Origin of the sequence: Streptomyces sp. NPDC093071, assembly GCF_044754545.1 — a bacterium.
Classification (GTDB): domain Bacteria; phylum Actinomycetota; class Actinomycetes; order Streptomycetales; family Streptomycetaceae; genus Streptomyces.
In genome coordinates this window covers 453,321-508,718 of the sequence record NZ_JBIVPH010000002.1, presented here as the reverse complement: position 1 = coordinate 508,718, position 55,398 = coordinate 453,321, and the positions used below count along the sequence as shown (strand labels likewise).

The 55,398-nt window shown below is 73.8% G+C and carries 51 protein-coding genes (2 of these 51 running past the window's edge); 24 read left to right on the top strand and 27 right to left on the bottom strand.

All coding sequences use genetic code 11. The features are described 5' to 3' along the window. The 3 genes from ACIQD7_RS08125 to ACIQD7_RS08115 form a co-directional block, all read right to left on the bottom strand. Window positions 1-636, bottom strand: the 5' portion of a protein-coding gene (locus ACIQD7_RS08125) for a germacradienol/geosmin synthase (protein WP_402440583.1). 1,560 nt of this gene lie to the left of the window's left edge; 636 of the gene's 2,196 nt are visible here — the first part of the coding sequence; its start codon is at window positions 634-636; the stop codon falls past the left edge of the window. A 161-nt stretch (window positions 637-797) separates the two neighbouring features. Then, window positions 798-2,717: an N-acetylmuramoyl-L-alanine amidase gene (locus ACIQD7_RS08120; RefSeq protein WP_402440581.1), complete on the bottom strand. Its 1,920-nt coding sequence runs from the start codon at window positions 2,715-2,717 to the stop codon at window positions 798-800. 346 nt (window positions 2,718-3,063) lie between these two features. Beyond that, the gene (locus ACIQD7_RS08115) at window positions 3,064-4,191 is read right to left on the bottom strand and encodes an aminoglycoside phosphotransferase family protein (protein WP_161374408.1); all 1,128 of its coding nucleotides are present in this window, start codon (window positions 4,189-4,191) and stop codon (window positions 3,064-3,066) included. Between the two features lie 233 nt (window positions 4,192-4,424). Between ACIQD7_RS08115 and ACIQD7_RS08110 the strand changes: the two genes are divergently transcribed. Continuing rightward, window positions 4,425-5,918: a hypothetical protein gene (locus ACIQD7_RS08110; protein ID WP_383408987.1), complete on the top strand. Its 1,494-nt coding sequence runs from the start codon at window positions 4,425-4,427 to the stop codon at window positions 5,916-5,918. Window positions 5,919-5,970: 52 nt separating this feature from the next. Here ACIQD7_RS08110 and ACIQD7_RS08105 read toward each other — a convergent pair whose 3' ends face one another. Next, the gene (locus ACIQD7_RS08105; RefSeq protein WP_402440578.1) at window positions 5,971-7,440 is read right to left on the bottom strand and encodes a PP2C family protein-serine/threonine phosphatase; all 1,470 of its coding nucleotides are present in this window, start codon (window positions 7,438-7,440) and stop codon (window positions 5,971-5,973) included. A 362-nt stretch (window positions 7,441-7,802) separates the two neighbouring features. On the opposite strand from ACIQD7_RS08105, the gene ACIQD7_RS08100 reads away from it, so the two are divergent. The 3 genes from ACIQD7_RS08100 to ACIQD7_RS08090 all read left to right on the top strand — a co-directional run bounded on the left by ACIQD7_RS08100 (window position 7,803) and on the right by ACIQD7_RS08090 (window position 11,139). Beyond that, complete coding sequence (locus tag ACIQD7_RS08100) at window positions 7,803-9,581, top strand: NlpC/P60 family protein (protein WP_402440576.1); 1,779 nt, start codon at window positions 7,803-7,805, stop codon at window positions 9,579-9,581. A 62-nt stretch (window positions 9,582-9,643) separates the two neighbouring features. Continuing rightward, a complete protein-coding gene (locus ACIQD7_RS08095; protein ID WP_121829644.1) occupies window positions 9,644-10,162 on the top strand; it encodes a GNAT family N-acetyltransferase in 519 nt (172 codons plus the stop codon). A 53-nt stretch (window positions 10,163-10,215) separates the two neighbouring features. Next, window positions 10,216-11,139, top strand: coding sequence for a carbohydrate kinase (locus tag ACIQD7_RS08090; RefSeq protein ID WP_402440573.1), 924 nt, complete (start codon window positions 10,216-10,218; stop codon window positions 11,137-11,139). A 69-nt stretch (window positions 11,140-11,208) separates the two neighbouring features. Here the strand turns inward: ACIQD7_RS08090 and ACIQD7_RS08085 are convergent, their stop codons facing one another. Both ACIQD7_RS08085 and ACIQD7_RS08080 read right to left on the bottom strand, forming a co-directional pair. After that, window positions 11,209-11,562 carry a DUF805 domain-containing protein gene (locus tag ACIQD7_RS08085; protein WP_121829642.1) on the bottom strand — a complete coding sequence of 118 codons (354 nt, stop codon included), beginning with the start codon at window positions 11,560-11,562 and terminating at the stop codon, window positions 11,209-11,211. A gap of 213 nt (window positions 11,563-11,775) precedes the next feature. Beyond that, complete coding sequence (locus ACIQD7_RS08080) at window positions 11,776-12,135, bottom strand: SPW repeat protein (protein WP_306768214.1); 360 nt, start codon at window positions 12,133-12,135, stop codon at window positions 11,776-11,778. Between the two features lie 314 nt (window positions 12,136-12,449). On the opposite strand from ACIQD7_RS08080, the gene ACIQD7_RS08075 reads away from it, so the two are divergent. Further along, window positions 12,450-12,815 carry a cupin domain-containing protein gene (locus tag ACIQD7_RS08075; RefSeq protein WP_391054270.1) on the top strand — a complete coding sequence of 122 codons (366 nt, stop codon included), beginning with the start codon at window positions 12,450-12,452 and terminating at the stop codon, window positions 12,813-12,815. An 88-nt stretch (window positions 12,816-12,903) separates the two neighbouring features. On the opposite strand, the gene ACIQD7_RS08070 is transcribed toward ACIQD7_RS08075, so the two are convergent. Continuing rightward, window positions 12,904-14,316, bottom strand: a complete 1,413-nt coding sequence (locus ACIQD7_RS08070) for a sulfatase-like hydrolase/transferase (RefSeq protein ID WP_402440570.1) — start codon at window positions 14,314-14,316, stop codon at window positions 12,904-12,906. Beyond that, window positions 14,313-15,347: a TauD/TfdA dioxygenase family protein gene (locus tag ACIQD7_RS08065; protein WP_402440568.1), complete on the bottom strand. Its 1,035-nt coding sequence runs from the start codon at window positions 15,345-15,347 to the stop codon at window positions 14,313-14,315. Before ACIQD7_RS08065 ends, ACIQD7_RS08070 begins: the two co-directional genes overlap by 4 nt. A 634-nt stretch (window positions 15,348-15,981) precedes the next feature. Here ACIQD7_RS08065 and ACIQD7_RS08060 point away from each other — a divergent pair. The 9 genes from ACIQD7_RS08060 (at window position 15,982) to ACIQD7_RS08020 (ending at window position 26,962) form a co-directional block, all read left to right on the top strand. Further along, complete coding sequence (locus tag ACIQD7_RS08060; RefSeq protein WP_402440566.1) at window positions 15,982-17,214, top strand: ROK family protein; 1,233 nt, start codon at window positions 15,982-15,984, stop codon at window positions 17,212-17,214. Then, window positions 17,102-17,362 carry a putative leader peptide gene (locus tag ACIQD7_RS08055; RefSeq protein WP_402440564.1) on the top strand — a complete coding sequence of 87 codons (261 nt, stop codon included), beginning with the start codon at window positions 17,102-17,104 and terminating at the stop codon, window positions 17,360-17,362. Before ACIQD7_RS08060 ends, ACIQD7_RS08055 begins: the two co-directional genes overlap by 113 nt. Window positions 17,363-17,727: 365 nt before the next feature. Then, window positions 17,728-19,326, top strand: coding sequence for an ABC transporter substrate-binding protein (locus ACIQD7_RS08050; RefSeq protein WP_402440562.1), 1,599 nt, complete (start codon window positions 17,728-17,730; stop codon window positions 19,324-19,326). A gap of 1 nt (window position 19,327) precedes the next feature. Then, complete coding sequence (locus ACIQD7_RS08045) at window positions 19,328-20,272, top strand: ABC transporter permease (RefSeq protein ID WP_402440560.1); 945 nt, start codon at window positions 19,328-19,330, stop codon at window positions 20,270-20,272. 5 nt (window positions 20,273-20,277) lie between these two features. Then, window positions 20,278-21,135 (top strand): ABC transporter permease, encoded by an 858-nt coding sequence (locus ACIQD7_RS08040; protein ID WP_402440558.1) that lies wholly within the window; start codon window positions 20,278-20,280, stop codon window positions 21,133-21,135. Beyond that, entirely contained in the window at window positions 21,132-23,144 is a 2,013-nt protein-coding gene (locus ACIQD7_RS08035) for a dipeptide ABC transporter ATP-binding protein (protein ID WP_402440556.1), read from the top strand. The genes ACIQD7_RS08040 and ACIQD7_RS08035 overlap by 4 nt, the downstream gene beginning before the upstream one ends. Continuing rightward, the gene (locus tag ACIQD7_RS08030; RefSeq protein ID WP_402440554.1) at window positions 23,141-24,124 is read left to right on the top strand and encodes a formylglycine-generating enzyme family protein; all 984 of its coding nucleotides are present in this window, start codon (window positions 23,141-23,143) and stop codon (window positions 24,122-24,124) included. The genes ACIQD7_RS08035 and ACIQD7_RS08030 overlap by 4 nt, the downstream gene beginning before the upstream one ends. Next, on the top strand, window positions 24,121-26,463 hold the full coding sequence (locus ACIQD7_RS08025) for an arylsulfatase (protein ID WP_402440552.1): 2,343 nt from the start codon (window positions 24,121-24,123) through the stop codon (window positions 26,461-26,463). The genes ACIQD7_RS08030 and ACIQD7_RS08025 overlap by 4 nt, the downstream gene beginning before the upstream one ends. Window positions 26,464-26,536: 73 nt before the next feature. Further along, a complete protein-coding gene (locus tag ACIQD7_RS08020) occupies window positions 26,537-26,962 on the top strand; it encodes a DUF4440 domain-containing protein (protein ID WP_402440550.1) in 426 nt (141 codons plus the stop codon). Here the strand turns inward: ACIQD7_RS08020 and ACIQD7_RS08015 are convergent. Beyond that, window positions 26,953-27,318, bottom strand: a complete 366-nt coding sequence (locus ACIQD7_RS08015; RefSeq protein ID WP_402440548.1) for a hypothetical protein — start codon at window positions 27,316-27,318, stop codon at window positions 26,953-26,955. The genes ACIQD7_RS08020 and ACIQD7_RS08015 overlap by 10 nt on opposite strands. Before the next feature lie 236 nt (window positions 27,319-27,554). Between ACIQD7_RS08015 and ACIQD7_RS08010 the strand changes: the two genes are divergently transcribed. Then, complete coding sequence (locus ACIQD7_RS08010) at window positions 27,555-29,807, top strand: sulfatase-like hydrolase/transferase (RefSeq protein ID WP_402440546.1); 2,253 nt, start codon at window positions 27,555-27,557, stop codon at window positions 29,805-29,807. Window positions 29,808-29,822: 15 nt separating this feature from the next. On the opposite strand, the gene ACIQD7_RS08005 is transcribed toward ACIQD7_RS08010, so the two are convergent. Both ACIQD7_RS08005 and ACIQD7_RS08000 read right to left on the bottom strand, forming a co-directional pair. Continuing rightward, window positions 29,823-30,239 (bottom strand): universal stress protein, encoded by a 417-nt coding sequence (locus ACIQD7_RS08005; protein ID WP_389667665.1) that lies wholly within the window; start codon window positions 30,237-30,239, stop codon window positions 29,823-29,825. 1 nt (window position 30,240) lies between these two features. Next, complete coding sequence (locus ACIQD7_RS08000) at window positions 30,241-31,746, bottom strand: APC family permease (protein ID WP_402440543.1); 1,506 nt, start codon at window positions 31,744-31,746, stop codon at window positions 30,241-30,243. 174 nt (window positions 31,747-31,920) lie between these two features. Between ACIQD7_RS08000 and ACIQD7_RS07995 the strand changes: the two genes are divergently transcribed. Continuing rightward, on the top strand, window positions 31,921-32,622 hold the full coding sequence (locus ACIQD7_RS07995; protein WP_402440541.1) for an RraA family protein: 702 nt from the start codon (window positions 31,921-31,923) through the stop codon (window positions 32,620-32,622). A gap of 21 nt (window positions 32,623-32,643) precedes the next feature. Here the strand turns inward: ACIQD7_RS07995 and ACIQD7_RS07990 are convergent, their stop codons facing one another. Next, a complete protein-coding gene (locus ACIQD7_RS07990) occupies window positions 32,644-33,081 on the bottom strand; it encodes an OsmC family protein (RefSeq protein WP_351973942.1) in 438 nt (145 codons plus the stop codon). A gap of 459 nt (window positions 33,082-33,540) precedes the next feature. Then, the gene (locus ACIQD7_RS07985) at window positions 33,541-34,194 is read right to left on the bottom strand and encodes a class I SAM-dependent DNA methyltransferase (RefSeq protein ID WP_402440539.1); all 654 of its coding nucleotides are present in this window, start codon (window positions 34,192-34,194) and stop codon (window positions 33,541-33,543) included. Window positions 34,195-34,313: 119 nt separating this feature from the next. Here ACIQD7_RS07985 and ACIQD7_RS07980 point away from each other — a divergent pair, with 119 nt between their 5' ends. Together ACIQD7_RS07980 and ACIQD7_RS07975 are read left to right on the top strand one after the other, a co-directional pair. After that, window positions 34,314-36,758, top strand: coding sequence for a molybdopterin cofactor-binding domain-containing protein (locus ACIQD7_RS07980; protein ID WP_402440537.1), 2,445 nt, complete (start codon window positions 34,314-34,316; stop codon window positions 36,756-36,758). A gap of 14 nt (window positions 36,759-36,772) precedes the next feature. After that, entirely contained in the window at window positions 36,773-37,252 is a 480-nt protein-coding gene (locus ACIQD7_RS07975; RefSeq protein ID WP_402440535.1) for a (2Fe-2S)-binding protein, read from the top strand. Between the two features lie 154 nt (window positions 37,253-37,406). On the opposite strand, the gene ACIQD7_RS07970 is transcribed toward ACIQD7_RS07975, so the two are convergent. The 5 genes from ACIQD7_RS07970 to ACIQD7_RS07950 form a co-directional block, all read right to left on the bottom strand. Next, on the bottom strand, window positions 37,407-38,303 hold the full coding sequence (locus ACIQD7_RS07970) for a DUF2382 domain-containing protein (protein WP_402440533.1): 897 nt from the start codon (window positions 38,301-38,303) through the stop codon (window positions 37,407-37,409). 182 nt (window positions 38,304-38,485) lie between these two features. Continuing rightward, window positions 38,486-39,319, bottom strand: coding sequence for a hypothetical protein (locus ACIQD7_RS07965; protein WP_402440531.1), 834 nt, complete (start codon window positions 39,317-39,319; stop codon window positions 38,486-38,488). Next, a complete protein-coding gene (locus ACIQD7_RS07960; protein WP_402440529.1) occupies window positions 39,319-40,596 on the bottom strand; it encodes a VWA domain-containing protein in 1,278 nt (425 codons plus the stop codon). The genes ACIQD7_RS07965 and ACIQD7_RS07960 overlap by 1 nt, the downstream gene beginning before the upstream one ends. 72 nt (window positions 40,597-40,668) lie before the next feature. Further along, window positions 40,669-40,932, bottom strand: a complete 264-nt coding sequence (locus ACIQD7_RS07955; protein ID WP_402440527.1) for a DUF6296 family protein — start codon at window positions 40,930-40,932, stop codon at window positions 40,669-40,671. Between the two features lie 58 nt (window positions 40,933-40,990). Next, the gene (locus ACIQD7_RS07950) at window positions 40,991-41,824 is read right to left on the bottom strand and encodes an N-formylglutamate amidohydrolase (RefSeq protein ID WP_402440525.1); all 834 of its coding nucleotides are present in this window, start codon (window positions 41,822-41,824) and stop codon (window positions 40,991-40,993) included. 186 nt (window positions 41,825-42,010) lie between these two features. On the opposite strand from ACIQD7_RS07950, the gene ACIQD7_RS07945 reads away from it, so the two are divergent. The 3 genes from ACIQD7_RS07945 to ACIQD7_RS07935 all read left to right on the top strand — a co-directional run bounded on the left by ACIQD7_RS07945 (window position 42,011) and on the right by ACIQD7_RS07935 (window position 44,914). Continuing rightward, window positions 42,011-42,691, top strand: coding sequence for an HPP family protein (locus tag ACIQD7_RS07945; protein ID WP_402440523.1), 681 nt, complete (start codon window positions 42,011-42,013; stop codon window positions 42,689-42,691). A 375-nt stretch (window positions 42,692-43,066) separates the two neighbouring features. Next, window positions 43,067-44,596, top strand: a complete 1,530-nt coding sequence (locus tag ACIQD7_RS07940) for a SulP family inorganic anion transporter (RefSeq protein ID WP_402440521.1) — start codon at window positions 43,067-43,069, stop codon at window positions 44,594-44,596. A 93-nt stretch (window positions 44,597-44,689) separates the two neighbouring features. Next, window positions 44,690-44,914, top strand: coding sequence for a DUF6458 family protein (locus ACIQD7_RS07935; RefSeq protein WP_030208016.1), 225 nt, complete (start codon window positions 44,690-44,692; stop codon window positions 44,912-44,914). 132 nt (window positions 44,915-45,046) lie between these two features. On the opposite strand, the gene ACIQD7_RS07930 is transcribed toward ACIQD7_RS07935, so the two are convergent. After that, window positions 45,047-45,478 carry an ATP-binding protein gene (locus ACIQD7_RS07930; protein ID WP_402440518.1) on the bottom strand — a complete coding sequence of 144 codons (432 nt, stop codon included), beginning with the start codon at window positions 45,476-45,478 and terminating at the stop codon, window positions 45,047-45,049. Between the two features lie 204 nt (window positions 45,479-45,682). Between ACIQD7_RS07930 and ACIQD7_RS07925 the strand changes: the two genes are divergently transcribed. After that, a complete protein-coding gene (locus tag ACIQD7_RS07925) occupies window positions 45,683-46,531 on the top strand; it encodes an RNA polymerase sigma factor SigF (protein WP_383415847.1) in 849 nt (282 codons plus the stop codon). A gap of 80 nt (window positions 46,532-46,611) precedes the next feature. Here ACIQD7_RS07925 and thpD read toward each other — a convergent pair whose 3' ends face one another. The 6 genes from thpD to ACIQD7_RS07895 form a co-directional block, all read right to left on the bottom strand. Then, window positions 46,612-47,496: an ectoine hydroxylase gene (gene thpD, locus ACIQD7_RS07920; RefSeq protein ID WP_402440516.1), complete on the bottom strand. Its 885-nt coding sequence runs from the start codon at window positions 47,494-47,496 to the stop codon at window positions 46,612-46,614. Window positions 47,497-47,579: 83 nt separating this feature from the next. Beyond that, on the bottom strand, window positions 47,580-48,020 hold the full coding sequence (locus ACIQD7_RS07915) for an ectoine synthase (protein WP_121831992.1): 441 nt from the start codon (window positions 48,018-48,020) through the stop codon (window positions 47,580-47,582). Between the two features lie 37 nt (window positions 48,021-48,057). Then, a complete protein-coding gene (ectB, locus tag ACIQD7_RS07910) occupies window positions 48,058-49,323 on the bottom strand; it encodes a diaminobutyrate--2-oxoglutarate transaminase (RefSeq protein ID WP_402441374.1) in 1,266 nt (421 codons plus the stop codon). Window positions 49,324-49,449: 126 nt separating this feature from the next. Next, complete coding sequence (gene ectA, locus ACIQD7_RS07905; protein WP_402440514.1) at window positions 49,450-49,992, bottom strand: diaminobutyrate acetyltransferase; 543 nt, start codon at window positions 49,990-49,992, stop codon at window positions 49,450-49,452. Window positions 49,993-50,306: 314 nt separating this feature from the next. Next, entirely contained in the window at window positions 50,307-51,110 is an 804-nt protein-coding gene (locus tag ACIQD7_RS07900; protein WP_402440512.1) for an endonuclease I family protein, read from the bottom strand. Window positions 51,111-51,311: 201 nt separating this feature from the next. Next, window positions 51,312-51,776, bottom strand: coding sequence for an Lrp/AsnC family transcriptional regulator (locus ACIQD7_RS07895; RefSeq protein WP_053640331.1), 465 nt, complete (start codon window positions 51,774-51,776; stop codon window positions 51,312-51,314). 167 nt (window positions 51,777-51,943) lie between these two features. Here ACIQD7_RS07895 and ACIQD7_RS07890 point away from each other — a divergent pair, with 167 nt between their 5' ends. Beyond that, the gene (locus ACIQD7_RS07890) at window positions 51,944-53,050 is read left to right on the top strand and encodes an asparaginase (RefSeq protein ID WP_402440509.1); all 1,107 of its coding nucleotides are present in this window, start codon (window positions 51,944-51,946) and stop codon (window positions 53,048-53,050) included. Between the two features lie 82 nt (window positions 53,051-53,132). Here ACIQD7_RS07890 and ACIQD7_RS07885 read toward each other — a convergent pair whose 3' ends face one another. Further along, window positions 53,133-53,573, bottom strand: a complete 441-nt coding sequence (locus ACIQD7_RS07885; RefSeq protein ID WP_402440507.1) for a GNAT family N-acetyltransferase — start codon at window positions 53,571-53,573, stop codon at window positions 53,133-53,135. 169 nt (window positions 53,574-53,742) lie between these two features. On the opposite strand from ACIQD7_RS07885, the gene ACIQD7_RS07880 reads away from it, so the two are divergent. Beyond that, window positions 53,743-54,534: a hypothetical protein gene (locus ACIQD7_RS07880; protein ID WP_402440505.1), complete on the top strand. Its 792-nt coding sequence runs from the start codon at window positions 53,743-53,745 to the stop codon at window positions 54,532-54,534. 75 nt (window positions 54,535-54,609) lie between these two features. Here the strand turns inward: ACIQD7_RS07880 and ACIQD7_RS07875 are convergent, their stop codons facing one another. Then, on the bottom strand, window positions 54,610-55,398 hold the 3' portion of the coding sequence (locus ACIQD7_RS07875) for an NAD(P)/FAD-dependent oxidoreductase (RefSeq protein WP_402440503.1). Its footprint extends 591 nt past the window's final position; only the last 789 of its 1,380 coding nucleotides appear in the window; the start codon falls outside the window, past its right edge; the stop codon is at window positions 54,610-54,612.

Below are 55,398 nucleotides of genomic sequence, written 5' to 3'. Positions count from 1 at the left end.
CGGCCGGGAGCGCGCCACCCGGTCCGGGACCTCCGCCCCCGCCGCGTACTCGACGAGCCCCGCCGACCAGGGCGCCCCGCCCACCTTGCGGCGCATCTCGATGTACTCGACGGGGTTGGCGACGCGCCCCTCGTTGATGTTGTCGAGCTCCCAGAGCGACTCGTACAACAGGTGCTCCGTGGCCTCCGAGAACCGCTTCCGCCAGCCCTCGGACATCGCGGGGACGGTCCGCCGCCAGAGGTCCGCGAGGCCCGCCTCGACCGGGTTGGTCGGCTCGGGCACGTCCGCCGGGTCCGCCGGCATGAACAGCGGCAGCCGGTCCAGATAGGCCTTGCTCCCGGCCCGGTCCTGGGTGCGCTTGAAGACCTCCAGGAAGTGGTCGTCGAAGAAGAAGACCCAGGTGTACCAGTCGGTGACGAGGTTCAGGGCCTCCTCGCCGCAGTCGGGGTGCGTATAGGCGCAGAGCAGCGCGTAGTCGTGGGAGTCGAGGTCGTGCTGCTCCCAGACCCCCGAGCCCTCCAGCATCCCCCGCTCCCGCGCCCAGTCACGCGTGTGCGTGCGGGCGGCCTCCACGTGGGGGTTGAGACGCGCCGGATACGGGACGTAGAAATCCGGCATGACGAAGGGCTGTGGCATGTGCTGGTGGGCCTTCCGGTGTACGAGGGGCGTCCGACCGGCCCAGCCTTACCCCTCGCCCGTACGGCGCACACGATCTCCCGAATAGTCGTATGAACGCCGACGAGGTGGTGCCGGACCGTACGTCCGGCACCACCCCGCACCTTTCGGCCGCCCTCCCGCTAGATCCGGGAAACCCGCACGTCGGAGGCCTTCACGAAGGCCACCCGATGGCCGAACTGGATCTCGTAGTACTCCTCCTGACCCCGGACGACCGTGTGCCTGGACGTGTCGAACGTCGGTGCGAAGAAGTACTCGCCCGGGGTGCGGTCGCCCACCACGTACCGCTGCCCGGCGAGCAACCTGTACGGCAGCGGCGACACCGCCTGCACCGGCACGCCCGCCGGATAGGCCGAGGCCTCCGGATAGGCCCGCCCGTACACCGGCACCTCCGCCAGACCCTCGCGCGGCGTCAGGACGAGCCCCCGCCCGTTCACCGCCGTCGGCTGCCTGCGCGGGTTGTGGAACCAGGCCTTCTGCCCGAGGTACCAGACCGCCGTCCAGTCGCCCCGGCGCTCCGCCACCGCGAAGCTCTGCCCCGTCGAGGCCCGCGCGCCCGTGTCGTTGACGCCGGTGGTGGAGTCCTCCCCGCCCGGCCGCAGCCCGACGTCCTTCACCAGGGGCGCGTCACCGCTCGGCGCGGTGTGCAGGCGCACCGCCCCGCTGCCGTGCGGCGCGCACGCCGTCCCGGCCGTCTCGCACCCCGTGTAGACCGGCTTGTGGGCGTCGTAGTCCGGCCGGATCGTCACCACGCCCGCGTGCGGACCGGCGCTCGCGACGATCGGGCGGCCGAGCAGCCGGAAGTAGTGCGCCCAGTCCCAGTACGGACCCGGGTCCGTGTGCATCCCCCGGATCGAGGACGTCACCGTGCCCGGCACGGTGTCGTGCCCCAGGACGTGCTGCCGGTCCAGCGGGATGTCGTACCGGGCGGCGAGGTACCGCACCAGGCGCGCCGACGACCGGTACATCGCCTCCGTGTACCAGGAGTCCGGCGCGGTCAGGAAGCCCTCGTGCTCCAGGCCCACCGACTTGGCGTTCACGAACCAGTTGCCCGCGTGCCAGCCGACGTCCTTCAGCGGCAGGTGCTGCGCGACGTGCCCGTCGGAGGAGCGCAGCGAGTACTGCCACGACACGTACTCCGGGTCCCGCACCAGGTCCAGGGTGACGTCCCACGTGGCCTCGGTGTCGTGGATCACGATGTAGTCGATCGACTGGGAGGCGGGCCTGTTCGCCTTGTCGTGGTTTCCGTAGTCGCCGTCCCCGAACTCCTCGTACGGCGCGGGGATCCACTCGCAGGCCACCGTCCGGGGACACTCCACGGGACCGGCGGCCGGCGCCCGCAGACCGAGCGCCGCCACCTGCCCCGTGACGGGCGCGACCGACGGGTCGGCCCGGAGCGTCACCACCTGCCCGCTGTCCGTCGTCCGCGTCTCCCCGGCCCGGATCACGTCGAACACGTCGTTCGCGTACGCGGCCGCCGTCGCCGAGTCGTCCGCGCCGGAGTACCGCGCCACCGCCCCGTACCAGGCGGCCGGGTCCGCGCTCGCGGGCAGCCCGGCCTCCCGCTGCGCGGCGGCGAGCAGGGCCGCGCCGCCCTCGATGTTGGCGCCCGTCCGGGTCCGCAGCTCCTCGGCCGGGATCCCGGACAGCGCGGACGCCCGCTCCAGGGTCCGCAGCCGCTCCGGCAGCCGCCCGGCGGACGGCACCGCTGCCGGCGCCTCCGTGCGCGCCGGGCGCGAGGAGTCGCCGCGCGGGTCCTCCTCGCCGTCCGAGTGGTGCGGGGCGGCCCGCGTCAGGGCCGTCACCGCGTCCGTCAGGTGCATCGGCCCGTATCCGCCGGTCACGCTCGGCGCACCGCGATGGCCGTCCCACCGCGACTGGAGGTACGAGACGGCGAGCAGCACGCTCTCCGGCACGCCGTGGCGCGCGGCCGCCCGGGCGAACTGCCCCTGGAGGGACCCAGCCTCGGGCGCGTCGGCACCGGCCGGCGGCGCGGCGGACAGCAGGGGGAACAGCAGGGCGGCGGACGCCAGGGCGCCCACCGCCCTCGGCGTACGTCTGCGGGACCCGGAACGGAGCAAGGCGGCCTCCAAGGCGTGGGGGTGACACGGGGGGCGTGCGGGGCCGAACCCGTACAGGGGTATCGGCTCCCGAACGATCCGTCAATCACACCTACACCGGGGGAAGTTCCCACGTCAGAGCGGGAATGGAGGCCGGATGGCGGAGTTTCGCGACGACGGGCCCCGGGCCTGGGACGCGTCACTGGAGTGGACCACTGGAGGGGCGCCCGCGGGGGAGGACGCGCCCGGAAAAGCCGGTGCGCCGCGTCCCGGTGTGTCGGCACCGGGCGCACGGCGCACCACCCCCGTGGTCGGCAGGACCCGCCTCTCAGCGCGTCCCGACCGCCGCGCGCACGGCCCGCCGTGCCATGGCGCAGTCGTCGTGCAGCCGCCTGAGCAGCAGCCGCTGTTCCTCACCGGGCGCGAGCGCCCCCGAGGGCACCGGCACGGAACCGGCCGGCGGGGCCTCCTTCATGGTGCGCTGCACCGCCGTCTCGTAGGTGCGGATCTCCCGCGTCAGCACGATCATCAGGTTCACCAGGAAGGCGTCCCGGGAGGCCGGGCCCGCCTGCTGGGCGAGCTGACTGATCTGGCGCCGCGCCAGCGGCGCGTCGCCCAGCACCGCCCACAGGGTCGCCAGGTCGTAGCCGGGCAGGTACCAGCCCGCGTGCTCCCAGTCCACGAGGACCGGTCCCGCCGGGGAGAGCAGGATGTTGGAGAGCAGCGCGTCACCGTGGCAGAACTGGCCCATCCCCTGGCGGCCGCCCGCGTGCGCCAGACCGTGCATCAGCTTCTGCAGGTCGTCCCGGTCCCGGTCGGTGAAGAGCCCGAGCTCGTGGTAGCGGGCGATCCGGGAGCCGTAGTCCAGCGGTGCGTCGAAGGTCCCGGCCGGCGGCCGCCAGGCGTTGAGCCGGGCGATCGCGCCGAGCGCGGCCCGCACGTCGGCGCGCGGCGGGGCCTCGACGGGGTGGCGCGAGAGCGCCGCCGCCCGTCCCGGCATCCGCTCGATCACCAGCGTGCAGTTCTCCGGGTCCGCCGCGATCAGCCGGGGCGCCCGCACCGGCGGACGGTGCCGGACGAAGGCGCGGTACGAAGCTATTTCGTGCCGGAACCGCTCGACCCAGGCCGGGGAGTGGTCCAGTAAACACTTCGCGACCGCCGTGGCCCGCCCGGTCGTCCCGACGATCAGTACGGAACGACCGCTGCGCCGCAGGACCTGCACCGGCTTGAACTCCGGGCAGATGCGGTGGACCGAGGCGATCGCCATCTTCAGCTGCGCGCCCTGGGGGCCGGACAGATCGATTCTTCCGCTGACCGGCTGGGTGCCCGTGCCGCCCGCCCAGCGCCTCGGCCGGACGGCCTGGGGAGCGGGGGCGAGGTACGGGCCGGTGCCGGCGGGGACGATGCGGTGCTGCGGCCGGGGCGGGGCGGACACGGAGGACGATGCTGTGTACATGGAGGTGACAGATCCCTTCGTGCGCCGACGAGTTGCGTGCGTCGCCCCGCCCGCCCCCGGTCCGCACCCTGGGGAATGAGGGCCGGTCGACGGGGCGGGGTGGCGCGTTCCTACCTGACACCCGTGCGCGGGTGGCGGAACATCGGGCGCACCCTGGCGAACCCTGGCGAATAGTCGCCAGCCCCATGACAGGGGGTTACTGTCAACTCAGCCGAGAACCTGGGGGCTTAGACGTGACCGGAGAAACCAACACCCGTCTCGCGGACCTGTTCGGCCTGGCCGGCTGGTCCAAGGGCGAACTCGCGAGGCTCGTCAACCGGCAGGCGGCGGCCATGGGCCACCCCCAGCTGGCGACCGACACCTCGCGGGTGCGGCGGTGGATCGACCGGGGCGAGACCCCGCGCGACCCCGTCCCCCGGGTGCTGGCAGCACTGTTCACCGAGCGACTCGGCCGTGTCGTGACCATCGAGGACCTCGGGTTCGTACGACACGGGCGTGTGGGGAAACGGCAGGACGTCGGCACGACGGAGAACCCTGACCAACTGCCCTGGGCACCCGATCGTACGGCGGCGGTCCTCACCGAATTCACGGGAATGGACCTCATGCTCAACCGACGCGGCCTGGTGGGCGCGGGTGCCGCGCTTGCCGCCGGCTCCGTACTCAGCAACGCCATGCACGACTGGCTGCAGACCGACCCCGCCCGCCCGGGCGCCGCTCCGCGTGCCACCGATCCCCTCCACGCCGACCCCGCCGGGTTCGACCGCTACGAGGCCGCCCCCATCGGGTCGGAGGAGATCGACGCCCTGGAGCGTTCCGTGGAGGTGTTCCGCGCCTGGGACGCCTCCCGGGGCGGCGGTCTCCAGCGCAAGGCCGTGGTGGGCCAGCTCAACGAGGTGGGCGGGATGCTCGCCTACCGCCACCCCGACCACCTCCAGCGGCGCCTGTGGGGCGTCGCCGCCAACCTGGCCGTCCTCGCGGGCTGGATGTCCCACGACGTCGGCCTCGAACCCACGGCGCAGAGGTACTTCGTCATCGCCGCCCACGCGGCCCGCGAGAGCGGCGACCGGCCCCGGGCCGGCGAGGCGCTCTCCCGCGCCGCCCGCCAGATGGTGCACCTGGGCCGTCCGGACGACGCCCTCGACCTGATGAAGCTCGCCAAGACGGGCTCGGGCGAGCGGCTGCTGCCCCGCACCCGTGCCATGTTCCACACCATCGAGGCCTGGGCGCAGGCGTCGATGGGCCGGGGACAGGCGATGCGCCGCACCCTCGGCGAGGCCGAGGAGCTGTTCGTGTCGGACCGGGGCGAAGAGAAGACGCCGAGCTGGATGCAGAACTTCGACGAGGCCGACATGCACGGCATGGAGGCCCTCGCCTACCGCACCCTCGCCGACCACGACCCGACCGCCGCGATCCCCGCGCAGCGGCACGCCAAGCTCGCCCTCGACCTGCGGAGCAAGGGGCACGAGCGGTCGAAGCTCTTCGACCACATCTCCCTCGCCTCGGCCTGCTTCATCGCCGACGACCCGGAGCAGGCCGACCGGTACGCCCGGCTCGCCCTCATCTCCATGGGGGACACCTCGTCCCACCGGACCTGGGACCGGCTGCGGGAGATGTACCGGCTCACCGGCCAGTACGCCGACCACGCCAGGACCGACGTCCTGCGCGAGGAGATCCAGCTGGCCCTGACCCGGTCGCCCGTGAACCGTCCGAGGCCGGGACAGGCCTGATCCCCGGCCCCTGGAGGGGCCGGGGACCGGGACCGCCGTTCACGGGTCGGGCTCAGTGGCCGACCCGGACCACCATCACGCAGGCGTCGTCCTCGCGCGACTCCTCGCCGAACTCCTCGACCACCACCCGCACGCCCTCCCGCGCGTCCCGCGCCCCGGCGAGCCGGGGGCCGAGGGCGAGCAGCCGCCGTGTGCCCGTGTCGTCGTCCGTGCCGCCGTCGCGGGTCAGCCCGTCGGTGTGCAGGACGAGCAGGTCGCCCGGGAGCAGCCGGGTCTCGGCCTCGTCGTACGCGGCGCCGGTCGTCGCCCCGAGGAGGACGCCCTCGGGCCGGCGGAGGGCGCGTCCCGTCCCGTCGCGGAAGAGCAGCGGGGCGGGGTGGCCGGCCTGCGCCCAGGTCAGGGTCTGGGCGACGGGGTCGTACCGGCAGCACATCGCACTGCCGAGCGCGGGCTGGACGGAGGTCTCCAGGAGCTGGTTGAGATGGCCCATCAGGGCGGCGGGGCGGATCCCGGCGACGGCCATGCCGCGCAGCGCGCCGAGGAGCATCGCCATGGAGGAGGTCGCGGCGACCCCGTGTCCTGTCAGGTCGCCGACGGTCAGCAGGGCGTCCCCGTCCGGCAGCGCGAGCGCGTCGTACCAGTCGCCGCCGATCAGCCCGGTGCTGACGGCCGGGAGGTAGTGCGCGGCCACGTCGAGCGGGGCCGGTCCGTCGTGGGCGAAGTGCAGCGAGCCGCGCCACGGCGGCAGGACCGCCTCCTGGAGCTCGACGGCGACCCGGCGCTCGGTGCGCTCGATGTCCCGGCTGCGCTCCAGTCCGGCCCGGCTCTCCCTGACCGCCCGCTCGCTGCGCCGCAGTTCGCTGACGTCGCGCAGGACGGCCCACATGGAGGCGGTGCAGCCGTCGGAGTCGAGGACGGGCTCGCCCGTCATGTGGACGGTGCGCACCCGGCCGTCGGTCCGTACGATCCGGAACTCGCCGTCGATGGGCTTCCCGTCGATCAGGCAGTCCGTCACCATCCCCTGGAGGAGGGGCTGGTCCTCGGCGAAGACCAGCGTGGGCATCTCGTCGAGCGACAGCGGGCCGCTCTCCCGGGTGCGGCCGAAGATCTGGTACAGCTCCTCGGACCAGCTGACCTCGTCGGTGAGCAGGTTCCACTCGGCGCTGCCGACCCGGGAGAGCAGCGCGCCGGTGCGGGCCGGGGCGGCCGTGCCGTACGCGGTGCCGGGCTCGGGGTCGGCCGCGAACCCCGGACCGTGGCCGGTCTCCTCCCCGGGCGGGACCTCCACCGGGACACCGGCCCGCAGCTGGCCCAACTGAGCGCCCAAGTCGTCGAGTTGGTGCACGGCGAGGTCGCACAGGGCGCGCTGCCAGCGCTGCTGGGGGTCGTCTTCGTCCGCCACGGCGTCCCGACGGACGGCGTCGACCTCGCCGCGCAGGCGGCGGGTCTGCGAGATCAGCGCGTCCACCGCGCCCGGCTCCGGCGGCTGGGCGGGGCGGTCCGCGAACAGAGGGGACGGCATGGCGTACTCCGATACAGGCGCGGCGCGGCCGAGTGTGAAGAGGCGGCCCGCATACGACTGTTGCACAGCCCGGGACGGCTCGTAAGAGGTTTGGCAACACTCGATCCGGTGGTGCTCCTGGCATATGTCAAAGGCTCGGCGGCTATCGGCCACGAAGGGGCGCTCCGTGGCGGAAGACGGCGGGTGGGCGTGGAAACGCGCTGGTGGGGCGAGGGCGGGGGAGGAGTGGGGTGGAAGGGTGCAAAGGTTCGAGGAGGACGGAAGCGTGTGCGAGGACGGTCGGGGAGGGAGCAGTCGGCTCCACCCCGGCCTTTCGGTACCCGGTCGTCCGGCGCCTTCCGGCCGTCCGGATGATGGCTCCCATGACGCACACCACCCACAGCGGCGGCACCTCCCGGCGCACCCTGCTGACCGCGCTGACCGCCACCGCGGCTTCCGTTCCCCTCGCCTCGCTGGCCACGACCCCGGCCCGCGCCGCGCAGAACGCCCCCCTTGCCGCCGCCCCGGCGGGCGCCGCCCTCCCGACCGGCCTCGGCGGCCCCCGCTCCTCCGTGACGGTCGCCCCCCTCGGCGCCGACTGGTTCGCCGCCACGGCCCTCGGCGCGCTCGACACCGCCGTACTGCCCGGCACCCCGGCCCGCACCGAGGTCACCTCCGGCGGCAGACGCGTCGCGCTCCTGACACACGGAGCCCGCACGGTGCTCCTCCCCGGCCCCGAGCGCACCTTCACCGAGGACAAGAGACCCTTCGCCGACGACTTCCGGCGCACCCTGCCGGACCCGGCGCTCCCCGAGGCCGACCGCGTGTACTGGGGCACCGCGCCCGGCGGTGGCGGCTGGACCACCCTCGGCGGCCCGGCAGGCGACTACGCGGTCACCCCCGGCGCCGGAGTCATCAGTCTCACCACGGACTACGCGAGCCGCCACGCCAGCGTCCGCGACGGCGAGATCACCGACGTCGACGTGCGCGCGACGGCCTCGTTCGACAAGGTGCCCACCGGCCAGGCCTGTTCGTACGCCCTGTCCTTCGGCTACCAGGACACCCACAACAACTACCGGGCCAGGCTGTCGTTCACGACCTCGGGCGCGGTCGAGCTCCGCGTCGAGAAGGAGGTCGCCGACACCGTCACGCAGCTGGCACCGGTCGTCCCCCTGGCCACCGGAGTCGCCGCCGGAACCGCGTGGACCGTACGGGTCCGCCGCGAGGGCACCGGGATCAGGGCCAAGGCCTGGCGCACGTCCACCGCCGAGCCCGCCGCCTGGACCGTCGAGGCCGCCGACGCCACCTTCGGCAAGGGGCGGGTGGGACTGCGCGCCCTCGCCAACGACGGCTGCACCAACCTGCCGGTCAAGCTGACCGTGAGCCGCTTCGAGGTGACCGCCGCGACCTGGGAGGCCCCGCCGACCGTCACCCACGGCGACTGGGTGCGCGTCCTGGACCGGCCGTTCGACGGCACGTGGACCCCGGAGCTGGAGGAGCGGATCCGGTCCTGGGCCGGCTCGACCGCGCCCGACGTGCTCGCCTGCGCGGCGATGTTCCTGCCGGGCGGCCCGGCCGTGACCGCGGGGACCGGTCCCGCGGCGGGCCGCCAGGTCCTCGGCCGGGCCGGCTACGGCCACCTCGACCCGCGGGGCAACCGCTACGAGGGCGCCGACTTCCACGAGTACATGAACCTCGGCTGGACCTTCCCGGACGGCACGTACACCGGTCCGTCGAGCGCGCAGGTCGGCAACCTGGACTGCTCCGGCTACACCCGGATGGTCTTCGGCCACCACCACGGCGTCCCCCTGGCGGCCGGGGCGGACACCTCCGGGACCCGGCTGCCCCGCAAGTCCCGCGACATGGCGGAGTACGCGCCGGGCGTCCGCGTCGACCGGACGGCCGGTGGCGCCCCGCCGGCCGCGGCCCAGCTCCAGCCGGGCGACCTGGTCCTCTTCAACGCCGACTCGGGCGACGACGGCCAGACCGCCACGGTCGACCACGTCGGCATCTACCTGGGCAGGGACACGAACGGGAAGCGCCGCTTCCTCTCCAGCCGCAAGACCTGCAACGGACCGACCATGGCCGACCTGGGGGGATCCTCCACCCTGGACGGCACGGGCACGTACGCCGTCAAGCTCCACACCGTGCACCGCCTCTGACGCGGCGGACCGGCGCCCGGGGCCCGCTCCGCGACGGGCGGAAGGGCTGAGAGGATGGACCGGTGTCCTCCTCAGAGAGCCCGGCCCGGGCCCCGGTCCCGGCGGCGCGGCCGCTCCGCACCGAGCGGCTGCTGCTGCGGCCCGTCCGGGGCGGCGACCTGCCGGCCGTGACGCGGCTGTGGACCGATCCCGACGTACGGCGCCACCTCGGCGGTCCCGTCACCGGGCCCGTCATCCGCATCCGGCAGCGGCGGATCGTCGGGGCGCCCGGCTTCCACGCCGTGATCCGGGCCGAGGACGGCGTCCTCCTCGGGCTCGTCACGGTGGAGGACGGCGGGCGGGGCGGGGAGACGGAGGTCTCGTACCAGTTCCTGCCCGAGCACTGGGGGCACGGGTACGCGCGCGAGGCGGTCGGCGCGGCCGTCGCGCGGGCCCTGGAGAGCGGGCCGAGCGTGGTCGCGGTCACCCAGGAGGCCAACCACCGCTCCCGCCGGCTCCTGGAGGCCGTCGGCCTGGAGCACGCCGAGTCCTTCGTGGAGTGGGACGCCCACCAGGTGCTGTACCGGCGGCGCCGCGGGTGACACGATACGGTCGGCGGCCGGGACGTCCGCTCCCGCTCCGAGGAGTTCCGACCATGTCCTTCCTGGTGATCGGCGAGTGCGTCGCCGACATCGTCCGCGCGCCGGAGGGTTCCGGTGCCGCCGACCGGGTCCACCCCGGCGGCAGCCCCGCCAACGTCGCGTACGGACTCGCCCGTCTGGGCCGGGACGTCACCCTGCTCACACAGCTCGCCGACGACCCCGCCGGGCGTCTGATCGGCGCCCATCTGAGGGACGCGGGCGTACGGGTGGAGATCGGCGGCCGTCCCGAGCGCACCCCGTCGGCGGTCGTGGGCCTCGACGCGGAGGGCCGGGCCGCGTACGCCTTCGACATCGCCTGGACGCTGGAGGCCGGGGCGCTGCCCGCCGGGGCGCCCGCCCATGTGCACATCGGCTCGATCGCGGCCGTCACCGCCCCCGGCGCCGCCGCCGTCCTGGCCGGAACCGAGCGGCTGCGCGACCGGGCCACCGTCAGCTACGACCCCAACGTACGGCGCGAACTGATGGGGGAACACGGCCCGGCCGTCGCCCGGGTCGAACGCTGCGTCGCCCTCGCCGACCTGGTCAAGGCGAGCGACGAGGACCTGGCCTGGCTGTATCCGGGGGAGGAGCCGGAGGCCGTCGCCGCCCGCTGGCTGGACCTCGGCCCGGCCGTCGTCCTGGTGACCCGGGGCGCGGCCGGCTCCTTCGCCGTCACCCGGCACCACACGGTCGCCGCCGGGGCGCCCCCGGTCGACGTCGTCGACACCGTCGGCGCGGGCGACTCGTTCATGTCGGCCGTCCTGGACGCGCTGGCCGGACGGGACCGGGCGGCCCTCGGCGCGCTCTCCGCCCGGGAATCGGCCGAACTCCTCGCACGGGCGGGGGCGGCGGCGGCCGTGACCGTCTCCCGGGCCGGGGCCCGGCCGCCCGACCGGGCCGAACTGGACGCGGCCCGCCGGGGGCACGCCGGGACGTGACACGGCCGTGGCCCCCGGAGGAATCCTCCGGGGGCCACGGACAGGTGTGGTGCTTCGGCGCGGGGACCGTCAGTAGGCCGGGGCCAGCTTCGGGTTCGGGCCGTACGCGTTCTGCTGCTGCTCGCCCTCGAGGCAGTTGAAGACGAGGAGGATGATGCCGCCGACGAGCGGGACCAGGGCGATGAGGATCCACCAGCCGGAACGGCCGGTGTCGTGGAGACGCCGGACGGACACGCCGAGGGACGGCAGGAAGACCGCGAGCGTGTAGACGAGGCTGAGGATCTGTATGCCGAGGATCGAGTCCAGGATGCTCAGGATGATCACAGCGATGATGTTGAAGAGCTGGAACATCCAGAATTCCTTGCGGCGCGCTCGGCCGCTGAACACCGCGTACTTCTTGAGAACGTCGAGGTACCAGTTCACTTTGTCCCCCCAAGGACTGGGTATGCGAGCGGGAGAGCCTGTCCCTGTGGAGCAAGCTTTACGCAGAACTTAGGTGGCCGAAACGGTGTGGGTCAATTCGTTACCGTGTGGATGCGGTTCGTCCCTGGGGAACGGTGAACGGCGGCACCTCCCGGTAGTTGGGGTGCCGCCGTTCCGACGGGGGTCAGTGGGGGGACGGGGAGGTCCCGGACGTCACGTCCTCCTCTTGCTCATGAGCAGTCCGCCGGCCGTGAGCGCGAACAGGCAGACGCACGCGCCGGTGATGACGTTGTTGAGGATCATGCCCGTGTCGGGGCCCCGCGTGACCACCCACGGCGAGACGATCAGCCACGCGCCGAGGAGCAGGACCACGAAGTTCAGGTCCTGCGACCGCTCCGGCACCATCGACATGCACAGCCCGAGCACCGCGATGCCGATGCCGACGACCAGGTTGCTGAGGGCCAGTTCCGGCCGGGCCGCGGCGAAGTGGACCGTCCAGGCCGAGATCGCCGCGTAGACGCCGGCGAGGATCACGAGTTCCTCGACCGCCGCCACACCTCGGGTCTGGAGCATACGGGCGTATCGGTCCCGCATTTCCGGTGCGTCGGGGTGTCCCGAGATATCACCGGGGCGATGAGAGACGTCGGCCATGTGACTCGCCTCCTTCTGCGTCCTGCAAGTCGGGCCGCGCTTGCGGCGCAATGCGCCGCTGTTTCATTGTGCTCTTATCTGGCCTTTATGTGTAGTTCTGTCCCTTGAGGGATGTGTACAGAATTCGGGCCCCGGATGTGCTGGGTTCCGCCAAAGGGCGCCGACCGTTCGGCAAAGGACCGGCGTAGCCTGGAAGGGAACTCGGGGAATCGGCCTTCCAGCGCCGGGAGCGGATGATGACCGGCATCGTACGGAGAAGCTTCGACTCGGCGGACGAGACCCGCCCCTTCGAGGACGGCAAGGGCAGGCTGGACCTGCTGACCGACACGGGCGGCCCGGTCGGCCGCGCCGTGTTCGAGCCGGGCTGGCAGTGGACCAAGCACGTCAAACCGATCGCGGGCACCGACAGCTGCCGGGCCGCGCACGTCGGATACGTCGTCGGCGGCCGGTTGAAGGTCGTCATGGACGGCGGCGAGACCGAGGAGTTCGGACCGGGCGACTTCATGCGGGTCGAACCCGGTCACGACGCGTGGGTCCTCGGCGACGAGCCGTGTGTGGTCCTCGACTGGGCCGGCTTCGGCGACTACGCCAAACCTGCCTGACCTGCCTGACCTGCCTGACCTGCCTGACCTGCCTGACCTGCCTGACTCGCCCGATCCGCCTGACCCGCCCGATCCGTGGTCGTGTGCCTCAGCGGTGTCCGAACCTCACCCCCTCCCACGGCACCCGGCCGTGCGGGAAGGAGTCCGGATGCCGCTGGGGGAGCGTGCGCGGCTCGGCCGGTTCGAGCACCGGCTCCGCCCCCTCCACCCGCAGCAGCCACTCGGCCAGCGCCTCCCGCAGCCCGTCGGCCACCTCCCGGTGCGAGGCGAGCCCCACCAGGTTCTCCAGCTCGTACGGGTCGGAGGCCAGGTCGTACAGCTCCGTCTCCCGGTAGCGGTCGGCCGCCGGCTCGCGCCAGGCGTCGGTCCCGGGCGGCGCCGACACCACGTACTTCCACCGCTCGGTCCGCACCGCGCGGCCCACCTGGTCCTCGCTGATCTGGACGAGCACCGACTCCGGCCGGTCCGGGTCCGTCCCGCCGCCGACCAGCGGCAGCAGCGACCTGCCCTGCACCCCCTCGGGCACGGCGAGCCCCACCGCCTCGACCAGCGTCGGCATCAGGTCGGCCGTGGACACCGGCCGCCGGACCAGGCCGCCGCCCCGGAAGCCGGGGCCGGTCAGCGCCCACGGCACCCGCACCGAGGAGTCGTGCGCCGACCGCTTGTACTCGGAGTTCCGCGTGCGGAAGTGGGAGCCGTGGTCGGCGGTCCAGGCGAGGACCGTGTCGTCCTCGATGCCCAGGGAGCGCAGTGCGTCCCGGAGCCGCCCCACCCCCTCGTCCACCCGCTTGATCTGTCCCAGGTAGCCGCCGAGGTGCCGGTGCGCGCCGCCGTGCGGGGCGCCGGGGCTCAGCGCGGCGAGGTCCGGCGGCAGCCAGCGGCCCTCGTACCGCTCCCGGTATCCGGCGGGGGCCGGGTAGTCGTCCGTCGGATTCTGGTGGTGCGGTTCGAGCAGCGAGAGGAAGAGCAGGAACGGCCGGTCGTGGTGGTCGGCGACGAACCGGATCGCCGCGTCGACCAGGGCGTCCGAGCGGTAGCCCGGCAGCCGGACCGGCTCGCCCTCCTCGTCGTGCACCACCGTGCGGTACGCGTCCGAGGTGAACTCCAGCCGGTCCGAGGCCAGCCAGTGCGCGTAGCCGCCCCGGCGCGCGGGCGGCACGGGGCCGTCCGGGTTCTCCTCGCCGGCCAGGTGCCACTTGCCGATGTACCCGGTCGCGTACCCCGCCGCGCCGAGCACCGAGGCGAGGGTGGGCGTGTCCTCCGGCAGCGGGAGCCCGTTGCGGAAGACCCCGGTGGAGGTCGGCCAGCGGCCGGTCTGCAGCGCCGAGCGGGCCGGCGCGCAGACCGGGTTGGGGGTGATCGCCCGCTCGACCAGCGTGCCCTCGCGGGCCAGCCGGTCGAACTCGGGGGTCACCCCCGCCGGATTGCCGTGGACGCCCGTGGTGTCCCACCGCTGCTGGTCGGTGAGGACCACGATCACCCGGGGCGGGACTCCCGTCATGCGGCGGGGGCCTCCGCCGCGCCGGCCGCCGCGTCCGCCGTCCCGTCCGTCGCCGTGTCCGCCGTCGAGGCGCCGGAGGCGATGCCGAACGCCGGGTCCGGCACGGACTCGGGCGCGAGCAGCACCGAGGAGCGTCCGTCCACGCCGACCGGCACGTCGCCGTCGATGGTCACCCGGCGCAGCTTGCGGTCGTGCTCGTCGGAGTCGTCCACGCCGTAGTGCTGGGTGGCGCGGTTGTCCCAGATGGCGACGTCGCCGACCTGCCACTGCCAGCGGACGGTGTTCTCCGGGCGCTCGACGTGCCGCTGGAAGAGGGAGAACAGGTCCCGGGAGTCGGCGCCCGTCAGACCGCTGATCCGCTGCACGAAGTTGCCGAGCAGCAGGGTCCGCTCGCCGGTCTCCGGGTGGACCCGCACGACCGGGTGCTCGGTCAGGAACTTCGTCGAGGCGAAGATCTCGCGGAAGCGCACGAGCTGCTCGGGCAGCACGCCGGGGCGCAGGGCCGCGTAGTCGTAGTCGTTGGAGTGCACCGCGCGCAGGCCGTCGGCCAGCGCCCGCAGCGACTCGGGGAGGCTCTCGTACGCGGTCGCCGTGTTCGCCCACAGGGTGTTGCCGCCGTACGGCGGGATGACGACCGCGCGGAGGATCGAGAAGGCGGGGTAGGCCGGGACGAAGGTCACGTCGGTGTGCCACTGGTTGGCCCGGCCGCCGTAGTCCGAGTCGATGGGGAAGGAGTAACGGCCGTCGGCGGAGGGGACGGTGGGGTGGGCGACGGGCGTGCCGAGGAGCCGCCCGAAGGCCTCCTGGGCCTCTTCGTCCAGGTGGTCCTGGCCCCGGAAGAAGACGACCTTGTGGGCCAGGAGCGCGGCGCGGATCTCGGCGACGGTCTCGGCGGACAGGTCGCCGCCGAGGCGGACGCCGGAGATGACGGCGCCGAGGCGGCCGCCTACCTTCTGGACGGTGATCCCCTGGGCGGCGGCCTCCTGAGCGGTGTCCCTCTGGACGTCGGGAGAGGTGGTGGCGGTCGACATGACGGGTCCTTTCGGAGGTCCGGGAAACGGGCCCGGAGGAATTAATCTCGGAGCGGAAGTAATCGACCGGCGCGTGGGTCCGTACGAACGGGGGCGCCGGTGCCGGGAACGGGGTGAGGATCCCGGAGCGGTACGAGGGCGGGTCCGGCGGCGGCCGGGTCACGGGAGCGGGGCCGGCGGACCGGTCACGCGAAGGGTCGCGAGGGTCAGACGCCGGAGACGGCGGGACAGGAGGAGGTCGCGAACATGTCCCGGAGCCTCGCAGCGGCCGCCGCCGCGCGTCAAGCGCCGGTCCGCTCCCCGAACCGCCGCCCCCGGTGGTTGAATCGGCGCCTGCCCGGTGCCGCCGCCCCGGCCCTCCGCGCCCTGCCGAACCCGCCTTGACCAGCGGTGATTCCCTCCGCTCGGTCGAACGCGGCCGGTTCCGCACGGCGGAGGACGGCCGTACCGGCGGCCGTACGGGATTTCACACCCCCGCAACAGTGACCGGACCGCCGTAACAGTGACCGCACCACCGCGACACCGACCGCCGCACCAGTGACCGCACCCCCGCACCAGTGACCGCACCGCCGTGACACCGACCGCCGCGACACCGACCCGCCCGCCGCGCCGGCGACCAAGAGAGGCCCCGCCCATGACCACGACCACCCCGCACGGCCCCCGGATGGCGGGCGACGGCAGGCGCGAGGCGAACGCCGCCACCGTCCTGCGGACCGTCCTCGACCACGGGCCCGTCGCCCGCAGCGCCGTCGCCCGGCTCTCCGGCCTCAGCCCCGCCGCCGTCTCGCGCCAGGCCACCGACCTCACCCGACTCGGCCTCCTGCGCGAGCTGCCCGAACTCGCCGGGGGCGGGGGAGTGGGGCGGCCCCAGATCCCCGTCGACCTGCACATCGGCGCCACTGGAGGGCCCGTCGTCGGCGGCGTCCACCTCGGCGTCCCCGGCTCGACCTTCGCCCTGGTCGACCTGCGGGGCCGGGTCCTGGCCCGGCACACCCACGCGCACGAGGGCATCGCGCCGGACACCCTGCCCGGGGAGCTCGCCCGCGAGCTGCGCGGCTTCCTCGACGCGCACACCCGGGGCCGCCCCCTCCTCGGGGTCGGCGCCGCGATCGGCGGCTGGGTGGACCCCGCCGAAGGGGTGGTGGTCCGTCACGACGCCCTCGGCTGGCGCCGCCGGCCGCTCGCCGCCGAACTCGCCCGGGGCCTCGGCGGACGCACCGTGCGCCTGGACAACCACGCCCGTTCCATCGCCCAGTCGGAGATCCTCTTCGGTCGGCCCGCCGCCCGCCGCAGCCTCGTGCACCTCTTCGTCGGCAACGTCGTCGACGCGGCCGTCGGACTCGCCGGGGTCGTGCACCAGGGGCCCGGGGCCGCGGCCGGCGACGTGGCGCATCTGCCCGTCCCCAACTCCACGGCCCCCTGCCCCTGCGGGCGTTCGGGCTGCCTGGAGGCGACCGCGTCGAACACCGCCCTCGGGCGCACCGCCGTGCGCCGCGGCATCGTGCCCGAGCCCGACACCTCCCTCGTGGTGGACGCGGCGGCGGCCGGGGACCGGCGCGCCGACCGGCTGCTGCGCGAACGGGCCCGCGCGGTCGGCCGCGCGGTGGCGCTCCTGCTCGACGTCCTCAACCCCGACCTGGTCGTCGTGACCGAGCAGGCCAGCGTCATCGAACCGGACTACCTGGAGGAGATCCGGGGCGCCGCGATCGACCTCTCGCACGTCTGCGGGGACCCCGAACGCATCGTCAGTCCACATGCCGGACCGGCCACGCTGCCCGTCGCGGCGGGCACGGTTCTCCTCAATCCCCTGTTCAGAAGGCCTCTTGAGACCCTCGAAGGGCTCCTTCCCGCAGAGGGGAAAGGCTGAGGTCGTCTCAGAATGCGGTCAACGCCGGTTGACCGCTCCGCGAAGCCGCTGTCATATTGCTCCCGTGAATCCGGACATGCGCCTCATCTCCCGCAGGCACGTCGACCTCTGTCGACAGGCCAGCGCGGTCTGTGCCGTCCGCGCCTGACCCCGGCGCCGGTCGTCGCACCGGCCGTCCCACTCCCGTACCGGCCCCGCAGGACCCGGTCCGCCCGCCGCACCCCCGTCACCGACGGCAGGCGAGCGCCCCGTCGTTCCGGCCGCCGGCCGGCCTCGTCCGTACGGCTCCGTGACGCGAAGGACCCGAAGCTCCCGTCGGGTCCGCGGCTCCCGGGCTCCCCGCCGCCGCACCTCCCCGTAGTCCCCGTAGCCCCCTGAGTCCCCGACCGGCTCCGCGTACTCCCGTACCCGGCTCCGGGCACCCTCCCCGCCCTTTTCGTGGCTCCTTCCTTCCGCAGCGGAAAGAACTCCGCGCGCCCTGCGGACCTCCACCCCTTTCACAGGCAGGCATCGATGACCGAGCTGTTCTCCACCACGCCCACCGCCCTCTCCCGGCGCACCACCCTGCGCGCCGCGGGCGGCGGCACCCTGCTGCTCGGACTCGGCCTGGCGGGCTGCCGCTCGGCGGTCGCCGAGGGCGAGTCCGAGCAGCCCGGCGCCAAGGCGTCCGCGGAGCCCCGGCGCGGCGGCACCCTCACCGTCGCCGTCAACTCGGACTTCACGCCCAGCCTGCTCTTCGCCCAGAGCGGCCAGTCGCTCCAGCAGCGCCTGATCTACAACACCCTCGTCCGCTACGACGACCAGCTGAAGCCGCAGCCGGAACTCGCCACCTCCTGGGACTACGCCCAGGACGGCCGCTCCATCACCCTCAAGCTGCGCACCGGCGTCACCTACCACGACGGCCGGCCCTTCACCGCCGACGACGTGATCTTCGCCGTGAAGAACCTCCAGAACCCGCTGCGCGCCGCCCAGCTGAGGGCCACCGCCGCCGCGATCACCGGTTTCGAGAAGCGCGGCGACCACGAACTCGTCCTCAAGCTCGCCCACCCGGTCAACAACCTGTTCGACCTCTTCGAGTTCATGATCATCACCGACCGGAACAGCGTCGAGGACGCCGTCGCCGGCAAGAAGCTCAACGGCACCGGCCCCTTCAAGCTCACCAAGTGGAGCCCCGGCACCGGCCTGAGCTTCACCCGCAACGAGAAGTACTGGCAGCCCGACCGCCCCTACCTGGACGCCGTCGAGTTCCGCGTCATCGCCCAGGCCGACGCCCTCCTCTCCTCCCTGCGCACCGGCCAGACCCAGCTCTCCTACGGCGTCCCCGGCCGGAACCTCGCCGTCCTCGCCGCCGACCCCGAGCTCGTCATCAGCGAGTACGCCACCGGCGGCGGCGCCCACTACCTCGGCGTCAACACCACCGTCGCCCCGCTGAACGACAAGACCGTCCGGCAGGCCCTCGCCTGGGGCGTCGACCGTGAGCGGATCCTCAAGCAGGTCCTCGGCGGCTACGGACTCGCCTCCGCCACCCCCTGGCCCAAGTCCTCGCCCGCCTTCAGCGAGGCCGGTCGCACCCACTACACCTACGACCCGGGCAAGGCCCGCGAACTCCTCAAGTCCGCCGGCCACACCACGCTCGACCTGCCGCTCCTCCACATCAACCTGCCCGGCGACACCGCGGTGGCCGAGGCCGTCCAGTACGACCTCAAGCAGATCGGCGTCCGGGTCACCCTCGAACCCACCGACCCGGCCACCGCCCAGAAGAACCTCATCTCCCAGTCCATGCCCGGCCTCTGGACCATGAGCCACGGCTTCGCCCAGGTCCAGCCGTCCACCCTCGCCGTCAGCGCCTATCCCTTCAACGAGGCCAAGAACACCTCCAAGTTCCGCTCCGCCCACTACACCAAGGTCGTCCGCGAGGCCTGGACCACCCCCGAGACCGGCGCCCGCACCAACGCCCTGCGGCAGCAGATCACCGACACCCTCCTCGACGAGGCGTTCATCATCGACCTCGTCATCCGGGGCTCCGTCCAGGTCGCCGCCAAGAAGCTGCACGGCGTCACCCTCAACAAGTTCACCTACCTCAACCTCGACGACGCCTACCTGGCGGGCTGAGATGCGCGGCTATCTGCTGCGGAGGCTCCCCTCCGCGCTCCTCGTCCTCCTCGTCGCCTCCTTCGTCGTCTTCGCCGTCCTCCGGCTCGTCCCCGGAGACCCGGCGGCCGTCCTCGCCGGACCCGACGCGAGCGCCGAGACCGAGGCCGCCATCCGGGCGCGCCTCGGCCTCGACGAACCCCTGCCCGCCCAGTACCTCCACTGGCTCGGCGACCTCCTCACCGGCGACCTCGGACCGTCCTACGCGATCGGCGGGCAGACCGCCGACCTCATCGCCGACGGACTCGGCGCCACCGTCGAACTCACCCTCGCCGCCCTGCTGTTCGTCGTCGTCCTCGGCGCCGCCTTCGGCATCCTCGGCGCCACCTCCCGCAGCCCCTGGGTGCGGACGGCCGTACGGGTCGTCACCACCGGAGCCCTCGCCGTACCGCCCTTCGTCACCGGCGTCCTCCTCGTCCTGCTCTTCTCCGTCCTCCTCGGCGTGCTGCCCCCCGGCGGCCGCGTCCCCCTCCTCACCGCGCCCGACCTGGGCGTCCAGTACCTGCTGCTGCCCGCCCTCTGCCTCGCCCTGCCCAGCGCCGCCGTCCTCGGCCGCTACCTCAAGGACGGCATCGAACGCGCCCTCGACGAGGACTACGTCCGCACCGCCACCGCCGCGGGCATCGCCCCCCGCCGCCTGCTCTGGCGCCACGCCCTGCCGAACGCGCTCCCGCCCGTCGTCACCCTCCTCGGGATGCAGACCGGCAACCTCCTCGGCGGCGCCGTCCTCGTCGAGGCGATCTTCGCCTGGCCCGGCCTCGGCCAGCTCGCCGAACAGGCCCTGGTCCGCCGGGACTACCCCGTCGTCCAGGACCTGCTGCTCCTCCTCGTCACCGTCTTCGTCCTCGTCCAGCTGTTCACCGACCTCGTCCACGCCTGGCTCGACCCCCGGATCAGGTGGGAGTGACCGCCATGACCACCCTCACGAAGGCCGCACCGCCCCTCGCGCGCCGGCCCCGCCACCCCTACCGGGCCGCCCTCGCCACCGCCCGCGGCCGCACCGGACTCGTCCTCGTCGGCCTGGTCGTCCTCGCCGGACTCCTCGCCCCGCTGCTCTCCGGCCACGGCCCCACCGACCAGAGCGCCCTGACGCTCGCCGGACCCGGCACCCCCGGACACCCGCTCGGCACCGACGACCTCGGCCGCGACCTGCTGTCCCGGCTGCTCCACGGCATCCGCGCGGACCTCGGCATCATCGCGGTCGCCGTGCCGCTCGGCGCGGCCCTCGGCTGCCTCTTCGCCCTGGCCGCCGCCGCCCACCCGGTCGCCGACACCGTCGTCCAGCGTGCCTTCGACCTGATCCTGGCCTTCCCCGGACTGATCCTGGCGCTCGCCATCACGGCGATCCTCGGCCCCGGCCGGCTGCCCGTGATCCTGGTGATCGCCCTGGCCGAGATCCCCGTCTTCGGACGGCTGCTGCGCACGGGCATCCTGGTCCAGCGCGGCCGGGAGTACGTGACGGCCGCCCGCGTCGGCGGCACCTCCGGCGGCCGGATCCTCACCCGGCACATCCTGCCCAACGCCGCCGACCCGCTCGTCGTCCAGATCGCCGTCTCCCTCACCGTCGCCGTCTTCATCGAAGGCGCCATGAGCTTCCTCGGCGTCGGCGTCCGGCCGCCCGAACCCACCCTCGGCGCCGTCCTCAGCCAGTCCATGCCCTATCTGGCCCAGGCCCCGCACTTCGCCGCCGGACCGCTCGTGACCGTGACCGCGCTCGTCCTCGGCCTCTCCCTGGTCGCCGAGGCACTGAACCGGGAGATACGCCGATGACCACCCCTCCGCTCCTCGATGTCCGGGGCCTGGACGTGGGGTTCACCACCCCCGACAGCCGGCCCCTGCACGCCGTCCGGGACGTCTCCTTCACGCTCCGCAGGGGCGAGACCCTCGCCGTCGTCGGCGAGTCCGGCTCGGGGAAGTCCACCACCGCCCTGGCCCTGCTCCGGATGCTCCCCGGCACCGGCCGGATCACCGGCGGCTCCGTCCTCCTCGACGGGGAGGACCTCGCCGCCGCCACCGAGGACCGGCTGCGGGAGGTGCGCGGCGCGCGGATCGGCATGATCTTCCAGGACCCGATGACGGCCCTGAACCCCGTCCTCAGCATCGGCCGCCACCTCGACGAGGTGCTCAGGGCGCACGGCGACCGGGACCGCGCGGTCCCGGTCGCCACAGGCACGGGCACGGACGCAGACACCGGAATCAGTACGGGGACCGAGACCGGCACCAGTACCAACACCAGTGCCAGTACCGGCACCACCACCGGCCCCGGCAAGCCGTCCCGCCGCCCCAAGAACGCCCGGCGCGACAAGGCCGCCCGCCGCGCCCGCGCCGTCGAACTCCTGCGCCTCGTCGGCATCCCCGACCCCGAGCGCCGCCTCGACGACCACCCGCACCAGTTCTCCGGCGGCCAGCGCCAGCGCATCCTCATCGCCATGGCCCTCGCCGGCGAACCCGACATCCTCCTCGCCGACGAGCCCACCACCGCCCTCGACGCCACCGTCCAGGACCAGATCCTCACCCTCCTCGGCGAGCTCACCCGCACCACCGGCACCGCCCTCGTCCTCATCACCCACAACATGGGCGTGGTCGCCCGCGCCTGCGAGCGGGTCCTCGTCCTGTACGGCGGCACCGTCGTCGAGGACGGCCCCACCGCCGAGGTCCTCACCCGCCCCCGGCACCCCTACACCGCCGGCCTCCTCGCCGCCGTGCCCCGGCTCTCCGCGCCCTCCGGCACCCGCCTCACCGGCATCCCCGGCACCCCGCCCGACCTCTCCCTGCCCCTCGCCGGCTGCGCGTTCGCCGCCCGCTGCGCCCTCGCCGAAGACCACTGCCACACGACCGCGCCCCCGCTCGTCGCCCTCACCGACACCGTCCGCGCGGCCTGCCTGCCCGCCGCCGAACGGGCCGAGCCGCTGCCGCCGCCCCCGCCGCCCGTCCGGATCGAACGGCCCGCGCCTGGCGCCGTCGTCCTGGCCGCCGAGGGGCTCCGCAAGACGTACCGGAGCCGGGGCCGCCGCACCTTCACCGCCCTCGACGACGTCTCCCTGACCCTCGCGGCAGGGGAGACCCTCGGGATCGTCGGCGAGTCCGGCTCCGGCAAGTCCACCCTCGCCCGGGTCCTCGCCCACGCCCACCCCTCCGACGGCGGCCGGATCCTCCTCGAAGGAAAGGACGTCACCCGCCCCGGCCGCGCCGAACTGCACGCCGTGCGCCGCCGCGTCCAGATGGTCTTCCAGGACCCGTACGCCTCCCTCAACCCGCGCATGACCGTGGGGGAGATCGTCGCCGAGCCGCTGCGGGCTTTCGGGCTCGGCACCCCGGCCGAACGGCCCGGCCGCGTCGCGGAGCTCCTCCGCCTCGTCGGCCTCGACCCGGCCGCCGCCGACCGGCACCCGCGCTCCTTCTCCGGCGGCCAGCGCCAGCGCGTCGGCATCGCCCGCGCGCTCGCCCCCGAGCCGTCCGTCCTCATCTGCGACGAACCCGTCTCGGCGCTCGACGTCTCCGTCCAGGCGCAGATCGTCGGCCTCCTCACCGAACTCCAGCGCGACCTGGGCCTCGCCCTCGTCTTCATCGCCCACGACCTGGCCGTGGTCCGCCAGGTCAGCCACCGCATCGCCGTGATGCACGAGGGAAGGATCGTGGAGACCGGCGCCGCCGACGAACTGTGCGAGCGGCCCCGCGACCCCTACACCCGCGCGCTGCTCGCCGCCGCGCCCGAACCCGTACCGGTCACGGCCGCGCCCGTACCCGTGCCCGTCACGGCGGAGGCGGTGTCCGCGTGAGCGCCTGCTGCACCCCCGGCCGCACCTGCGGGGGCGGGAGCGGCCACCCGGCCTCCGTCGAGCTGCTTCCGCTGCCGACCCTACGGACCGCCGTGCCGGACCGGTCCCTGCTCGAACTGGCCGGCGGCACCTTCCGCATGGGCGACTCCTTCGGCGAGGGCTACCCCGCCGACCACGAGGGGCCCGTGCGGGAGGTGACCGTCGCGCCCTTCGCGATCGGCGCCACCGCCGTCACCAACGCGCGGTACGCGCGGTTCGTCGAGGCCACCGGACACCGCACCGACGCCGAACGCTTCGGCTCCTCCTTCGTCTTCCACCTGCTGCTCCACCCCGCCGCCGGCCGCCACGTCCTCGGCCGGGTCCCGCAGGCCCCCTGGTGGCTCGGTGTCGAAGGGGCCTCCTGGCACGCCCCGGAAGGACCCGGCTCCGACCTCGAAGGCCGCGCCGACCATCCGGTCACGCACGTCTCGTACGCCGACGCCCTCGCCTACTGCGCCTGGGCGGACGTCCGGCTGCCCACCGAGGCCGAGTGGGAGTACGCGGCGCGCGGCGGCCTCGACGGCGCCCGCTACCCGTGGGGCGACGACCTCGCCCCGGACGGCCGGGAGCGGTGCAACACCTGGCTCGGGGACTTCCCGCACCGCTCCGACCGGCCCGGCGGCCGGATCGGCACCGTCCCGGTCACCGCCTACGAGCCCAACGGCCACGGCCTGTACAACACCTCCGGCAACGTCTGGGAGTGGTGCGCCGACGCCTTCGCCCCCGCCGACACCTTCGCCCCCGCCGACGCCTCCGACCCGACCGGTCCCGCGGAGACCGCCGAGCGCGTCATCCGCGGCGGCTCGTACCTCTGCCACTCCTCCTACTGCAACCGCTACCGGGTCGCCGCCCGCTCCCACAACACGCCCGACTCCTCGACCGGCCACGGCGGCTTCCGCGTCGCCCGCTCGCTCACCCCGGAAGGACCCGCCCCCGCATGACCACCGGAACCCCCGGCGAAGCCGCCCCGACCGCCCCCCGCCGCGACCCCTACGAGGGCTTCGCCGGACGCGTCGGCCGCACCTTCGCCGAGTCCGAGCCCGCCTGGCCCGCCCGTACCGCACCGCCCGCCAAGGCCCCGAACATCGTCGTCGTCCTCGTCGACGACATGGGATTCAGCGACATCGGCCCCTTCGGCTCCGAGATCCCCACCCCGGTCCTGGACGCCCTCGCCGACGACGGCGTGCGGCTCACCAACTACCACACCATGCCGCTCTGCTCGCCGGCCCGCGCCGCCCTGCTCACCGGCCTCAACCCGCACCGCGTCGGCTACGCCATGGTCGCCAACTCCGACCCCGGCTTCCCCGGCTACGGCATGGAGATCGCCGACGACATCCCCACCCTGGCCGAACTCCTCCACGACGCCGGCTACGCCACCTACGCCGTCGGCAAGTGGCACCTGGTCCGCGACTCCGCCTCCAACGCCGCCGACCACCGGGGCAACTGGCCGCTCCAGAAGGGCTTCGACCAGTACTACGGCGTCCTGGAGGGCCTCACCAGCCTCTTCCACCCGCACCAGCTCGTCCGGGACAACAGCCCGCTCGACATCGACGAGTTCCCCGACGACTACTACTACACCGACGACATCACCGACCAGGCGATCTCCATGGTGAAGTCGCTGCGCGCCCACGACCCCGACAAGCCCTTCTTCCTCTACCTCGCCCACAACGCCGTCCACGGCCCCCTCCAGGCCAGGGCCGAGGACATCGCCCGCCACCGGGGCCGCTACGACGAGGGCTGGGACGTCCTGCGCGAGCGCCGCTTCGCCGCCCAGCTCGCCGCCGGACTCTTCCCGCCCGGCACCGAACTCCCCGCCCGCAACAGCGAGGCCGGACTCGACGTGCCCGCCTGGGACTCCCTCACCGAGGAGCAGCAGCGGCTCTACGCCCGCTACATGGAGGTGTACGCGGCCCTCGTCGACAACATCGACCAGAACCTCGGCCGCCTCACCGCCACCCTCGACGCGCTCGGCGAACTCGACAACACCATCGTCGTCTTCACCTCCGACAACGGCGGCACCGGCGAGGGCGGCGCCGAGGGCACCCGCTCCTACTTCAGCCGCTTCGTCCACCACCCCCGCCTCCCCGGCGACTGGGACCCCGACGTCGACCGCGACCCCGAGCTGATCGGCGGCCCCCGCAGCCTCGTCCACTACCCGCGCGGCTGGGGCATGGCCTCCAACACCCCCTTCCGCCTCTACAAGGGCCACACCTACGCCGGCGGCGTCCGCGTCCCCTTCGTCCTGTCCTGGCCGGACGGCGTCCGCGACGGCCGGCTCGCCGCCGGACTCCGCCCCCAGTACCAGTACGTCACCGACATCGCCCCCACCCTCCTCGAACTCGCCGGTCTCGCCCGGCCGGAGAGCCGCCGGGGCGTCCCCCTCCAGGAACCGGACGGCGTCAGCTTCACCCCCGTCCTCGCCGACCCCGCCCACGACTCCACCCACCCCGAGCAGTACTGCGAGATGACCGGCAACCGCAGCCACTACCGCGACGGCCACAAGCTCGTCACCCTGCACCGCCCGGGTGCCCCGTACGACGACTCCGAGTGGGCCCTGTACGACATCAGAACTGACCCCACCGAGATCCACGACCTCGCCGCCGACCACCCCGACCTCGTCAAGGAGCTGTCGGCCGCCTGGGAGGACGCCGCGTGGCGCAACGGGGTCTTCCCGCTGCCCGACCACAGCGGCGCCCTCGCCCGCCGCAACCCCGCCGAGCGGCGCCTGTCCCGCCCCCTCACGCTGCTGCCCGGCACCCCCGAGCTGGAGCGCTACCGCTCCTCCCGGCTCGTCTCCCTGCGCTCCTTCGAGATCGCCGTCGCCGTCGAGGAGACCGGCGACGGGGTCCTCGTCTCCCACGGCGACCAGGGCGGCGGCTACAGCCTGTACGTCGAGGACGGGCGCCTCGTCCTCGCGTACAACGAGTACGGCACCCTCCACGAGACCGACGCCGGGCCCCTCGGCCCCGGCCCGCACGAGATCCTCGTCTCCGCCACCGCCGAGGAGGGCCTGCGCTGGCGGTTCGCCGTCACCGTCGACGGCGAGCACCGGGCCGCGCCCGACAGCGTCCACCAGCTCATCGGCATGGCCCCCTTCCAGGGCATCAGCGTCGGCGTCGACCGCAAGTCCCCGGTCTCCTGGCCGCTCTACGAACGCCACCGCTCCTTCCGCTTCACCGGCCGCCTGCGCTCCGTCACCTACCGGCCCGGCGCCCCCGGCCCCGACGCGCCCGAGGCCGTCGCCGCCGCCCTGAAGGAGGCCGCCGCGGCCTTCGAGTAGCGGCCCGCCCGCACGTCGTCCGGCCCGGGAGACCCCCGGGCCGGACGGCACGGCGGGGCGGCACAATGTCCGTATGGAAGAAGACGAGCGAACCAGGGCTCCCCGTCACGCCGACTCCGACGTCCGCGAGGCGGTCGAGGGCGAACTGCGCCTCCTCGCCCCCGGCGTGCGCGCCTCCCGCGCGCTCGCCGTCGAACTCCTCGACCCCGAGTTCACCGAGGTCGGCGCCTCGGGCCGCCGCTGGACGTACGAGGAGATGCTCGACGCCCTCCCCGGCATGGCCGGCGACACCGAGACCGGGACGCACTACGAGCCCGCCGCCTTCACCGGGACGCTGCTCGCGCCCGGCGTCGTCCACCTCACGTACGAGACGGTCCGCGACGGGCACCACGCCCGGCGCAGCTCGCTCTGGCGCCGCGCGCCCGAGGCGGACGGCGGACACCTGCGCATGTACTACCACCAGGGAACGCCCGTGCCCGGCAAGGACGTTCAGCCGTAGGCGTCCGTGACGCAGTCGGCGGCGCACCGCCCGTGCTCGTACCGGCGCCGCAGCGCCGCCGCCGCGTGCCGCCGCTCCACCCCGTCGTAGCCGTAGCGCTCCTCGGTCATCCGCACCACGGCTCCCACGGTGACGATCGCCGGCTCGCCCTCGCCCGCGGCCCGGCGGGCCGCCGCGATCACCAGGTCGGCCGCCCGCTGGAGGTCCCGGGCGTACTCCCGCCGGGCGACGGACCGCGCCCGCGAGGCGGCGAACGGGCGTACGGCTCGCCCCTTCCAGACCACACCGGCCGTCATGAGCCCCACACCGGTCAGGACGACGAGCACCCCCACCAGGGCATCGGCGCTCCACCTCACCACCGGCCCCCTTCCGCACGGCCCCGCCGCTCCGTGCGGGCCCCTCGATTTTAGGGCCCACGGGGCGGTACGGGGGCGGCCGTCCGGCCGGGGCGCCCGGGTCCGGACCCGGCGACCGACCCCGTGTCACACGTTCTTCATGTCCTGTGCATGGTCCGCCGGAGCGGGCACGTCCATGATCGGCGACGGGCCGCGCCCCGCCCGTCTCCCTCCCCCTCCGCCCAAGGAGCCCCGCCATGTCCAGCCGCCGCCGTTTCCTCGCCGGATCCGCCGCCACGCTCGGCCTCGGCACCCTGCCGGCGACCGGCACCGCCGAGGCGCTCACGGCCGGGACGGCACCGGCGGCGCCCGGGGCCGTCGCCGACACCCCGGCGGCCGCCACCCGGCCGCCGAACCTGGTCGTCGTCCTCGCCGACGACCTCGGCCACGGCGAACTCGGCGCGTACGGCCAGAAACTCATCGCCACCCCGCGCATCGACGCGCTCGCCGCCGCCGGACTGCGCTTCACCGACGCCTACGCGACGGCCGCCGTCTGCGCCCCCTCCCGCTGCTCGCTCCTCACCGGCCTGCACACCGGGCACGCGACCGTACGCGCCAACCCGTCCGGCGCCCAGGGCGCCCTCACGGCCGACGACACCACCTTCGCCCAGGTGCTCGGGGCCCGCGGCTACCGCACCGGCCTCATCGGCAAGTGGGGCTTCGGACCGGAGAGCGCCGCCCAGGACAGCCACCCCAACGCCCGGGGCTTCGAGGAGTTCTACGGCTACATCGACCACGGCCACGCCCACCAGTACTACCCGGCGTACCTCTGGCACAACGGCGCCAAGGAGACGATCCCCGCCAACGCGAACGGCGCCAGGGGCGCCTACGCGCCGGACCTGCTGCGCCGGAAGGCCCTCGACTTCGTCGACCGGCACGCGGCCGAACCGTTCCTCCTCTTCCTGACCCCGACCGTGCCGCACGCCCCCAGCGACGTCCCCGACACCGGCGCGTACGCCTCCCGGAACTGGAGCGAGGCCAACAAGGGGCACGCCGCGCAGGTGAGCCTCTTCGACGCCCTCGTCGGCGACGTCGTCGACCGGCTGCGCGCCCACGGCCTGGAGGACGACACCGTCCTCCTCGTCACCAGCGACAACGGCCCCCACGAGGAAGGAGGGGTCAACCCCGACCTGTTCGACTCCAACGGACCGCTGCGCGGCTACAAGCGCAACCTGTACGAGGGCGGCATCCGCGTCCCCCTCGTCGCCTGGGGCCCCGGCCGGGTCCGGCCCGGCACCAGCGACCGCCCGACCCCGCTCACCGACCTCCTCCCCACCCTCGCGGAACTCGGCGGCGCCCCCGCCCCCACCGACGTCGACGGACTGTCGGCCGCGCCCCTCCTCACCGGCGGCACGGACCCGGCCCGCCACGACCACCTCTACTGGTACCGCGACGAGAGGGGCGTCACCTCCCGCGCCAACGCCCAGGACCGGCAGCGCGCCGGATGGCTCGCCGAGGCGCTCCGCAAGGACCGCTGGAAGGCGGTCCGCTTCGCCCCCGTCCGCGACCGCGCGCTCCCCGACGCCCAGTGGCAGGTCGAGCTGTACGACCTGGCCACCGACCCCGGCGAGACCTCCGACCTGGCCGCCCGCCACCCGGCCCGGGTCACGGAACTGGTCGCCCTGATGCGCTCCTCCTGGCGCGACCAGTACCCCCGGGCCGCCTTCGGGGCGTCCCTGACGATGCCGCCCCTCGCCGTGCCGGGGAAGCCCTTCACCGCCACCGCCGTCCTCGCCAACGGCTCGGCGCGTCCCTGGACCTCGGCCGCCCTCGCCCTGAAGGTCCCGGCCGGCTGGACCGCGCGCGCCACCACGGCCACCACGGCGGCGCGGCTCGCCCCCGGCGCGCGGCTCACCGCCGCCTGGCAGGTCACCCCGCCCGCCGGCGCCCCGGCGGGCGCCCCCTGGACGCTGACCGCCGAGGGCACCGCCACCGCCCCGGGCGGCCCGGTGCGCTACGCCGCCACCGGCACCGCCACCACCCCGCCCCCGGCGCCCACCGAGGACGCCTACCTCTCCGACCTGCCCTGGATCAGCGCCGTCAACGGCTGGGGCCCGGTCGAGCGCGACACCTCCAACGGCAAGAACGCCGCGGGCGACGGCACCCCGATCTCCTTCGGCGGCACCACGTACCCCAAGGGCCTCGGCGTCCACGCGTACAGCGACGTCGCCTTCCACCTGGGCGGCGCCGCCGACCGCTTCACCGCCCTCGTCGGCATCGACGACTTCTCGGCCCGCCAGAGCTCCGCCGGCGCCACCCGCGCCACCGTGTACGGCGACGACCGCGTCCTGCACACCACCGGCGTCCTGACCGCCGCCACCGGCCCCGTCCCCCTCGACCTCGACGTCCGGGGCGTCCGGGTCCTCCGCCTGGAGGTCACCGACGCCAACGACAGGACCTCCTTCGACCACACCTCCTGGGCCCTGGCCCGGGTCACGGTCGTCCGGTGACCCCCGGCCCGGCCCTCAGTCCTCCGGCGGCACGCAGAGCACCGGCACCGTCGACATGTGGAGCAGCTTGTGCGGGGTGGAGCCCAGGAGGGCGCCGCGGATCGGGCTCTCGCTCCAGCTGCCGACCACGATGGCCCGGGCCGCGTGGCGGGTCGCCGCGTCGATGAGGGCCTGGGCCGGTTTCTCGTCGATGACCTCGACGACGGTCGGCACGCCCGCCCGGTCGGCCTCCGCGACCGCGTGTTCCAGACCGGTGCGGCCGGCCTGCCGGATGGCGTCGTGGTGGGAGCGGTACTCCTCCCCGGTGGGGCCGGGGGCCGCAGCGCCGTAGACCAGGACGAGCGTCTCGTCGAAGGCCGCCGCCACCTCGACCGCGATCCGCAGCGCGCGGGCGGCCCCCGGCGACTCGTCGTACCCGAGCACGATCGACATCTCAGCCCTTCCCCTCGCGGATGCCCCGGACCACGTCCGGATCGGCCACCCCCGGCCGTTCGTCCCAGAAGGCGGGCGCCCGCAGCCGCCACACGATCATGATGACCACCCCGACGGCGGCGATCCCGAGACCGATGACGAGCGGCGGACCGAGGCCGAGCCACGAGCTGCCGCTGTACGAGTTCGCCGGGTCGGACATGTCGGCGACCGACCGCACGAGCAGCCACGTCAGCAGCCCCGCGCCCACCAGCGGGCCGAGCCCGATCAGCAGGAAGTTGTGCAGGCTCTCGAAGAGGTGGCGCCGGTAGTAGACCGCACAGGCCACCCCGGTGAGCGCGTAGTAGAAGGCGATGAGCAGCGACAGGGCGGTGAGCGAGTCCAGGAGCGCGTTCTCGCTGATCTGGTTCACCGTCAGGTACCAGACGATGGCGATCCCGGCGACCCACCACGTACTGACGTCGGGGGTGCGGAAGCGCGTGCTGATCTGCCCGTAGTACGCGGGCAGCGCCCGGCGCCGGGCCATCGACAGGGCGGTCCGGGAGGCCGGGATGATGGTGGTCTGGGTGGAGGCGATCGCCGACGTGCACACGGCGAGCAGCAGCACCCAGTCCCAGCCGCCCAGGACGTCACCGGCGAGCTGGGCGAAGATGAACTCCTCCTCGCCGGCGTTCTCGGCGAGGAACGCGGGACCGGCGTAGGCCACCACCGCGAACCCCACCGACACGTAGGTCACGAGCAGGATCACCGTCGACCACAGGCCCGCCTTGCCCGGGGCGGTCGCCGAGTCCTCCACCTCCTCCGTGAGGTTGACCGCCGACTCCCAGCCCCAGTAGATGAAGACGCCGAGCAGCAGCCCGCCGGTGAGGGCCGCGCCGCCGGCACCGAACGGATTCAGCCAGTCGAACGACGGCTCCACCGCGTCGTACGCGCTGGTCCCGGCGTACACCTTGGCGAGCGCCACGCACACGAAGACCAGCAGGAACACGACCTGGGCCAGGATCAGCACGTTCTGCACCTTGGCCGACAGCTCGGTGCCGATGACGCACACGGCCGTCATCGCGAGGATGAGCAGCACGGTGAGCAGCTGGCGCACGAAGGAGTTCTCCACCCAGCCGTCGAGGCCGACGGCGAGCAGCCCGAAGCTCACGGCCACGTCGGCGAGCGAGCCGACGACCAGGACGCCGGTCATCGCGATGGCCCAGCCGCCCAGCCAGCCCGCCCAGGGCCCCATCGCGCGCGTGACCCACGAGAAGGTCGTCCCGCAGTCCTGGTCGACCTTGTTCAGGTAGTAGAACGCCGACGCGATCAGCAGCATCGGCACGAAGGACGCGACCATCACCCCGGGCGCGTAGATCCCCGCGAGCGCGACGATCGGGCCGATGACGGCGGCGATGGAGTACGCGGGGGAGGTGGAGTTGAGCCCGATGACGAGGGCGTCGACGAAGCCGATCGCGTCGTGCTTCAGATCCGCCGGCCGGTCCTCGGGTGCGGCGTCCTCGGTTGCCATGTTCCCTCGCTCCCGTTCCGCTCGGACAGAGCAGAGAGACGTGTCCCTCCACCGATCGTAGGAAGGGGCGGTTCCGCCCGCACGCCGGGCGGCCGGAACCGTCGCCCGTCCGGGGCACGCCCCCTAGCATCACAAAGGCCCGCGCCCGCCTCACGGAATGGAACGGAACGCCCGATGCCGAAGGACCTCGCCGGTTTCGCCGAACTCTCCACGCCCCTGGTCGCCGACGCCTGCGTACGGCTCGGGGAACCGCTGCGCGCCGCGCCCGCCGGGGTGTTCCCCGTCGTCGACGGGCAGCGGGTCGCCGGGCGGGCGCTCCCCGTCCGGCACTACGGAAGCGTCGACGTCTTCCTGGAGGCCTTCACGCGCGCGGAGCCCGGGGACGTCCTCGTCATCGACAACGCCGGCCGCCGCGACGAGGCCTGCATCGGGGACCTCGCCGTCCTGGAGGCCCGCGCGGCGGGCGTCGCCGGGATCGCCGTCTGGGGGCTGCACCGCGACACCCCGGACCTCGTCCGGATCGGACTGCCCGTCTTCTCGTACGGCCGCCACGCCCCCGGCCCCGTGCGCCTCGACCCGAGGGAGCCGGACGCGCTGCGCTCCGCGCGGTTCGGGGAGCACGAGGTCACCCCGGACGACGTGGTGTTCGGCGACGACGACGGGGTGCTGTTCGTGGCCGCCGACCAGGCCGGGGCCGTCCTGGAGACCGCGCTGTCCCTCTTCCGCACCGAGCGGGAGCAGGCCCGGCGCATCGAGGAGGGGCGGACCCTGCGCGAGCAGACCCGCTTCGACGCCTATCTGGCGGGCCGGGCCGAGGACCCCTCGTACACCTTCCGGCGGCATCTGCGCCGGATCGGCGGTGCGATCGAGGAGTGACGGACCCGGCCCGGCGGGGCGTCAGCCCTCGAAGCCGACCGTGCCGTCCGGCAGGACCGCCTCGACCCGCGCGCCGTGCTCCACGGTCCGGCTCACCGTGCAGAACTTCTCGTGGGTCAGGCGCACCCCGCGCGCGAACACCTCCGCCGCCTTCGGGTTGCTGTCCGGCAGGTCGAACTCGTAGCTGACCCGGATCCGGCCCACCCGGCCGTCGTCCTCGGGACCCGAGACCGACTCCACCACGATCCGCAGGTCGTCGTGGTCCACCGCCCGCGCGGTCCGGTCGATCACGAGCCCGCCGCAGCCGCCCATCGCGGCGAGCAGCAGCTCGACCGGCGTGAACGAGGGCTGCGCGTCGGCGTCGTCGGCCGCGGCCATCCGCACCTCCGCGCCCCGGTCGTTGCGGGCGGTCCAGTTCCGGTATCCGGTGCGGACGGTCTCGATGCGGTAGTCGGCCATGGCGGCGGGGCTCCTTCGTGCTCGTACGGTCGGCCCGCCCACGGTACGCCGGGGCGGGCCGGCGGGCCCGCGCGGACCGAACCTGAGTAGCGCGGTGCGGACGTCTGAGTACGCCGACCGATACGGCGGGCCCCCGCCCGCCGCTTGACTGGGAGCATGACCTCCGAAGCCCGGCGCAGCCGCCCCCTCCAGCACGTCACCGCCACCGGCGCCGCCCTCGCGGTGGCCCTCGGACCGGTGCTCGTCGGCGCCCTGATCGCCCGGTCGGTCGGCGCGGACCCGATGGCCTCCGTCAACGCCCTGATCGCGGGCGGCGGCCAGCGCGCCCGGATCTCCCGCGCCCAGCTCAGGAGCGGCACGGGGCTCCGGAAGGCCACCGGGCTCCGGGGCGGGGCCGGATCCCGGAAGGCCACCGGGGGCGGGGCGGAGGACCGGTGCGGCGCGCGCCCCCGGTTCGGCTCAGTCGCGCGGCTTGCGCGCCAGGAGGAAGCCCTGCGGCGTCTTCTCCCCGGGCTCCGGCTGCCGCACCAGACGGGCCGACTCGACGAGACCGGCCGCGGCCAGGAGGTCCGCGACGCGGTCGGGTGACCGGCGGTACACGTCGAGGGCGACCTCGTGCCCGTACGCCCGCTCCAGCCGTACCCGCTCGTCCCCCGCCTTGAAGGCGAGCAGGAGCCGTCCGCCCGGTGCGAGGACCCGGTGGAACTCCGCGAAGGAGGCGACGAGTTCGTCCTCCGGCATGTGCACCGTCGCGTACCAGGACAGGACCCCGCCCAGCGAGGCGTCCGGCAGGTCGAGCGCCGTCGTCGACCCCACCTCGAAGCGCAGCCCCGGGCGGGTCGCGCGGGCGACCGCGATCATGCCCGGCGACAGGTCCACCCCGAAGACCTCGGCGCCGATGCCTCGCAGATGGGACGTCACCCGCCCCGTCCCGCAGCCGAGGTCCCCGATCGTACGGGGCCCGCCGGCCCGCTCCACCTCCTCCGCGAACCCGGCGAGCACCGCCCGGTCCAGCGGGACCGCGTCCAACTGGTCGGCGAGCAGCCGCTCGTAGTCGGCGGCGACGGTGTCGTACGAGCGGCGGACGGCAGTGACGCGTGCGGTCTCGGTCATGGCGGCACCCTACGGCCGTGTCTCCCGAAGGGGCCCCGCGGGCCGCCCACATGAGCGATGATCACCGCATTCGAGGTGACCCGCGGTACGGGCCGGAGCCGTGGCGAAAGGGCAACCGGATGACGAGGCGCCGCCCGGGGCGGGACGAGCACCACACGAGCGGCGCCGACGGGCCGTACACCGGCGACGGCCCCGGGATTGACGACCTGCCCGGCCCCGGCGGCGGCCCCGGGACCGACGACCTGCCCGGTCCCGGCGACGCGTCCGGCATCGGCCGCCGCCGTTTCCTCGGGTACGTCCTCGCCGCCCCCACCCTCACCGTCGCCGCCCAGCTCGGCGCCGAGGTCCTCGCGCCCCGCGCGGCCGCCGCGGCCCCGGCGCCGGTCCCCTCGCCCCCGGGCCCCGCCGAACTCCTCGACCTGAACGACCTGCTCACCCTCGCCGCCCTGCCCACCAGCCACCTCCTCACGATCCGCCTCGACCCCGACGGCACGGCCCATCTCGCCCTGCCCCGCGCCGAGGTGGGGCAGGGCGTCACCACCTCCAGCGCCATGCTCGTCGCCGAGGAGCTCGACCTTCCCCTGGATAAGGTGCGGGTCACGCTCGCCGACGCCCGGCCCGAACTGCTCTTCAACCAGCTCACCGGCGGCTCCAACACCACCGTCTCCACCTACACCCCGCTCCGGGTCGCCGCCGCCGTCGCCCGGGGCCGGCTCCTGCACGCCGCCTCCCTCGTCCTCGGCCAGGCCGTCTCCACCCTCACCACGAAGGCCGGCGCCGTCCTCTCCCCGACCGGCGCGCTCCTCGGCTACGGCGAACTCGCCGCGCGGGCCGCCGCCGTGGCCGACTCCGCCGTCACGGTCACCCTCAAAGACCGCTCCCGCTTCCGGGTCATCGGCACCGGCCGGAACAGGGTCGACGCCCTCGCCGCGGTCACCGGGCGCAAGGAGTTCGCGATGGACCTCCGGGTCCCGGACGCGCTGCCCACCATGATCTGCCGCCCGCCCACGATCAACGGCACGGTCCGCTCCGTCGCCAACCTCGCCGAGGTCCGGGCCATGCCCGGCGTCACCGACGTCGTCACCGTCTCCACCGGCGTCGCCGTCCGCGCCCGCACCTTCGGCCAGTGCGTCGACGCCGTCCGCGCCCTCCGGGTCGACTGGGGTCCCGGCACCGCCGAGGGCGCCTCCGACGCCACCGTCCTGGCGAAGCTCCGCCGGGCCGAACTCCCGCTGGTCGTCCCGCCGCTGCCGCTCCTCACCAAGGCCGTCGACGCCCGCTTCACCTTCCACTTCGCCAGCAACGCCGCTCTGGAGACCAACTGCGCGATCGCGGACGTCCGTACCGGCTCCGCCGAGATCTGGGCCTCGCTCAAGGCGCCGATCGTCGCCCGGGAACAGATCGCCCTCCGGCTCGGCCTGCCGCCCTCGGCCGTCCGCGTCCACGTCACCGAGGGCGGCGGCTCCTTCGGCCGCAAGCTCTTCCACGACGCCGCCCACGAGGCCGCCGAGGTCCCCCAGGCCCTCGGCAAGCCCGTCAAACTGATGTGGCACCGCACCGACGACTTCCGCCAGGGCCGTACGCACCCGATGTCCACCTCGCGGGTGCGGGCCACCTACGCGCTCGGCGAGATCCTCACGTACGAGCAGCGCCACACCTCGATCGCCACCGACTTCGGGCACGGCATCGGCGAGCTCCTCACGGCGGAGGCGGCCCGGCTGCCCGTCGCCGACCTGGCGTTCTCCGAGACGATGTTCCAGCTCACCCAGATCAGCCCCTACCACCTCGGCGTCACCACCCAACTGCTCGCGGAGACCGACGAGGGCTTCAACACCGGCTCCATGCGGAACATCTACTCGCCCAACGTCCGCTGCGCCCAGGAACTCGTCCTGGACGAGGTGGCGAAGCGCACCGGCCAGGACGGGTACGCGCTGCGCCGCCGCCTGGTGAAGGACCCGCGGGCCAGCGCCGCCCTCGACGAGGTGGCGCGGGCGGGGGAGTGGGGCCGGATCATGCCCGCCGGCACCGCCCAGGGCATCGCCGTCCACACCGAGTACCACTCGGCCGTCGCGGTCCTCGCCGAGATCGACTGCCGCCCCGAGACCACCGGCCGGAAGGTCCCGAACGCCTACACCGGGCCGCGCGTGACCAAGGTGGTCTGCGCCGTCGACGTCGGCCTCGCCGTCAACCTGCGCGGCCTGGAGGCCCAGATGACGGGCGGCATCGCGGACGGCATCGCGATCACCCTGACCTCCGGACTCCACCTGGAGGACGGGCACTTCCTCGAAGGCAGCTGGGACCAGTACTTCTACACCCGGCAGTGGAACACCCCGCCGGAACTGGAGGTCATCGTGATGCCCCCGACCGGCGACGAGCCGGGCGGCGCGGGGGAGCTGGCGGTCGCCGCGGCCACGGCCGCCGTCGCCTGCGCCTACGGCCGGGCCACCGGCACGATGCCGACGGTCTTCCCCCTCAACCACGCCGCACCGCTCGCCTTCACCCCGCTGCCGACCGTCCCGCCCGTCCCCGCCTCGCCCGTCGACGGCCGCGCCCGCGCCCTCTGAGACCTGGAGCCCCCGTGCCGCAGCACACCTTCATCCTGAACGGCGAGGCCGTCACCGCCGACGTCGAGGGCGACGTCCGGCTCCTGTGGGTCCTCCGGGATGTCCTCGGCGTCACCGGACCCAAGTACGGCTGCGGGGTCGGCGTCTGCCGGGCCTGTGCGAGTCACCTCAACGGCAGGGAGTTCACGCCCTGCGCCGTCCCCGTCGAGGACCTCGCGCCGACCGACGAGGTCACCACCATCGAGGGCCTTCCCGGCACCGTCGGGAGCGAACTCCACCCGATGCGGGAGGCCTGGCTGGACCTCGACGTCGCCCAGTGCGGCTACTGCCAGCCGGGGCAGATCATGACGGCGGTGGCGACGGTCCGGCGGGCCCGGGAGGCCGGCCGCGAGGTCACCGAGGCCGACCTCGACGCGATCCGCAACATCTGCCGCTGCGGCACCTACCACCGCATCCGGCGGGCCGTCCTGGAGGGCGCCCGCCGCATGGCGTGACGGACGGGCCCCGGCCGCGACGGGCCGGTGGCCCGCCCCCGGAAGGGGCGGGCCACCGGTGCGGCGCGACTTCGCCTTCGCGCCCAGGAGCGCGAGCTCCCGCACGGGGGTGCCGCCCCGGCTCGCGGGGCGGCACCGGCCGGTCGTCCGGCGGTCAGTACTTCCGGCCGCGGGCGTCGGGGTCGTCCGGGTTCTCGAGGCCCTCGACCTCGATCTCCTCCTTGCGGACCTCGCCCGAGACGGTCTGTTCCTCCACGACCTCGTCGGCCTTGAGGCTCACCCGCTCGACCGGAACGGTCCGGGTCTCCACGACGGGGCGCTCCTCGTGGAGGATGACCTCGTGCTCGGCCTCGGTGATCTCCGGTCCGGAGAGGGCCTCGTCACGGTTGGCGTCGGTGATCGGCTCCCGCTCGATCCGCACCTCTTCGTGGCTCACGGGCACGGTCTGCTGGACCTCTTCCGTCACCACGTACTTGCGCAGCCTGACGCGTCCGGCCTCCGTGCGCTCGACGCCGACGTGCATCTGCTCCTCCGAGCGGGTCATCGCGTCGTCGTCCGTATGCGCGGCGCGTCCGGCGGCGCCGCCCGCCGCGAACCCCTCGGCGGTGCCCATGGGGCCGGTCGCGGTGCCGGTCCCGGTCCCGGCCTCCATGCCGGCCGCGGTGCCCGTTCCGGTGCCGCCGTGGGCCCAGCCGCCCTCACCGGGCTGGTTGGCCTGCTGCCAGGCGTCGTCCCACGCGATGCCGTAGTGGTCGAAGAGGCGGTGCTCCTCGCTCTCGGAGAGGTGTCCGCCGGCGTCGACGTCCACGTTGGGCGCGTCCTTGATGGTGGACTTGGGGTACGGGACCTCCAGGTGGTCGTCGACCAGAGCCGCGTCCTTGATCGGGACGAAGGATTCACTGGTGCCGAACATGCCGGTCTTCACCGTCACCCACTCCGGCAGGCCGGTCGCGTCGTCGACGAAGATGTGCTTCGCGTCGCCGACCTTCTTGCCCTCGGCGTCGTAGACGGGGTGGTCCAGCACGGCGTGGATCTGCTCTCGGGCGATCATGTCGACCCTCCTGCTCTCTCTCGTCTCGCTTATCCACGCCTCTTACCAGAGGAATCGGTCGGAAACGGGGCAAATTAATCTAATTATATTGAATGGTTAACTTTTGGAAGGGGTGGACACAGGACGGGGGAGGGCCCCCACCGCATCGACGCGGTGGGGGCCCTCGACGGGTCCGGGCGGGGTCAGGCGGCCGGCGGGACCCGCGACGGGCGGCCCGTGCCGCGCGTCAGGACGTAGCCGCCGATGCCCGCGAGCGCCGCGAGGACGCCGCCCGCCAGGGTCCAGAGCCAGCGGTCGGACCACCAGCCGGAGGACCAGCCGTCCTCCGGGGCCGCCGCCTCCACGGCGGACGGACGCCCCGCGTCGGCGTCCGCCTCCGCCTGGTCGGCGGTCGTCGCACCCGGGACGAGCGGCGCGGCGAGCGCCCCGTCCGTGGCGTGGGCGCCGCCCTCGTCCTTGACGTCCACCCCGAGCCGGGCGCCGAACGGCTGGCCGAGGTCCTCGTCCGGCAGACCCGTGACGGTCAGGCGGACGTAGTAGCTTCCCGGCAGCGGGTCGTTCGCCCAGGCGTCGGCCGAGGCGCGCACCGGACGCAGCACGCAGGCGAGTTCCACCTTCGCGGCGTCCTTCGCCGCCGTGCGGGACTGCATCCCGTACATGCACGGCTGACGGCGCCGCAGCCCGTCGTACACGTCGATCCGCCAGGTGGAGGGCCCGTGCCGCAGGGCCGCGTCCGGCAGGGTCACCGTGGCGTTCACCGTCGGGCGCTGCCCGGTGTCCGCCGGGAAGACCCAGTACAGGTAGTCGCCCGTGGCGGCCTGCGCGGACGCCTGCTGCCCCGGCAGGAACCTCGCGGCGGTGCGGAAGGTGGTGCCCGCCTCCGTGGGCCCCTCGGTGGAGCGGGTGTCCGGAGTCGCCGTGGCGGAGGGCGAGTCGGCGACGGCGGCCGGAGCCGCGAGCCCGAGCAGGGCGGCGCCCGCGAGGGCGGTCGCGGCGAGCGTGCGTACGGTGCGCATCAGCGGGTCCTCCAGACGGCGAGACGCCAGCGGGACAGCCAGCCCCAGATCAGACCGGCCAGGAAGCCGGTGAGCACCAGCGCCCCGAGCAGCCACCAGCCCCGGCCGAGGCCGAACGAGGCCACGTCGGACGCGGTCGCGGGACCGTCGACGACGTCCACGGTCAGCTCGATCGGCATCCCGGGCGTGGTCTTGACCGACGGGGGAGCGGAGAAGGAGTTGCTGACCTGGAGGCAGACCGTCTCGGCGGCCGGCTTGAGGTCGTCGGCGTCGGCGTCGTCCAGCTCCGGCTTCGGATAGCGCAGTCCGGTCGATATGACGTCCGTGCGGCCGTCGCCGGCCTCGGAGCCGCGCGTGATCTCCCGGCCGTGGCGGGTGACGGCCCGCAGCAGCACCCCGTAGTCGTCGTTGACGGCGCGGTCGGCCGACACGCTGACGGAGGCGCGCAGTTCCTGGCCGGGCAGCAGGTCCACCCGGTACCAGCGGTGCTCGCCGAAGGACTCGCGGTCCGTGTACAGACCGGGCTTCAGCTCCGGCGCGTCGGCGCACCGCGCGGCGCCCCGGGCGGCGACGGGCGTGACGACCGGGTCGGCCGCGCGGTCGACCAACTGCCGCACGCGGCGCGAGAGTTCCTCGGTGCGGTGGACCGAGGTGTACGTGCCTCCGGTCGCCTCCGCGATGCAGGTGAGCTGCTGCCGGGTCTTGGCGTCCGGCACCAGGCCCAGGGTGTCGATGACGAGGTGGATGCCCTTCGCCGCGATCTCCCGCGCCACCTGGCAGGGGTCGAGCGGGGCGCAGGTGTCCTCGCCGTCCGTGATGAGCACGATCCGGCGGGTGGCGTCGCCGCCCTCCAGGTCCTTCGCCGCGCCGAGCAGCGCGGGACCGATCGGGGTCCAGCCGGTGGGGGCCAGGGTGGCGACCGCCGTCTTGGCCTCGGTCCGGTCGAGCGGACCCACCGGATAGAGCTGGCGGGTGTCCTTGCAGCCCTGCTTGCGGTCCTGTCCCGGATAGTCGGCGCCCAGGGTCCGGATGCCGAGGCGCACCTCCTCGGGCACCGCGTCGAGGACCTCGTTGAAGGCCTGCTTCGCCGCGGCCATGCGGGACTTGCCGTCGATGTCCTCGGCCCGCATCGAGCCGCTGACGTCGAGGACCAGTTCGACCTTGGGGGATTCCTTCGCCGCCGGCGCGTCGGCGACCGCGTGGGTCGGCAGGAGCGCGGCGCCCAGAGCGGCGAGCAGCGCGCAGGCCCCGGTCGCCAGCCGTTTTCTCGTGATCATCGCCGGATCGTATTGACGATCGTCCGACAAACCAAAACGGGGGGCGGCGACCGGGGCCCGGGGCGTGTGGCCTCAGGGGGAAGGAGAGGCGGGATCCTTCCCGTCGTCCTCGGGCAGGGCCCGGGCCCGTACGGCGTGGGCGGGTTCCTGGTGTCCCCCCGAGGGCATGACGCGCACCTCGCCCCGGTCGCTGATCTCCGCGCGGATGATGCCGGTCGGGTCGGTGTAGACGGGATGGCCCCCGGAGCCCTTGTAGAGGGTGCGCTCCACGACCACGACGTCCTGGGTGGCGCCCGTGACGTCGGTGAACACCAGCTCGTATCGGGATATGCTCATTTGCCCCATTTTACGCCGATGTGGAGGTGGCACTGTCCGGGCCCGTGGGGAAGGCCCCTCAGGCCGTACGGGACACGGCGTCCACCAGGTGCGCCAGGGCCGCTCCGAGGGCCGCCGCCCCCGGGCCCGCCGCCCCGCCCGGCTCGGTCATGTAGAGGTCCCGGCGCATCTCGATCATCAGCGCGTGGACCCGGGGCTCCCGGCCGTAGTACGACAGCGGCACGTACGTCCCGGCGAAGGGGCTGTCCGTCCCCACCCCGCCGAATCCGCCGAACGCCTCCCGCGCCGCGTCGAGCAGCGCGGGAGGAGTGTGGAAGGCGTCCGTGCCGAGGCAGACCGGGGGCCGGGGGCCGTCGCCGTGCAGCTCGTACGGCAGCGGTTCGCTCGGGTACGAGTGGACGTCGATCACCACCGCCCGGCCCGTCGCCGCGAGCCTGTCGGCCACGGCTTCGGTCATGCCCCGCGCGTACGGCGTGAAGTACCGGTCGAGCAGCGGTGCCGGGTCGAACCCGTCCGGCCGCAGCCCGGCCCGGTGCGTGGTGCGCGTGTACACCGCGCCCATCCCGACGGCCGCCATCTCCTCCCGCTCGTCCGGGAAGCGCTCGGGGTCGACGACCAGGCGGGAGAGCCGGTTGACGAACCGCCAGGGGGCCGTGCCCGCCGCCCCGGCGGCCGAGGCGGCGATCTCCGCCGTGTGCGCGTCGGTGATGTGGTCCAGCTCCCGCGCCAGTTCGTCGTCGCCGAGCACGATCCCGGCCCGCACGTCCGGGGGCACCGCGCGGGAGGAGTGCGGCACGTGGAGGAGGACGGGGGAGTCCGGGGCGCCGGGGAGGAGGTGGAAGGGGGCGGCGCCGGTCGTGCCTGCCGTGCCGTCGCGGGGAGTCTCGTTCATGCCGGGATCCTCTCCCGACCCCGCCCGCGGCGTCACGAAACCGCTGGTTAGGGTGGTGGGAGGTTGCGCCGCCGCACCAGGGCCGGGCGCGAGACCGGGCCGACTGTCGACCACAGGGACCCGTACGACCACCCGTCCCCGCTTCACCCGGCCCCCGGCCGCCTGCCCCGGAAACACCGCATCGTCATGAGCACCGACACCGCCCCCGCCGCCCCCGACACGACCTCCGCCTCCGGCGCGGCCTCCGTCCCCGGCACCGCCCCCGTCCTCGGCGCGGCCTCCGGTCCCGGCACCGCCTCCGGCCCTGGCACCGCCCACGGTCCCGGCACCACCCCCGCCCCTGGTCCCGCCCCCGCCTCGGAAGGCCCCCGGCGCCCGAGGATGGCCGGGCGGGCCCCGGCGCGGCCCGCGCCCGGGGCCGCCGTCCACAGTGTCAGCGCCGCCACGGCCGCCCTCCTCGGGCTCGTCGGGCTCGGCGCCCTTCTCCACGAGCCCGTCCTGATACCCCCGCTGGCCGCCAGCGCCGCCCTGGTGCACTGTGCTCCCGCGCTCCCCCTCGCCCAGCCCAGGAGCGTGGTCGTCGGTCATCTGCTCGGCGCCGGCGCCGGATACGCGGTGGCCGCCGCCGCGAGCGGCAGCGCCTGGGCCGCCGCGCTCGCCGCCGGCGTCACCCTCGCGCTCACCACCCTGGCCCGAACCCCGCACTCGCCGGCCTGCGCGACCGCCGTCGTCGTCGTGCTCCAGGCGCCCGCCGCCGACCGGTTCGTCCCCCTCCTGCTCGGCTCCACGGTCCTGCTCGTCCTGACCGCGTACGCCGCCTCCCGCGTCCGGCGCGCGGCACCGAAGTACCCCGCCTACTGGTGGTGAACCCGGGCCCGGCGCCCGTGTGAGCCCCGCCGGGCGACCGTACGCCCTCCCGCCGTGCGCGTGTGCGGGCGCCTGTGACCCGATGCGCCCCGGCGTTCCGCGCCCCCGCGCGCCCTCCGTAAGGGTGATCGCGTCAACTTCCGTCCGGTTCCGGTCGGAAACCCCTGCCGGGGGCCGGGTTGTTCACCGTCCGGCCCACCAGTGCGTATTACCCTTCGTTGGTCTTCGCTTGACCTTGTCTTGGTGAAGCGTGATGCCGGTGGGACTCCGGGGAGGGACGTGCCGTGCCCTGCCACGGGCCGTTCCGTCCCGCCCCGTTCGTCCGTGCGACCACCGGCCCGCCCCCGCTCTCGAATCCCATGAGGGGAGATCCTCATGTCACCCTCCTCGCTCCGCCTCCGGCGGTTTCCCCATCTCCGACAGGACTTCGCGGCCTCGCTCGTCGTCTTCCTCGTCGCGCTGCCGCTCTGCATCGGCGTGGCCGTCGCCTCCGGCGTGCCCGCCGAACTCGGCCTGATCACCGGCATCGTCGGCGGGATCGTCACCGGCCTGATGCGCGGCAGCAGCCTCCAGGTCTCCGGACCCGCCGCGGGTCTCACCGTCCTCGTGTTCGAGGCGGTCCGCACCTTCGGACTCGCCGCGCTCGGAGTCATCGTGCTCCTCGCCGGACTGCTCCAGATCCTCATGGGCCTGCTGAGATGGGGCCGCTGGTTCCGGGCCATCTCCCTCTCGGTCGTCGAGGGGATGCTCGCGGGCATCGGCCTCGTCATCGTGGCCGGCCAGCTCTACGCGGCGGCCGGCCTCGACGCCCCCGACTCCGGCCTCGCCCGGCTCGCCGGACTTCCGGCCGCCCTGGTGGGCGCGCTGACCGCCCCGGCCAACCTGGTGCCGCTCGCCGTCGCGGCCGGCACGATCCTCGTGGTCGTGGGCTGGAGACACCTGCCGCCGAGGGCACGGGCCGTGCCCGGCGCGCTCGTCGCGGTCCTCCTCGCGGCCCTCGCCACCGCCCTCCTCGACCTCCCGGTCGCCACCGTGAAGGTGAGCGGCGTCCTGGACGCCGTGCGCGTGCCCGGCGCGGACGCCTTCGCGGGCCTGGCCGACCTCGCCCTGCTCGGCACCGTCCTCGCCTTCGCGCTGATCGCCTCGGCGGAGTCGCTGTTCAGCGCGGCCGCCGTGGACCGGCTGCACGACGGACCGCGCACCGAGTACGACCGGGAACTGCTCGCCCAGGGCGTCGGCAACACGCTCTGCGGCGTGCTCGGCGCCCTGCCCATGACCGCCGTGATCGTACGGAGCTCGGCCAACGTCCAGGCGGGAGCCAGGACCAAGGCCTCCCGGGTGCTCCACGGCGTGTGGCTGCTGCTCTTCGCCGCCCTGCTGCCCGCCACCCTGGAGTACGTGCCGCTCGCCGCGCTCGCCGGGATCCTGGTCCACGCGGGCTGGAAGCTGATCCCCTTCAAGGGGCTGGTCGCCCTGTGGCGCGACCACCGGGGCGAGGCGCTCGTCCTCGTCGTGACGGCCCTCGCGATCGTCACCGTCAACATGTTCGAGGGGGTCCTGATCGGCCTCGTCCTCTCCGTCGCCAAGGCGGCCTGGGACGCCTCCCACCTCCGCGTCGAGCGCACCGACGACGGCCACGGACCGGTGCGCGTCAGCCTGTCGGGGAACGTCACCTTCCTGCGGCTGCCGAAGATACTCGACACGCTCGAAGCCCTGCCCGGGGACCGCCCGGTCGAACTGGACCTCTCCGGACTCCAGCACCTCGACCACGCCTGCCGCGCCGCCCTGGAGACCTGGGCCGAACGCCACTCCGCCGCCGGCCCCGACTCCGTACGGCTGCACGGCCCGCCGGAGCACGCCCCCGACCGGCCGAAGGAGGGCGAACCCGCGCGGACGGGCTCCTGACTCCCGGTCACCGAACGGCCCGTGCAAGGAGATCGGGGATGAGAACGCAGGTCCTGGGTACCCGATGACCGTCCAACCCACTAGGGAGGAATCATGGGTCTGGGAGCTTTCATCATTCTGATCGCGGTGGGGGCCATTCTCACGTTCGCGTCGGACTGGCAGATGGAGGGGGTCAATCTCGATCTGGTCGGGCTGATCCTCATGGCGGTCGGCATCATCGGAACGGCGGCCTACGTCAGCGTGCTGCGCCGGCGCCGGATGGTCGTCCCCCCGGTCGCCCCGACGGTCACCGAGGACGACCGTCGGGACCTGCTCTGAACAAACGTTGCGGCACCGTCCCCGCGAGGGAACGCGAGAGGGGTGACCACGCTTCCGGCGTGGTCACCCCTCTCGTCCTTCCGTCTCTCGTCCTTCCGTCCGCCGTCCCGCGCGTTCCGGCGCGGCCGCCGCTCACCGGTCCACCGTCACCGCCGCGTGGATGGTCTTGCCGTCCGGCCGGGTGTCGACGGTGACCTCCCGGCACAGGCGGAGCACGATCGGCCAGCCGAAGCCGCCGGGGCGCAGCTCGCCGCGGCGTTCGTGGCGCGGTGCCTCCCGGCTGGCGTCCGCCACGGACACGGTCACGCGGTCGGGACCGACGGCGATGCCGAAGTCGGTGACCCCGCCCCCGTGCCGGTGCGCGTTGGTGACCAGCTCCGACGTGACCAGCAGCAGGTCGTCGACCTGGCCCGGCGGCAGGGGGCCGAGGGCCGCGAGCGTGTGGCAGACCAACTGCCGCGCCTGCGCGGGCGTACCGACCGGCGACGGCCCGTACGCTCCGGCGCCGGGGCGGGCCGTCGGGGCCGCCGGCGTACGGGACCGGGTGTCGCTCCGAGTGTTCATCACGAGGTCCCTTTCTTCCTGGTTCATCAACAGGTGACGGAATTCGCCTGCCCGTTCGTACGGAAGTGATGCGCGCCACTCCGGCCGCAGAAGGCGTCCCGTTTCGGGGAATGCGTTCGGAAAGTGGGGGTACGGGAACCGGAACTGCTGAACGGACCGTGAGAAAGAGGAGGTTGTCGCGTGCGGACCGAAACGGCCGAGGCGATGGCGACGTACGTGACGAGCGGTACGTGTGAGGACCTGCCCGTCCTCGATGCTCCCCACGAGGTCGCGCCCCAGGACGCCCGTACCCTGACGAAGGTCTTCCTCCGCGAGCTGGCGGAACGGGAGGAGGGCACCGAGGCGTACCAGTACGTCCGGAACACCCTGATCGAGATGAACATGTCGCTCGTGCGGTACGCGGCGGGCCGGTTCCGCGCGCGGGCCGACGAGATGGAGGACATCGTCCAGGTCGGCATGATCGGCCTGATCAAGGCGATCGACCGCTTCGACCTCTCGCGCGAGGTGGAGTTCGCCACCTTCGCGGTGCCGTACATCGTGGGCGAGATCAAGCGCTTCTTCCGGGACACCACCTGGGCGGTGCACGTGCCCCGCCGGCTCCAGGAGGCGCGCGTGGAGCTGGCCAAGGCGACCGACGAGCTGAGTTCGCGGCTCGGCCGGGCGCCCCGGGTCGCGGAGCTGGCGATGCTGATGGGTCTTCCCGAGGAGGAGGTGGTCGAGGCGCAGATCGCCTCGAACGGCTACAACTCGACTTCGCTGGACGCCGCGATCAACGGCGGCGACGAGGAGGACGAGGCGGCCCTGGCCGACTTCATCGGCGAGGAGGACCCGGCGCTCGCGCTCTTCGAGGACTTCCACACCCTCGCCCCGCTCGTGGGGGCCCTCGACGAGCGGGACCGGCTGCTGCTCCACCTCCGCTTCGTCGAGGAGCTGACGCAGTCGCAGATCGGCGAGCGGCTCGGCGTCTCCCAGATGCACGTCTCGCGGCTCCTGGCCCGCAGCCTCAACCGTCTGCGCGAGGGCATGTTCGAGCAGCCGCGCGCCACCGGGTGAGCGTTCGGAGGCACGTACGGAAAGGGCTCGCGCCCCCGGGAGACCGGGACGCGAGCCCTTTCCGCAGGCGCGTACCGGGGTTACGGACGCGCGGCGATGAAGGAGGGGCGCCGGACCGGGGCGGCGAAGGGCGCCTCCGGCAGGTTCTCCACGCTGTTGAAGACCAGGAACACGTTGCTGCGGGGGTACGGGGTGATGTTGTCGCCCGACCCGTGCAGGGCGTTGCAGTCGAACCAGGTGGCCGAACCGGCGGGACCCGTGAAGTGCCGGATGCCGCAGGCCTCGGCGAAGGTGGTGAGCGCCTCGTTCGAGGGCGTCCCCGCGTCCTGCATCTGGAGCGACCTCTTGTAGTTGTCCCGGGGAGTCTCCCCGGCACAGCCCAGGAAGGTGCGGTGCGAACCGGGCATGATCATCAGGCTGCCGTTGGTGGTGTGGTTCGGCGTGAGCGCGATCGACACCGAGACCGTCCGCATCTGCGGCAGGCCGTCCTCGGCGTGCCAGGTCTCGAAGTCGGAGTGCCAGTAGAAGCCGCTGGCGCCGAAGCCCGGCTTCACGTTGACCCGCGACTGGTGGACGTAGACGTCCGAGCCGAGGATCTGGCGGGCACGGCCCACGACCCGGGGGTCCTCGGCGAGCCGGCCGAAGACCTCGCTGATCCGGTGCACCTCGAAGACGGAGCGGATCTCCCGCGACTGGGGTTCGACGATCGCCCGCTCGTCGGCCCGGACGGCGGGGTCGGTGACGAGCCGGTCCAGCTCCGCCCGGAGCGCGTCGACCTCGTCCGGGGTGACGAGTTCGTCCACCGTGACGAAACCGTCGCGGTCGTAGTCCTCCAGTTCGCGCGCCCAGAAGGGACCGGGCGTGCCGGGCTCGGACCACACGACGGGGTCCTTCCGACCGATCAGCTCCTCCCGGGGGCCGCGGGTGGGGTAGAGGTCGACGGGGCGGGTGGGTGCGGAGGCCATGGGGCGGTGTGCCTTCCTTTCGTGCGTCTCGTGCGTCTCGTGCGTCTCGTGCGGGGGGTGCGGCGCGGTGCGGGCCCGCCGGGTCAGGCGGCGTCGTCCGCGGCGCCCGCGGCGCCGGCGTCGGTCGGCTCGGGCTCGGTGAGCAGGGGGTAGACGCCGTTCTCGTCGTGGTCCTCGCGCCCGGTGACGGGCGGGTTGAAGACGCACAGGCAGCGGAAGTCCCGCTTGACCTTCAGGGTGTGGCGCTCGTGCCCGTCGAGCAGGTACATCGTGCCGGGCACGATCGTGTGCGTGAGGCCCGTCTCGTGGTCGGTGAGCTCGGCCTCGCCGGCCGTGCAGACGACGGCCTCGACGTGGTGCGCGTACCACATGGAGGTCTCGGTCCCGGCGTACAGCACCGTCTCGTGGAGGGAGAAGCCGACCCGTTCGCGGGCCAGGACGATGCGCTTGCTCTCCCAGGTGCCCGAGGCGGCCCTCACGTGCCGCTCGGTGTTCTCCAGTTCGTCGAAGGAACGGACGATCACGGGGATCTCCTTTCGCGGAGTTCGCGGGGGTGGTGGATCAGGCGGTGTGGCGGACCGAGCGGGCCAGGATGCCGAGGCCCTCGTCGAGCTCGTCGTCCGTCGCGGTCAGCGGCGGGAGCAGCTTGACGACCTCGCCGTGCGGTCCGGACGTCTCCAGGAGCAGACCGATCTCGAAGGCCCGCCGGCACACGGCCTCGGCGCGCTCCCCGTCGGCGAACTCCAGGCCCCACACGAGGCCGCGGCCGCGCACCGAGACGCCCGACCGCTCGTCGTCCCCGCACAGGTCGAGCAGGGCCCGCTCCACCCGCTCGGCCCGGCCCAGGGTGCGCTCGCGCAGGGCGCCGTCGCGCCAGTACGCGTCGAGGGCGGCGGTGGCGGTGACGAAGGCGGGGTTGTTGCCCCGGAAGGTGCCGTTGTGCTCGCCGGGCTCCCACAGGTCGAGCTCCGGGCGGAACAGGCAGAGGGCCATCGGGAGGCCGTAGCCGCTGATGGACTTGGACAGGGTGACGATGTCGGGCGTGATGCCCGCCTCCTCGAAGGAGAAGAAGTCACCGGTGCGTCCGCAGCCCATCTGGATGTCGTCCACGATCAGGAGCATGTCGTGGCGGCGGCAGAGGTCCGCGAGGGCGCGCAGCCACTCGGCGCGGGCCACGTTGATCCCGCCCTCGCCCTGGACGGTCTCGACGATGACGGCCGCCGGGTGGTCGAGGCCGGAGCCGGGGTCCTCCAGGAGCCGCTCGAACCACAGGAAGTCGGGGACCTGCCCGTCGAAGTAGTTGTCGAAGGGCATCCGGGTGGCGTGCGGCAGCGTCACGCCCGCCCCGGCGCGCTTGGCGGAGTTGCCGGTGACGGCGAGCGAGCCGAGCGACATGCCGTGGAAGGCGTTGGTGAAGGAGACGACGGTCTCGCGGCCGGTGACCTTGCGGGCCAGCTTCAGGGCCGCCTCCACCGCGTTGGTGCCGGTGGGGCCGGGGAACATCACCTTGTACGGCAGGGCGCGGGGCTCCAGGACCGCCGAGCGGAAGGCCTCCAGGAAGCCGCGTTTGGCGGTCGTCGACATGTCGAGGCCGTGGGTGATGCCGTCGTCGGCGAGGTAGTCGAGGAGGGCGCGCTTGAGGACCGGGTTGTTGTGCCCGTAGTTCAGCGAGCCGGCTCCGGCGAAGAAGTCGAGGTACGGCCGCCCCTGCTCGTCGTACAGCCGGCTGCCGGAGGCGCGCTCGAAGACGACGGGCCAGGCGCGGCAGTAGCTGCGGACCTCCGATTCGACGGTCTCGAAGACGGAGGAGGGGGCGAGGTCGGTCAGGGTCACGGAGTCTCTTCTCCCAGTGTGGTTCGGGGTGCGGGTGCGGGTGCGGGCGGGAAGGAGCCGCTGGCCGGCTCGGAAGACCGGCTCGAAAGACCGGCTCGGGGGCCGGCTCGGAAGCCCTGCTCAGAAGGCCGCGGAGTCCAGGGGGCCGATGCGGTACAGCACTTCGGCCTCGTGTCCCGCCGTGGGGAAGGAGGCGGCCGGGAAGAGGACCTCCCGCGTCACCTCCGCGCCGTGACGGCGCGCGTAGGACCGGAACATCCGGTCGGACGCCAGGTTCCCCGGCGTGACGGTCGCCTCCACGCGGTCGAGTCCGTGCTCGGCCGCCACCCGGGCGGACAGAGCGTCGAGCAGGGTCCCGGCTACCCCGCTTCCGCGGTGCGAATCCTGTACGGCGACCTGCCAGACGAAGAGGGTGCCCGGCGCCTCGGGCCGCAGGTATCCGGTGACGAAGCCGACCGGGCGTCCGGAGGCGTCACGGGCGACGGCGGTCGTGTCGGCGAAGTCGCGGCACCACAGCAGATAGCTGTACGGCGAGTTGAGGTCCAGCTCTCCCGAGCCGCGGGCGATCCGCCAGAGGTCGGCGCCGTCCTCGATCTCGGCCGGGCCGACGGAGACGTCGCCGGTCAGGGATGTCGTAGGGGCAGTGGTCTGGGCAGTGGTCATGGGCGCCGAAGCTACCCAGAGGATCTCGGAACTTCCTGGGGCTGAGGGGTTGTTCGAGAGGGCGGGGCATGATAGGTGCACCGGCCGCCTTCGGGAGGGGAATCCTCACTTCTCCCCACGGCGAACCTCATTAAATGCGGACTAAATGACCGTTTATAACGGATGGATAACGGCTTCGGGGTGGGGGATTCGCGCACTCAAAAAGCGTGAGAACATTCCGAGTTTCGCGTTTGAAGTCGCGAAGAACGGTCAGGTGTATGGGCCACTCCGTGCCGCGCCCCGGAGGTGACGCGGCACGGAGTGGCCCGATCGGCCTACCAGATCGCCTCGACCCACTCCGGGTGGTCGACGAACGGGTTCCGGTTGCCCTGGTAGGTGCCGAAGATGATGTCGTTGCGGCGCTTCTCGAAGGCGCTCGGCGGGTCCTGCTCGTTCCACTGCTTCAGGACCGAGAGGCGGCCGTGGTACGGGACGCTGCCGTTGGAGGTCGACTCGTTGGGCTCCAGGTCCGCCCAGGAGTCGCCGCCCTCGTAGCGGACGGCCATGTAGAGGAGCATCCGCGCCACGTCGCCCTTGTCCGCGTCGCGCGGCTCGAAGGAGTTGCTGTCCGTGTAGCTGCCGGGCGCGCCGCTGACCGGGCTGCCGCCGAGGTCGAAGTCCTTGTTGCCGCGGGTGCTGTTCACCTGCACGTCCGCCGCGCGCAGGTGGTGCAGGTCGGTGCCGGGGCCGGCCGAGGTGCCGAAGTTGCCGTGCGACTGGGCCCAGGTGTGCTCGCGGTTCCAGTTGCCCACCGCGCCGCCGTTGAGGGACTTGGCGCGCGAGACCCCGCTGTAGAGCAGGACCACGTTGCTGGGGTTGTTCGGGTCCTGGTCGGTGGTCTTCAGCGCGTTCCAGACCGCGTCGTACGAGATCTTGCTCTGGCTGCTGATGATGGTGTGCAGCGAGGACTTGAGCGCCGGACCGGTCTTGCCGACCGCGTCCTTGTAGTACGTGCTGTCGTACGGGGAGGTCGTGGCGCTCGCGGGGGTCGCGGCGACCGCGGGGAGGGTGAGGGTGACGAGGACGGCCGCTATGGAAGCCGCCCAGACCTTCCGACGGCGGGGCTGTGCAACGGACATGGGGGGTGCCCTTTCCCGGTGGGGGCACGCGGCGGAGCACGGCGGCCGGCTCAAGGGCACCGCGCTCTACGCGTGTTGACTTCTTGTCAGCCGGGAGCGTGGCACGGGGGAGTGGCCCGCCGTGTAACCGGGAGGAGGCGTTTCCGTGACGTTCTCGCATACGCGGGCACCCCGGGCCCGTCGCGCCCGTCCGGGACGGGGTCAGACGCCCCGGACGCCCACCGGCATCCCCTTCGGCTCCTTGATCCGCTTCATGATGATCTGGGAGTTGACCTCGGTGACCCCGGCCAGCGTCGTCAGCCGCTCGATCCACAGCCGCTCGTACGCCGCCAGGTCCGCCACCGCGATCCGCAGCAGACAGCCGGGACTCCCGAAGAGCCGGTACGCCTCGATCACGTCCGGCACGTCCTGGAGCGCCTCCTCGAAGGCCTCCACCGTCTCCCGGTCCCGCCGCACCTCCACCGAGACGAGCACCTCGAAGCCCCGCCCCACCGCCTCCGGATCGATGATCGCCCGATAGCCCCGGATCACCCCGTCCTGCTCCAGCTGGCGCACCCGCCGCAGACAGGGGGAGGGGCTGAGCCCCACCCGCTGGGCCAGCTCCTGGTTGCTCAGCCGGCCGTCGTTCTGGAGCTCGCGCAAGATATGGAGATCGATTCGGTCCATGGCGCAATCTTCTCCCAAGAAGAAACATTTCGGCGGCTCATTCGGCAATCGCCTTGCGCGCCGTTTGTCCTATCCTTGCGGGCTCAGAGACCTCCGACGAGGTCTTCGGCAGGCCCTTTCGCCACGGGGGCGGAGCCCCTTTCGGTACGGAGTCGAGGACAGCAGCCATGAAGCGGACGCACGACGGGGAAGCGCGCAGGATCGTCGTCATCAGCACCGGCGGCACGATCGCCAGCCGCTGGCAGGGCACCGGCTACGCGGCCGACGCCTCGGGCAGCGACGTCCTGGCCACCGCCCCCCTCCCCGAGGACGTCACCGTCGAGGTCGTCGACCTCTTCAACGTCAACAGCTCGCGCCTGACCGCGGCCCACCAGCTCGCCCTCCTGCGCACCGTCCACGAGACCCTCGCCGACCCCGGCGTCGACGGCATCGTCATCACCCACGGCACCGACACCCTGGAGGAGACGGCCTTCCTCCTGGACCTGCACCACACCGACGCCCGCCCGGTCGTCCTCACCGGCGCCCAGCGCCCCTTCGGCACCGGCGACGGCGACGGCCCCGGCAACCTGTACGACGCGCTCCAGGTCGCCTCCACCGTCCGCGACCTCGGCGTCCTCGTCGTCTTCGACGGGCGCGTCCACGCGGCGCGCGGCACCGTGAAGTACCGGACCCTCGCCGCCGACGCCTTCTCCGACCCCTCGGCCGAGCGCCTCGGCCGCGTCGGTTTCTCCCGCGTCGACGTCGAGCGGCAGCCCGAGCGCCCCGCCCCGCTGCCCCTCCCCGCCGCCGCGCGCACGGCGGCCCCCGGTGCCACCGGCGCCGCCCCGCTGCCCCGCGTCGACATCGTGACGCACCACTCCGACGGCGACCCGGTCCTCCTGAACGCGGCCGTCGCCGCCGGCGCCCGGGGCATCGTCCTCGTCGCCACCGGCGCCGGCAACGCCACCCCCGAGGTCGCCGCCGCCGTCGCGGACGCGGTCGCCCGGGGCGTCCTCGTCGTCGTCACCACCCGCGTCCCCTCGGGCCCGCTCGCCGAGATCTACACCGGCGGCGGCGCGGTCGACCTGGTCGCCGCCGGGGCCCTCCTCACCGGCACCCTCCGGGCCGCCCAGGCCCGGATCGCCGTCCTCGCCACCCTCCTCGCCGAAGAGGGCGGCGCGGGCGACCCGGCCCGCGCCACCGCGCTCCTGCGCCGCCTCCTCGACGGCCCGGTCCGCGCCGAACCGGCCCTCGCCGCCGGCGGCTCCCGCTCGGCCGTCGCCACCCGCGCCTGACCGGCGGGCCCCTCGAACCCCGGCTCGCGGACGGAGCCCCCCAGCCCGTCCGCGAGCCGGAATCAACCCGGCACCGCGCCCGTCACCCCAGCCGCAGGGTCACGAACGGGACGGTGTCGCCCGGCAGGACGTACCGCTCCACCTCCGTGAAGCCCCGCGCCAGGGCGAACCGCAGCCCCTCCTCGTTGGAGGCCAGGACCACCGTCTCCACGCCCTCGCCGCCCAGCGACCGCGCGTGCGCGAGCCCCCGCTCGTACAGCGCCGTCCCGAAGCCCCGCCCCCGGAACCCGGGCAGCGTCCGGGCGATGACGGTCGCCGCCGCCGTCTCCCCGTCCGGCGGGCGCACCGTCGAGCAGCCCACCGGCACGTCCCCCAGGTAGGCCACGTCCAGCCGGTTGCGCCCCGCGCGCTCCCGCACCTCCTCGGGCGAGAGGACGGCCGTGGGGATGATCGTGTTGTGGACGGCGCGCCAGTCCGCGAGCGGCGCCCCGGACCGCGCCCGCTCGATGCGAAGATCGTTCATCCGGGCAGCCAACCGCCTTCCGTCCGGCCGGTCAACCGCTTTCGGGGCCGCCCGCGGACCCCGGGAGGGCGCGTCCGTACGGGTGAGGGGGCGGGACCGGCGGCAGCCCCGCCCGGCGAACGGGTACGGATCGCTGCACCGTCCCCCCGGTCAGGAGGAATGCCGTCCCATGCCCGTCCGCAAGGGCGCCCCCGCGCTGCTGAGCGCCGGCACGTTGTGTGCCGCCCTGCTGCTCACCGCCTGCGGGAGTCCCGCCACCCCGCCCGCCCCCGCCCCCACTCCCACGACCGCGCCCGCCGACGGCGCCCACCCCGCCGCGGGCCCGCCGGGCAGGGCCGCCGGGAGCATCACCTCCGCACCGGTCCCCGAGCCGGGGCTCCCCGGCGTCGGCCCCGTCACCCGCGCCTCCGTCCCCGACGGCACCTCCCAGGCCCTCGTGGTCACCGGCGCCTCCGCCGACTCCCCCCGGTCCACCGCGACGCTCTACGCCCGCGACCCGGCCGGCGGCTGGAAGGTCCGGGGCGGGCCCTGGCCCACCCACAACGCCCTCCGGGGCTGGACCGCCGACCACACCGTCGGCGACCTGCGCACCCCCATCGGGGTCTTCCGGCTCGGCGACGCGGGCGGCCGGCTGCCCGATCCCGGCACCCTCCTGCCGTACGACCAGGACGCGCGGTTCGCGATCAGCGGCACCGGTTTCGCGGGCGAACCCCTCGAAGGCTCCTTCGACCACGTCGTCGCCATCGACTACAACCGGGTCCCCGGCCGCAGCCCGCTCGACAGGGAACGCCCCCTCGGCGCCGAGAAGGGCGGCGGCGTCTGGATCCACGTCGACCACGCCGGCCCCACGCAGGCCTGCGTCACCTTGGAGATCGAGGACCTGCGCGACCTGCTCCGCGCCCTCGACCCGGCCCGGGAACCGGTCGTGGTCATGGGCCCGGCCACCGAACTGGCCCGCTGACACCGCCCGTCCGCGCGACGACGCCACGGGGCGCCCGGCTCTCGGCCGGGCGCCCCGTGGCGTCTTCTCCGTTCCTCAGCTCCCGCCGGAGGCCACTGCTCCCCGGAAGGACGCGGTGTGGCTGCGGACCTGATCCGGCGACAGATAGGCGTCGGTGTACTCGAAGTCCTTCAGCGTCCCGGCCTTCGACGCCAGGAACCCGGTCCGCACGTAGTCGTCCCCGGCCAGGGCGTTGAGCAGCCAGTTCGTCATCACCCGGGTCTTGGCCACGTTGGTCCGCAGCGCGCCCCAGTGGTAGGCGCGGGCCACGGCCTGCGCCGGCATCCCGTGCAGCTCCACGCCGAGCGGCTTCGACACCCCGTCCATCCCGCCGAGGTCCACCACGAGCCCCAGGTCCTTGTGCCGGTACGGGTGGAGCGGCTCGCCGCGCAGGGTCGAGACCAGGTTGTCGGCGACCGCCTTGCCCTGCCGCATCGCGTGCTGGGCCGTCGGCGGGCAGACCGCCCCCTCCTCGCCCTTGGCGAGGTCGGGCACCGCCGCCGCGTCCCCGAGCGCCCACACCCCGTCGAGCCCCGGCACGCCCATCTCGGGCGTGACCACGGCCCGCCCCTTGAGGGTCTCCGTGCCGAGCGTGCCGATCAGGGGGCTCGCCGCCACCCCGGCCGTCCAGATGAGGGTCCGGCTCGGCAGCACCCGCCCGTCGGTGAGCGTCACCGTCTTCTCGTCCACCGAGGCCACCGAGACGCCGAGCGACACCTCGATGCCGCGCCGGGTCAGGATGTCCATCGCGGCCTTCCCCAGCTTCTCGCCCAGCTCGGGCATGAGCCGCGGCGCGATGTCCACCAGGTGCCACTTGATGAGGTC

Excerpts from the sequence above, each read along its gene's own strand:
- ACIQD7_RS08115 (WP_161374408.1), bottom strand. The coding sequence starts at position 4,191 with ATGTACACAGCATCGTCCTCCGTGTCCGCCCCGCCCCGGCCGCAGCAC.
- ACIQD7_RS08105 (WP_402440578.1), bottom strand. The coding sequence starts at position 7,440 with ATGCCGTCCCCTCTGTTCGCGGACCGCCCCGCCCAGCCGCCGGAGCCG.
- ACIQD7_RS08100 (WP_402440576.1), top strand. The coding sequence starts at position 7,803 with ATGACGCACACCACCCACAGCGGCGGCACCTCCCGGCGCACCCTGCTG.
- ACIQD7_RS08090 (WP_402440573.1), top strand. The coding sequence starts at position 10,216 with ATGTCCTTCCTGGTGATCGGCGAGTGCGTCGCCGACATCGTCCGCGCG.
- ACIQD7_RS08080 (WP_306768214.1), bottom strand. The coding sequence starts at position 12,135 with ATGCTCCAGACCCGAGGTGTGGCGGCGGTCGAGGAACTCGTGATCCTC.
- ACIQD7_RS08075 (WP_391054270.1), top strand. The coding sequence starts at position 12,450 with ATGACCGGCATCGTACGGAGAAGCTTCGACTCGGCGGACGAGACCCGC.
- ACIQD7_RS08070 (WP_402440570.1), bottom strand. The coding sequence starts at position 14,316 with ATGACGGGAGTCCCGCCCCGGGTGATCGTGGTCCTCACCGACCAGCAG.
- ACIQD7_RS08065 (WP_402440568.1), bottom strand. The coding sequence starts at position 15,347 with ATGTCGACCGCCACCACCTCTCCCGACGTCCAGAGGGACACCGCTCAG.
- ACIQD7_RS08060 (WP_402440566.1), top strand. The coding sequence starts at position 15,982 with ATGACCACGACCACCCCGCACGGCCCCCGGATGGCGGGCGACGGCAGG.
- ACIQD7_RS08055 (WP_402440564.1), top strand. The coding sequence starts at position 17,102 with ATGCCGGACCGGCCACGCTGCCCGTCGCGGCGGGCACGGTTCTCCTCA.
- ACIQD7_RS08050 (WP_402440562.1), top strand. The coding sequence starts at position 17,728 with ATGACCGAGCTGTTCTCCACCACGCCCACCGCCCTCTCCCGGCGCACC.
- ACIQD7_RS08045 (WP_402440560.1), top strand. The coding sequence starts at position 19,328 with ATGCGCGGCTATCTGCTGCGGAGGCTCCCCTCCGCGCTCCTCGTCCTC.
- ACIQD7_RS08040 (WP_402440558.1), top strand. The coding sequence starts at position 20,278 with ATGACCACCCTCACGAAGGCCGCACCGCCCCTCGCGCGCCGGCCCCGC.
- ACIQD7_RS08035 (WP_402440556.1), top strand. The coding sequence starts at position 21,132 with ATGACCACCCCTCCGCTCCTCGATGTCCGGGGCCTGGACGTGGGGTTC.
- ACIQD7_RS08025 (WP_402440552.1), top strand. The coding sequence starts at position 24,121 with ATGACCACCGGAACCCCCGGCGAAGCCGCCCCGACCGCCCCCCGCCGC.
- ACIQD7_RS08020 (WP_402440550.1), top strand. The coding sequence starts at position 26,537 with ATGGAAGAAGACGAGCGAACCAGGGCTCCCCGTCACGCCGACTCCGAC.
- ACIQD7_RS08010 (WP_402440546.1), top strand. The coding sequence starts at position 27,555 with ATGTCCAGCCGCCGCCGTTTCCTCGCCGGATCCGCCGCCACGCTCGGC.
- ACIQD7_RS08005 (WP_389667665.1), bottom strand. The coding sequence starts at position 30,239 with ATGTCGATCGTGCTCGGGTACGACGAGTCGCCGGGGGCCGCCCGCGCG.
- ACIQD7_RS08000 (WP_402440543.1), bottom strand. The coding sequence starts at position 31,746 with ATGGCAACCGAGGACGCCGCACCCGAGGACCGGCCGGCGGATCTGAAG.
- ACIQD7_RS07995 (WP_402440541.1), top strand. The coding sequence starts at position 31,921 with ATGCCGAAGGACCTCGCCGGTTTCGCCGAACTCTCCACGCCCCTGGTC.
- ACIQD7_RS07990 (WP_351973942.1), bottom strand. The coding sequence starts at position 33,081 with ATGGCCGACTACCGCATCGAGACCGTCCGCACCGGATACCGGAACTGG.
- ACIQD7_RS07985 (WP_402440539.1), bottom strand. The coding sequence starts at position 34,194 with ATGACCGAGACCGCACGCGTCACTGCCGTCCGCCGCTCGTACGACACC.
- ACIQD7_RS07980 (WP_402440537.1), top strand. The coding sequence starts at position 34,314 with ATGACGAGGCGCCGCCCGGGGCGGGACGAGCACCACACGAGCGGCGCC.
- ACIQD7_RS07970 (WP_402440533.1), bottom strand. The coding sequence starts at position 38,303 with ATGATCGCCCGAGAGCAGATCCACGCCGTGCTGGACCACCCCGTCTAC.
- ACIQD7_RS07965 (WP_402440531.1), bottom strand. The coding sequence starts at position 39,319 with ATGCGCACCGTACGCACGCTCGCCGCGACCGCCCTCGCGGGCGCCGCC.
- ACIQD7_RS07960 (WP_402440529.1), bottom strand. The coding sequence starts at position 40,596 with ATGATCACGAGAAAACGGCTGGCGACCGGGGCCTGCGCGCTGCTCGCC.
- ACIQD7_RS07955 (WP_402440527.1), bottom strand. The coding sequence starts at position 40,932 with ATGAGCATATCCCGATACGAGCTGGTGTTCACCGACGTCACGGGCGCC.
- ACIQD7_RS07950 (WP_402440525.1), bottom strand. The coding sequence starts at position 41,824 with ATGAACGAGACTCCCCGCGACGGCACGGCAGGCACGACCGGCGCCGCC.
- ACIQD7_RS07945 (WP_402440523.1), top strand. The coding sequence starts at position 42,011 with ATGAGCACCGACACCGCCCCCGCCGCCCCCGACACGACCTCCGCCTCC.
- ACIQD7_RS07940 (WP_402440521.1), top strand. The coding sequence starts at position 43,067 with ATGTCACCCTCCTCGCTCCGCCTCCGGCGGTTTCCCCATCTCCGACAG.
- ACIQD7_RS07935 (WP_030208016.1), top strand. The coding sequence starts at position 44,690 with ATGGGTCTGGGAGCTTTCATCATTCTGATCGCGGTGGGGGCCATTCTC.
- ACIQD7_RS07930 (WP_402440518.1), bottom strand. The coding sequence starts at position 45,478 with ATGAACACTCGGAGCGACACCCGGTCCCGTACGCCGGCGGCCCCGACG.
- ACIQD7_RS07925 (WP_383415847.1), top strand. The coding sequence starts at position 45,683 with ATGGCGACGTACGTGACGAGCGGTACGTGTGAGGACCTGCCCGTCCTC.
- thpD (WP_402440516.1), bottom strand. The coding sequence starts at position 47,496 with ATGGCCTCCGCACCCACCCGCCCCGTCGACCTCTACCCCACCCGCGGC.
- ectA (WP_402440514.1), bottom strand. The coding sequence starts at position 49,992 with ATGACCACTGCCCAGACCACTGCCCCTACGACATCCCTGACCGGCGAC.
- ACIQD7_RS07900 (WP_402440512.1), bottom strand. The coding sequence starts at position 51,110 with ATGTCCGTTGCACAGCCCCGCCGTCGGAAGGTCTGGGCGGCTTCCATA.
- ACIQD7_RS07895 (WP_053640331.1), bottom strand. The coding sequence starts at position 51,776 with ATGGACCGAATCGATCTCCATATCTTGCGCGAGCTCCAGAACGACGGC.
- ACIQD7_RS07890 (WP_402440509.1), top strand. The coding sequence starts at position 51,944 with ATGAAGCGGACGCACGACGGGGAAGCGCGCAGGATCGTCGTCATCAGC.
- ACIQD7_RS07885 (WP_402440507.1), bottom strand. The coding sequence starts at position 53,573 with ATGAACGATCTTCGCATCGAGCGGGCGCGGTCCGGGGCGCCGCTCGCG.
- ACIQD7_RS07880 (WP_402440505.1), top strand. The coding sequence starts at position 53,743 with ATGCCCGTCCGCAAGGGCGCCCCCGCGCTGCTGAGCGCCGGCACGTTG.